This window comes from Microbacterium sp. NPDC087665, assembly GCF_044743285.1.
Taxonomy (GTDB): Bacteria; Actinomycetota; Actinomycetes; order Actinomycetales; family Microbacteriaceae; genus Microbacterium.
Genome location: NZ_JBIUWD010000001.1, coordinates 563,791 through 619,758 on the forward strand (window position 1 = coordinate 563,791; position 55,968 = coordinate 619,758).

A 55,968-nucleotide genomic window follows, 5' to 3' on the forward strand; every position below is an offset into this window, starting at 1 on the left:
GTGGTGGCGGTCGCCGATCAGTACGGGGCGCGAAACGTCGGCGCCCAGATCGGTCAGCCGGCGCAGGGCCTCGGCCACGATGTCGGTCTTCGATGCGAGGGTCGACTCGTCGGGGGTGGCGCCCACGGTCGTGAGGAACGCCGGCCGCAGCGCGAAGTGATCGATCAGGGCGTCGACCTGGTTCTCGGGCTTCGAGCTGGCCGTCGCCTGCGGGATGCCCGCGGCGTGCACGTCGTTGATGAGTTCCGTCACGCCGGGGTAGGTCCTGACGTCGGTCGTGTACCCGTCGGCCTTGCCGAGCGTGCGGTAGAAGGCGACGGCCTCGGCGGACTGCTCCGGCGTCATGCCGGCCTGGTCCTGGAACGACTGGAACATGGGCGGCCCGATCCAGTGCACCAGCTGGTCGCGCGTCGGCGCCGGGTGCCCGAAGTGGGTGAGGGCGATGTCGAGGCGACGGAGGATGCCGATGGATGCATCGACGATCGTGCCGTCGACATCCCAGAGCACGCACGAATACGGGGAAGAGGCCATGCCTGCCAGCCTATGGGCAGGGTGCAGCCGGGCGGAAAACGGTGAACATCCGTGCAGCGGATGCGGTGTTCAGAACAGGCGGGGGATGCCCGACTCGATGCCCTTCATGTCGTCGTAGTCGAGCACGAGGCAACGGATGCCGCGGTCTTCGGCGAGCACACGGGCCTGCGGCTTGATCTCCTGCGCGGCGAAGACGCCCTGCACGGGGGAGAGGTGCGGGTCACGGCCCAGCAGTTCGAGGTAGCGGGTCAGCTGCTCGACGCCGTCGATGTCGCCGCGGCGCTTGATCTCGACCGCGATGGCGGCGCCGTCGGCATCACGCACCAGCAGATCGACCGGGCCGATCGCCGTCGGGTACTCGCGACGCACGAGGGTCGCGCCCTCGGAGATGCGCTCGACCTGCTCGGCGAGCAGACGCTGCAGGTCGGCCTCGACACCGTCTTTCTGCAGGCCGGGGTCGATGCCCAGCTCGTGCGAGGTGTCGTGGATGACCTCGTAGATCTGCACGCGCAGCGCATCGCCGGTCTTCTTGTGGGTGACGCGCCACACTTCGACGACACCGGCGGTCGCCTCTTCTTCGCCGGGTTCTTCGGAGGTGAGCGTGCACGGCGGGCTCATCCAGTTCAACGGCTTGTAGCTGCCGCCGTCGGAGTGCACGAGCAGACTCCCGTCTCCCTTGTGCACGAGCAGACGCGTGGCAAGCGGAAGATGGGCATTGAGCCGACCGGTGTAGTCGACCGAGCAGCGGGCGATGACGAGACGCACCCGTCGAGCCTACTTCGTCGCGGAGGTGTCTGCGGTCAGTGCGGGTGCGCTCCGCTCAGGCGAAGCGCTCGCGGGTCTGCGGGTCGTAGAGGCGGAACCCGAGCGGATGCATCGCGTCGATGACCGCGTTGAGATGGTTGCCGTCCTGGATGCCGTAGGCGGTGAACTGGGCGAGCTGGATGCCGATGCTGACGTCGAAAGCAGGGCCGTCGTGGCCACTGCCTGGCGGGTGGAGGAAGTTCGCATCACGCGTCCATCCCACGAGCCCGTCGAGAGCTCGATCCACCTCGGCCGCATCGATCACTCCGACCCCGGCGATGAGGTCATCGGCGAACGCCAGGTACGTCTCATCCGGGTCGAGGTCGTCGCCGCCGGCCCAGAACGCGAGTGTGTAGCTCATCCGAACATCATGCCCGAGTGTCGGCAGCGATCTTTTCGTCGTCGCGGAGGGGGCGTGCCGCCCCGGAGAACAGGCCGGATGCCACGATCAGCACGACCAGGATGAACAGCGTGTTGAGCAGACCGATGTGCTCGCTGATGAACCCCAGCACCGGAGGACCGCCGAGGAACGCGACGTAGCCGATCGTCGCTGCGGCGCTGACGCGGGCGGCGGCCTTGGCCGGGTCGTCGGCCGCGGCCGACATGCCGATCGGGAATCCGAGCGAGGCGCCGATGCCCCAGAGAGCCGCGCCGACGAGCACCAGCGGGAAGGTCGGCGCGAGGATGAAGAGGAGCACTCCGCCGGCGGCCGATACAGCGAGCACGCGCAGCACCGCCACGCGACCGAAACGGTCGACGAGGGGGCCGCCGAACAGCCGCACCACCGTCATTCCGACCGAGAACACGGCGAGGGCGATGGCGCCGGTGCCGGTCGTGAAGCCGTGGCCCTGCTCGGTGCCGAGTGCGATCCAGTCGTTGGCTCCGCCCTCGGCGAAGGCCATGCCGAGCATGACGACGCCGAGAAGGTACGTGCGGGGTTCGCGCCAGGCCTCGAGCGAGGTGTGCAGGCGCTCGCGCCAGGCCGGCTTCTCGGCGGGCTGCGGGTCGAGCGCGGCCTCGCGCGACGGCGCCTGGAAGAAGCAGACGACGGCGACCACGGCGAGCAGCACGCCCATGATGCCGGCGTGCACGGCGACGGTGAGGCTGAGCCAGGCGGCGAGGGCTCCGATGCCCGCGCCGATCACCGTGCCGAAGCTGAAGAACGCGTGGAACACCGGCAGCACGGTCTTGCCCATCTGCTGCTCGATCGCGGTGGCTTCGACGTTCATCATGACGTCGAGGCATCCGTTCCCGAAGCCGAACAGCACCATCCCCGCGAGCACGACGGGAACCGACGCGAAGACGGTCGCGCCGACGCCGACGAGCGCGATGCCGACCGAGAACATGAGCATCATCATCAGCATTCCGCGGCGTGCGCCGGTGCGGGCCATCACGGCGGGACTGATCGAGATGCCGATGATCGACGCGATGCCCATGCCCAGCAGGATGAGCCCGACCTGGGCGTTGTCGAGCCGCAGATCGGCCTTGATGCTGGGCACGCGCGACGCCCAGGTGGCGATCGACAGGCCGCTGGCCATGAAGATCGCGAAGATCGCCGCGCGCCAACGGACGAACTGCGAGCGAGTGAGGGCGGCTTCCATGGGCGTCATCCTATCGAAACGATTCGACGCTCGGAAAGCCGGGGGAGCTATTGTCGAAGCATGAGCAGTCAGGAGCCGACCAGGCGCGCGACCATCGCCGACGTCGCCCGTGAGGCCGGAGTCGCCACGTCGACAGCATCCGTCGTCTTCAGCGGAAAGGCGAAGGTCGCCGACGCCACCCGCGAGCGCGTGCTCGCCGCCGCCGCCGACCTCGGCTACGCCGGACCCGACCCGCGCGCGGCCTCGCTGAGACGCGGACGCAGCGGAATCGTCGCCGTCGTCTTCGAGGGGCACCTGCGCAACGCGTTCCTCGACCCGGTGACCACCGCGATGATGGACGGCCTCGCCGACGGGCTCGCCGAGCTCAGTGCCGGCATCCTGCTCATGCGCGACGAGGTCGGCGAAGATGGGCCCGCACTCGCCAGCGCTCCCGTCGATGCCTACGTACTGATCGGTTGGTCGGGCCGCACGCGTGAATCGGTCGAGGTCGTGCGCGGTCGTGGCCTGCCCGTCGTCGTGATCGAGGGAGACCCGGGGGATGCGACCATCCCGCGCATCGCCCTCGACAACGCCGCCGCCTCGGCGGCCGTCGCCCAGCACGTCTACGACCTCGGCCACCGCGACGTCGCGCTCATCACCCTCACTCTCGGTCGCGATCGCGAGCGGGGACCGGTGACTCCCGAACGACTCGCCGCCGCCACCGTCGGCGTCACGATCGACCGGCTCGAGGGCATGCGGCGGGTCTTTCCCGATGCGCCCGCGATCTCGGCGGCCGGCAGCTTGATCGACGAGGGAATGGTGGTCGGACGGATGCTTCTCGCCGACGCCGCGACGCGCCCCACCGCGATCCTCGCGCAGAGCGACCTGCTCGCCGTCGGCGTGATCCGTGCCGCGGAGGAGCTGGGCCTGCGCGTGCCCGAAGACGTCTCGGTCGCCGGGTTCGACGGCATCGCGATCGACGGCCTCAGCGGCCAATCGCTCACGACGACCGTGCAGCCCGCCGTCGAGAAGGGCCGCGCGGCCGGAGAACAGATCGCCCGCATGCTCGGCGGTGAGTCCGGTGAGACGCAGAACCTCACCTGCGTCTTCCGCCCTGGCACCACCACCGGGCCGCCCGCGCGCTGAGGGTTTCTTCGGGCGGGCCCTTCGACAGGCTCAGGGACCCAGCTTCCGTTCGTGACCCGAAGAACTGGGTTGCTGAGCTTGTCGAAGCATCCCGCCCACCTGCGCTCAGCTGCGCTGCGGACCCAGCGGCAGTTCCGTCTCGCCGAAGTCGAGGATCCGATAGCGGCCGCAGTCGACGATCTCGTCGGGGATCGCCTGGATCGGCAGGTCCCACTCGACGGTCTGGCTGTCTTCGAGCAGGAAAGACACGTCGCCCGCCGCGAAGTCGGTGCGATTGACCAACCACGCGTAGCCGTTGAGCTGGTGGTCGACCTGCACGAGTCGTGCGGGGTCGTCGAGGTGGAGTTTGGGCAGCCGCATGGTCCAGAACTGGCCGGCACCGGTGCGATCGGATGCGTCGACCCAGTCAGTCACGCAGGTGAGATCGGCATCGGGCTCCTGCGACGCGGAGGCCAGGCGGGGGATGCTGAGACCCCCGACGATCAGGAGCAGAACGGCGCCCACGACCGACGCCTGCCGACGCAGCCGGGCGGGGATCGACACGGTGCGAGGAAGAGCGACGAGCGCCAGCACGGGCGCGAAGGCAGCAGGTTGCAGATACCGCGCGGCGTGCGTGCCCAGCACGACGGCGCCGATCACGACCATCAGCGGGATGCTCCACGCGGCCGCGGCGACGAGGCGTGAACCGGGGTCGTGCGCGCGCACCGTTCGCCACACCGCGAGAGTGAGGAGTGCGACGATCGCGACGGCAGCGAGGGCTCCCAGGGGCGTCGAGAGCCGGTCGCCGAGAAGGCCGCCGTAGTTCGCGATCGACTGCATCCAGAGTTCGGGTTGGGCGTACCCGGCACCCGTGTTCGCGATCCATGCCGCAAACGGAATACGCAGGAGGAAGCCGATGGCCGTGCCCACGACGAGCGCCACTACTGACGTCAACAGCCGACCGCGCCGAGCGGAACGCACCGCCCCGATGGCCAACAGAATGACGAGCGGCACGGTCGCCCATGCGGCGAACAGGGGGTTGGTGAGGGTCGAGACCGCCGCGACCACGCCGAGCACGATCGGCAGTGTGATGCTGCGCGCCTCGCGGTCGAGCATCCGTCGCACGATTCCGATCGTCAGCACCACCCCGATCACGGTCGCCGAGTAATAGGTCGTGGTGAGGGAGAGCGAGGCGAGTTCGAGCGCATCGCGCGAGGTCGAGGTCTCGGTCATCGCGAGGGCGCCGAACACGGCGAGTGCGACAACTGACCAGGCGACAGGAGAGCGTGCGGCGCGGGAGCGCCCGGCGACCAGGCGGATCGCCCCGTAGAGGGCGAGCAGGTTCACGACGGCGCTCACGGCGAGCAGTCCGTTCACGTCGAGCGGCAGAATCGCATCGAGTGCGGTGAAGACCGCAGTCTCGGGCAGGAACAGCACGCTCGACATCGCCCAGTCGAGTGGGCCGCCGGCGAGCAGCGAGCGGGAGACCATCGCCACAATCAGCGAATCGCCATCGCGGAAGAGCAGATCGGCACGTGCCGACGAAGCGACGGATGCTGCGACGATCACCGCGACGGCGGCGGCGAGCATCCACCCCACGAGCTCTCGCACCCACGTTCGCCGCACGGGCCTACTCTGCCATGTCGGGTCTTGCGGGGGACGCTTCGACGGGCTCAGCGACCCAGCGGCCCACCCCGCAGAACTAGCCGACCTGAGCCCGCAGGTCCCACACCTCTTCGATCGGGGTGAACCCCTCGCCGCCGTCCGGGCCGCGGAAGAGCTCGACGAAGCGGCCGATATCGTGCTGCCACTCCGCGTTCGCCGGGTCCTCGTCGAGAGCGGCGACCGCGGCATCCCAGTCGTCGCAGTCGACGAGGTGGAGGAGCCGGTGCCCGGAGCGCCAGATCGTCCAGTCGTGGATGCCGATGCGCGCGAACGTCGCGGCGAGGGCATCCGGAATCCGCGCGTGGTGCGCGCGGTAGTCGTCGACCGCGCCGTCGCGGATCTCGGAGTGCAGGGCGATGCGCATGGGGAGGCCTCTCAGTCGCGCGGGCGGAACGAGATCGCGACGGGGGCCGCGGCATCCGCCACATCGACCAGGATCGCACCGTGCGTGCGCGACGCGGCGACCGGCCGGTCGCCGATGCGGGCCGTCGTCTCGTCGAGCAGCCCATCGGGGTCGGGCAGACGGACGCTTCCGCGCTGATCGAGCACGGCGTGCACGGCGTCGTCGGTGCGGGTCCAGCGCAGCCACGGTTCATCCGACGGCTGCAGACGAGGTTCGGGGCGCGCGCCGAAGACCGCGTGGCCGTACCGCTCGTTCCACGACCCCAGGCCCTCGAGGGTCTGCCGCTGGGCGTCGGGCACGCGACCGGATGCTTCGAGTCCGATGTTGAGCAGCAGGTTGCCGCCGCGCGACACGACGTCGACGAGCAGGCGCACGGCCTCATCGGCCGAGAGCAGGTGCTCGGGCCCCTCGTTGCGGTTGTGGCCGAACGAGAGCCCGATTCCCCGGCAGTTCTCCCAGGCCTCGCCGACCTCGACGGCGGTGCCGTGCACGTACTCGCTGGTGCGGAAATTCCAGTGCGATTCGCCCCAGCGGTCGTTGACGACGCCGTCGGGCACGGCCTCGTAGAAGGTGTGGAAGGCGTGCGCGACACTCTTCGGCCCGGGTTCGATCCCGGCCTGCGGCCAGCGGATGTCGCCCCAGAGAATGTCGGGGCGGTACCGATCGATGAGGTCGATCAGGTGGTCGTGCGCGTACTCGGCGTAGGCGAGGTCGTCGGGGGCGGGGTCTCCGTCGTGCTCGATGGGCGGCAGGTCGGAGAAGTGCCAGTCGAGGCCGCCGGAGTAGTAGACGCCGAAGTGCAGGCCTGCCGCGCGGGTCGCATTGGCGAAGGCGGCGACGAGATCCTGCTGCGGACCGCGGGCCACGGTGTTTCGCCCGTCGGTGCCGGGGGCGTCCCACAGGGTGACGCCGTCGTGGTGCTTGGTCGTGGGGATGAAGTATCCGGCTCCAGTGGCGGCGACCAGGGCGAGCACCTCGTCGGCGTCGAACTGTTCAGCCTTCCAGTCGTCGAGGAAGTCATCGTAGGGAGCGCCGCCGTGGGCGTCGCGCTGGTGCTGCTGCGCGGGCGATCCTTCGATGCGGATCGTGTTGGCGTACCACTCGGCGTAGGGATTGTGGGCGTACCACTCGTCGCGCGGCACGGCCCCGAGCTCGCCGGTGGGCTCGGCCCAGGCGGGCACCGAGTAGGGCCCCCAGTGCACGAAGATGCCGAGCGCGGCTCCGCGGAACCATTCGGGCAGTGGCCGTTCGAAGGCGCGGTACGCCGCCGGTCGAACGGCGTCGGTCTGGAACATGGCCATCGTCGGCCCCTTTCATCACACCCTTGTGAAGGTCATCGTCTATCACGTATCCTATAGGAAATCTTGATCTCAAGGGAGAGCTTCAATGACAGACGCAGGGTTCCGCCGCACCACCGATCGCATTCCTGGCGGTGAGTGGTTCAGTGGCGCAGGCTTCGGCATCTTCGTGCACTGGGACCAGGCATCGCAGCAGGGGATCGAGATCTCCTGGCCGCTGGTCGGGCGCTCGATCATTCCGGGGGTCGACGCCGTCGACGACGCCGTGACCGTCGCGCAGTACCAGGCCACCGCCCCGACGTTCAACCCGACCGAGTGGGATGCCGCAGACCTCGCCCGCCGGGTGAAGGCAGCCGGAGCCACCTACGTCGTCTTCACCGCGCGCCACCATGCCGGATACAACATGTACTTCTCCCAGCAATCCGACTTCGGCGTCGAGCACGGTCCCTTCGGCCGCGACATCACCCGGGAGTTCGTCGACGCCGTACGCGCAGAGGGTCTCAAGGTCGGCATCTACTACAGCCTCCCCGACTGGAACCACCCCGACTATCCGGCGTTCCGCGACGACGACCTGCCCTACAAGCTCGAGCACTGGCCGGCCGCCGGGCTCGCCGAGTTCGCCGACACCCCCGACGCCACCGACCGTCACCGCCGGTCGAGCCCCGAAGAGTGGTCGCGCTACCTCGAGTACGTGCGCGCGCAGCTCACCGAACTGCTCACGAACTACGGCACGATCGACCTGCTCTGGTTCGACGGCGACTGGGAGCGTTCGGCGGTCGAGTGGACCTCGCCGGGGCTGCGACGCCTCATCAAAGAGCTGCAGCCGAACGTGGTGATCAACGACCGCCTCCCGGGCCAGGGTGACTATCGCACGCCCGAGCAGGGCTTCCCCCTCACGGTGCCGACCGGTCCGTGGGAGCTGTGCCTCACGATCGGCGACCACTGGGCCTGGCGCAAAGGCCCCGACAACGAGAAGTCGGCGCGCTCGCTGCTCGTCACGCTCATCGACGTCGTCGCCCGCGGCGGCAACCTGCTGCTCAACGTCGGGCCGGGCCCGACCGGCACGCTTCCCGAGATCGAGAACGAGCGTCTGCAGGAATTCGCCGACTGGATGGATGCTCATGCCGAAGCCGTGATCGGCGTCGAGCCCACCCAGGGCATCGACTTCCACGGTCCGACGACCGCGCGCGACGGACGCCTCTACCTGCACCTGACCGCACTCCCGGTCGACGAGATCATCGTGCGCGGCCTGCCGGTGCGCCGCATCACCCGTGTGCACCGTCTCGCCGATGGGCTCGAGCTGCAGCACGATGCCAGCTTCGAGGTGCACGAGGCATCCACCGCCGGTGACGACTCCGGCGAGCTGCGCATCGTCGCCCCCGCCCCCAGCGGCGCGCTCATCGACGTGATCGCCATCGACTTCTCCGAGTAACCCGAGCAGTACACGCAGTACTACCCACCCATCGCATCAGTTGCAGCATCCAATGAAGGAGGCAGTCAGTATGAATGCAGTCTCTAACCGGCGCGTGAAGCGCCTCGTCCTCACCGGCGTCGCCGGTGTCACGGCCCTCACCCTCGCCGGTTGCGCCGGCGGCTCGGCGGGAGGCGGCGACGACGCCGGCGGCTCACTCGTGCTCTACACGTGGGCCGCGAGCGAGGGCGATCAGCAGCAGTGGGCCGATTTCATCGAAGGTGCGCAGGCCGAAGACCCCGACCTCGACATCACCGTCGAGGGCCCGAGCTTCTCGGACTACTGGACCAAGGTGAAGACGCGCCTCTCGGGCGCCAACCCGCCCTGCCTGCTCACCACCCAGGCCGCCCGCGCCCAGGAACTGGGCGATCTGCTCATGCCGCTCGACGACCTGATCGAGAAGAGCGGCTTCGATGTCGACAACATCGACTCGTCGATGCTCAGCGGTATGACCGTCGACGGCACGATCCGCGCCATCCCCTACGACGCCGAGCCGATCGTGCTCTTCTACAACGTCGAGGCTTTCCAGGCCGCCGGCCTCGAGCTGCCCGGTGCCGAGTACACGCGCGACCAGTTCATCTCCGATGCCAAGGCGCTGACCGACGGTGACAAGAAGGGCCTCGCCCTCGCGCCCGGCATCTTCATCCCGAACGCCTGGTCGCTGGCCGATGGCGTTCCCGCCGTCACCGAAGACGGCGAGCTGGAGCTGACGAACCCCGAGTTCGTCGAGCAGATCCAGAGCTTCTTCGATCTGGTCGCGGTCGAAGAGGTCGCGAAGGCCCCGGAGGCCGCCGACGGCTCGGAGGTGTCGCAGCAGGCGTTTACGAGCGGCGCGACCCCGATGCTCATCGAGGGGCCGTGGATGTACGGCAGCTTCGCCGAGACCGCCGACTTCACCCTCGGCGTCACCATCGTCCCGTCGACCAGTGGCGAGGCATCCGCCATGACGGCCGGCTCCGGCTTCGGCATCGCCGCGAACTGCGAGCGACCCGACGAGGCGTTCGCCGCGATCACCGCCCTCACCTCGCTCTCCGTGCAGGAGAAGCAGGCCGAGGCGCGCGGCATCGTGCCCGCGCGCATCGAAGCGCTCCCGGCCTGGGCCGAGGGTAAGACCGAAGGGGCATCCGAGGTCGTCGAGGCCCTGCTCTCGAACGCGACCCCGCAGCGCACCACCCCGACCTGGAACCAGGTCGAGACCCTCATGACGCAGTACGGCGTGCAGGGCTACCGAGGTGAGCTGACGGCCGAGGAGATCATGGAAACGATCCAGAACTCGGTCGCGGGCTGAGCGGATGGCGATCATGAGCGAACGGAGCGAGGCCACGGCCTCCTCTGCGATGCCCGGCGTGGCGGGGGTGCCGATCGGCGCCCCCGCCCCGCGGGCTCCGCGCTTGCCGCGGGGACGAGGCCAGGCGTGGGTGGCGGTGGCGTTCCTCGCGCCGGGGATGATCGGCTTCGTCCTCTTCATCCTCACGCCGCTGTTCGGGTCGGCGTTCATCAGCCTCTTCGACTGGAAGCTGTTCGGCACCCCCGAGTTCATCGGCATCGAGAACTACGTCAAGCTGTTCCGCGACCCGACGTTCTACACGGTGCTGGGCAACACGCTCATCTTCGCCATCGTCTACACGGCGCTGAACCTGCTGGTCGCGCTCGTGATCTCGCTGTGGCTGAACACGAAGATGAAGGCGGCCGGAGCCTGGCGCGTCATCTTCTTCCTGCCGGTCATCACCCCGATGGTCGCCAACGCGCTCGTCTGGCGCCTGCTGCTCTCGCAGGACGGACTCGTGAACTCGATGCTCGCGACCGTCGGCATCGACGGGCCCAACTGGCTCTCCGACTCGGCGTGGGCGCTGCCCTCGGTGATCGCGATGTCGGTCTGGCAGTCGTTCGGCTACAACGTCATCGTGCTGTCGGCTGGGCTCAGCGCGATCCCGAAGGAGCTGCTCGAGGCATCGCGCATCGACGGCACGTCGGCCTGGCAGCGACTGCGGTACATCATCCTGCCGCTGCTCTCGCCGTCGCTGTTCTTCTGCTCGACCATGACGATGATCGGGGCCTTCCAGGTCTTCGTCCAACCGTTGTTCCTCACACAGGGCGGGCCGGGTGAGAGCACCAACACCTTCGTGCTCTACCTGTACCGCAACGGATTCGTCTTCGACCGGCTCGGCTATGCATCCGCCCTCGCGTGGATCCTGTTCCTCGTGGTCATGCTGATCACGGCCCTGCAGTTCGTCGGCCAGCGCAGGTGGGTGAACTATGAGTGACCGCAATCTTTCAGCGACCGCGCTGCTGATCCTTCCGCGTCGTCGGCACCGGCGCCGGGCATCCGTCAAGGAGTGGCTGAACACCGCCGCCATCGCCTTCGTCGCGCTGATCTTCGCGTTCCCGTTCATCTGGATGTTCCTCACGGCGCTCAAGCCCGAGAACGAGGTGTTCACGGCGACGCCGCAGATCTTCGGATCCGAGATCCGCTGGGCGAACTTCGTCGAGGCGTGGACGGTCGTGCCCTTCGGGCGCTTCATCCTCAACGGCCTCTTCGTGGCGATCGCCGGTGCCGCGCTCTCGGTCGTCGTCGCCGTTCTGTCGGCCTACGCCTTCTCGAGGCTGCGCTTCAAGTTCCGCGACAAGCTCTTCCTGCTGTTCGTGCTCACGCTCGTGCTCCCGCAAGAGGTGCTGGTCGTGCCGCTGTTCATCATGATCAACAGCTGGGGGTGGAACGACAGCTACGGCGCGCTCATCATCCCGTTCGCCTTCACCGCCTTCGGCACCTTCCTCATGCGGCAGTTCTTCCTCACCATCCCCATCGAGTACGAAGAGGCCGCGCTCATCGACGGCGCTTCACGACTGCGCACCCTCTGGTCGGTGCTGCTGCCGCAGCTCACCGCCCCGCTCAGCGTGCTCGCCGTCTTCTCGTTCATCGGCTACTGGAACTCGTACCTGTGGCCGCTGATCATCATCAACACACAAGAAATGGCCACCGTGCCGCTCGGGCTCGGGATGTTCACCGGCCAGTTCGGTACGCAGTGGTCTCTGCTCATGGCGGCGTCGACGCTCGCCGTCATCCCCTCGTTGATCCTCGTGCTGCTGCTGCAACGGCAGCTCATCAAGGGCGTCACCCTGGGCGGACTCGGAGGACGATGATGAACGCATCGCAGAACACCAGCTCGGGCATCCTCGAGGCGACCGCCGACGTCACCGCCGGCAGCCGCATCGTGCACGCCGAGGCGCAACTCGTCGACCTGCCCGTCGAGACCGAACGCACCGACGCGCTGCAGACGTTCGTCAAGCAGGAGACGATCTTCGTGCGGCTGCGCACGGCCGACGGCACCGAGGGTGTGGGCTACAGCTACACGATCGGCACCGGCGGGGGTGCCGTGCTCAGCCTGTTGCGCGAAACGCTGCTGCCGGCGCTGATCGGTCTCGAAGCCGAGCGCCCCGAGTCGGTCTGGCGTGCGCTGTTCGGCATCACCCGCGCGACGACCGTCGGCCCGATCACCGCGCTCGCGCTCGCCGCCGTCGACACGGCCGTCTGGGATGCGAAGACCCGACGGGCGGGCCTGCCGCTGTGGGTGGCGGCGGGTGGCGCATCCGCCTCGGTCCCGATGTACGACACCGAAGGCGGATGGCTGCACTTCAGCGCCGACGAACTGGTCGCCCATGCGGTCGCGGCGAAGGATCGCGGCATGGGCGGGGTCAAGATCAAGGTCGGGATGCCGCGGGGTCACCAAGACCTCGATCGTCTGCGCGCCGTGCGCGAAGCCGTCGGGCCCGGCATGGACATCATGGTCGACGCGAACCAGTCCTTCACCGTCTCGGAGGCCGTGCGTCGCGCGCGGCTGTTCGAGCAGGTCGACGTGTTCTGGTTCGAGGAGCCGTTGCCCGCGGAAGACATCGAGGGGCACCGGTTGCTCGCCCGGTCGACGTCGGTGCCGATCGCGGTGGGCGAGAGCATGTACTCGCTCGGGCACTTCCGCGAGCACCTGCAGCGCGGCGGGGCGTCGATCGTGCAGCCCGATGTGGCGCGCGTCGGCGGCATCACGCCGTGGCTCAAGATCGCGCACCTGGCCGAGTCGTTCAACGCCCCGGTCGCCCCGCACTTCCTGATGGAGCTGCACGTGTCGCTCGTCTGCGCCGTGCCGAACGCGCTGTACCTCGAGCACATCCCGCAGCTGCGCGCCGTGACCACGGGCGAGCTGCGCATCGAGGGCGGGCGCGGATGGGCGCCGATCGCGCCCGGACTCGGGATCGCCTGGAACGACGACGCGCTCGATCGGCTGATCGTCGAATGACCGCGAACGACCCCGTGCGGATCGGGCGCGGCGGACTGACCGCACCGCCCGTCGGCTACGGCGCGGCCTCGCTCGGCAACCTCTACCGGGCGCTCGCCGACGACGAGTGGCCCGAGGTGGTTCCCGCGGCGTGGGGCGGGGGCATCCGCTACTTCGACGTCGCCCCGCACTACGGTCTCGGCCTCGCCGAGCGGCGTCTGGGCGAGAGCCTGCGGGCGCTGCCGCGTGACGAGTACATCGTCTCGACCAAGGTCGGGCGACTGCTCGTGCCACAGGATGCCGCGGGCCGCACCGACATCGACAACCTGTTCGCCGTGCCCGCTGATCATCGGCGCGTGCGCGACTACTCGCGCGACGGTGTGCTGCGCTCCATCGAGGACTCGCTGAACCGGCTCGGCCTCGACCGGATCGACCTGGTTCTCGTGCACGACCCCGACGAGTACGAGCGCGAGGCCCTCGACGGCGCGTTCCCCGCACTGAGCGAGCTGCGCGACCAGGGCGTGATCCGCTCGTTCGGCGCCGGGATGAACCAGAGCGCGATGCTCACCCGGTTCGTCACCGAGACCGACGCCGACGTCATGATGGTCGCCGGCCGGTGGACGCTGCTCGACCAGTCGGCCGCCGACGATCTGCTGCCCGCCGCCCTCGCACGCGACGTGTCGGTGATCGCCGCCGCGGTCTTCAACTCGGGGATCCTCGCGACGGATGCTCCGCGCCGGGGAGACACGTTCGACTACGGGCCCGCCGACCGGGCGGTCATCGATCGGGCGCAGGCGATCCGCGAGATCGCCCACCGCCATGGCAGCACGCTCCCCGAACTCGCCGTGCAGTATCCGCTTACCCACCCCGCCGTGGCAGCCGTCGTGAGGGGGGGAGCCAGCGCGGCGCAGGTCGCTCGCAACAGCGCGCTCACCGATCGCACGGTCGCCGATGAGGTGTGGGTCGAACTGCGGGAACACGGGCTGATCAGCCGTTCAGCCGTTCCCGCGCGGCACGCTCCAGCACGCGAAGGGCAACCCGTACGATGAGACTCATGTTCAGCGACGACGAGGCCCGAGGCCCCCGGGCGCTCCCCGCGCGTCGCGCCCTCGTCGACGACGTGTACGACGCCGTGCTCGGTCTGCTCATGGACCGGGTGATCGAACCCGGTGCCCGCGTGAACATCGATGCCGTCGCCCGCGACCTCGACGTCTCGCCGACGCCTGTGCGCGAGGCGCTCACCCGACTCGAGTCCGAGGGGCTCGTCGCGAAGCGTGCGCTGAAGGGCTATGTCGCAGCTCCGCTGCTCGACGCCGCCGGCCTGCGCGACCTCTACGACATGCGCGAACTCCTCGAGCCCGAGGCCGCCCGCCGCGCCTCCACCCACCTCGATGCGGCGACCGAGGCCGAACTCGCCGAGTCGGTCGTGCAGATGCGCACGGCATCCGCCCCCGATGAAGACGAACGCTTCCGCAACTACCGGCACTTCATCGACGAAGACCTGCACTTCCACCACCTCATCGCCGACCACGCGCACAGCCCGCTGCTGTCGGAGGCGATCGTGCGCCTGCGCTCGCACATGCACCTGTACCGCCTGAACTTCCGCCACGACTTCGAAGACGACACCGTCAGCGAGCACGAGCGGATCCTCGCCGCGCTGCGCGCGCGCGACCCCGAGGGTGCGGCCGCGGCGATGCTCGCGCACATCGAGAACTCGTACGCGCGCCTCGGTCCGGTGCTCGCCGCGCGGGCCGACGACGCGTCGGAGTAGCCCGGGGCGGCCCTGACGAAGGGCCGCGGCCTAACGGTTCCCTAACGCCAGGTAGAATAGGAGCAGACACCCGCCCGCCTGTGCCGTTTTCCCCCGGCCGACGAGCCCCGAGGAGCCGCGTATATGCTGACGCTCCTCGCCGTGTTCCTCCTCGGGTCTCTCCTGATGCCCGTTCTGGTGCGCTGGCTGGGGTCGCTGGCATTCGTCTTCGCCGCACTCATTCCCGCCGCGGCATTCATCCAGGCGCTCGTCATGACGCCGCAGGTGATCGCCGGCGACTCGCCCTTCGAGACCGTCGAGTGGATCCCGCAGCTCGGTCTGAACCTGTCGATGAACATGGATGTGCTCGGCTGGGTGCTCACCCTCATCGTCACCGGCGTCGGCTCGCTGGTGCTGCTGTACTGCCGCTGGTACTTCCTCGACGACACCGCCGGCATCGGGCAGTTCGCGGGCGTGCTGCTCGGCTTCGCCGGTGCGATGTACGGTCTCGTGCTCACCGACGACCTGGTCATGCTCGTCATGTTCTGGGAGGTGACGAGCATCCTCTCGTACCTCCTCATCGGCCACTATCGCCGTCGTGCGGCCAGCCGTCGTGCGGCCCTGCAGGCGCTGCTGGTCACCACGCTCGGCGGGCTCGTCATGTTCGTCGGCGTGGTTCTCCTGGTGGTGGATGCCGGTACCAGCAGCATTCGCGAGATCCTCGCGATCGTTCCGACCGGACCGATGGTGGATGCCGCGATCGTCATGCTCCTGATCGGCGCGATCAGCAAGTCCGCGATCTTCCCCTTCCACTTCTGGCTGCCCGGAGCGATGGCGGCGCCGACCCCGGTGAGCGCCTACCTGCACGCGGCCGCCATGGTGAAGGCCGGCATCTACCTCATCGCGCGCTTCGCGCCCATCTTCGCGATGAGCGCACCCTGGCGTCCGATCGTCATCAGCCTCGGCATCCTGACCATGCTGATCGGGGGAATCCAGGCGCTGCGCGAGACCGACCTCAAGCGCATCCTCGCGTTCGGCACGGTCAGTCAGCTCGGTTTCTTCGCCGTCGTCGTGGGCTACGGCACGCAGGCCGCAGCCCTCGCGGGACTCGCCCTGGTCATCGGTCACGCCCTGTTCAAGTCGGCGCTGTTCCTGATCGTCGGTGTGATCGACCGTCAACTCTCCACCCGTGACATCAACGAGCTCTCCGGCGTCGGACGCCAGGCGCCGGTCATGGCGACTGCGGCATTCATCTCGGTCGCGTCGATGGCCGGCATCGCTCCGACCCTCGGATTCGTCGCCAAGGAGTCCACGCTCACGGCACTCCTCGACGACGCGATCGGGGGCTCCGCCTGGGGTCTCGTCGCGCTCATCGGCGTGATCCTCGGATCCATGCTCACCGCGGCATATGGTGTGCGGTTCCTCTGGGGAGCCTTCTGGACGAAGCGCGACGAGCAGGGCGCACGCATGCCCGACACGCTCTGGCCCGACCCGCCCGTCGGCTTCCTCTCGGCACCGATCATCCTCGCCGGGGTCACGCTGGCCGCCGGAATCGGCGCCCCGGCGCTTGACGTCGCGCTGCAGGGCTACGCCGTCACCGCGACACCGGGGCTCGATGCCGAAGGCGTCGCCGTCGAAGGCCCCGGTCACCTCGCGCTCTGGCACGGCCTCGAGCCCGCGCTCGTCATCTCGATCCTCTCGATCCTGCTCGGGTTCGGCCTCTTCGTGCTCACGCGCCGCACGGGCTGGGACCGCAAGGCCCGCATGCTGCGGTTCACCGCCGCCGACGTCTACTACCTCGTCATGCGCGGCATCGACCGGCTCTCGGTGCTCAGCACCACGCTCACCCAGCGCGGTTCGCTGCCCGTCTACGTCGGCACGATCTTCGTCGTCTTCGTCGCCGCCGAGGTCACCGCCCTGGTCGCGACCGACATCGACCGGTTCCAGCTGTCGGCCTGGCACACGCCCGCGCAGATCGTCGTCGCGCCGATCATGGCCGCGGCCGGCGTCTTCGCCGTGCGTGCGCAGAAGCGGTACACGGGCGTGGTGCTCGTGTCGGTGACCGGTCTCGGCATGGTCGTGCTGTTCGCGACCAGCGGCGCACCCGACCTCGCCCTCACGCAGATCCTCGTCGAGACCGTCACCATGGTCACGTTCGCCCTGGTGCTGCGGCGGCTCCCCTCGAAGATGGGCGAGCACAACGCATCCGTCGGTCGCATCCCCCGCGCCCTGCTCGCCGTCGGCGTGGGTCTCACGATGGCCCTCGTCGCCGTGGTCGCGACGCAGTCCCGCATCCACGAGCCGATCTCGACGTCTTTCGCGCAACTCGCCTACGAGATCGGGCACGGCAAGAACGTCGTCAACGTCGCGCTCGTCGACCTGCGCGGGTGGGACACGATGGGCGAGCTCTCGGTGCTCGTGCTCGCCGCCACCGGCGTCGCCTCGCTCGTGTTCGTCACGCACCGTGCCGACCTGCTCGCTGCGACCAAGACGCTGCCGCGCTCGAAGCGCCGCCGCACGCAGAGCCGACCGCTGGTCGAGACGACCGACGGCATCCGCTTCCAGACGTCCGAGAACGAGAACAGCCCGCGCGCATGGCTCGTCGGTGGTCAGAAGATGAACCCCGAGAACCGGTCGATCCTGCTCGAAGTGATCGTGCGCGTGCTCTTCCACACCATCATCGTCGTGTCGATCTTCCTGCTCTTCTCGGGTCACAACCTTCCGGGAGGCGGCTTCGCCGGCGGTCTCGTGGCGGGCATGGCACTCGTCATGCGCTACATCGCCGGCGGCCGCTGGGAGCTGGGGGCCGCCGCGCCCACCGACGCCGGACGCCTGCTCGGGTTCGGTCTCATCCTCGCCGTCGGTACCGCCGTGATCCCGATGTTCTTCGGACTCTCGCCCCTCACCAGCTCGTTCTGGGAGTGGGAGATCCCCGGCCTCGGCCACATGGAGTTCGTCACCTCGACGATCTTCGACATCGGCGTCTACCTCGTCGTCATCGGCCTGGTGCTCGACGTGCTCCGCAGCCTCGGTGCCGAGGTCGACCGTCAGACCCAGGCGCTGCGCGACCCGCGCGCCCCGATGCGCGAGAGGCGGGTGGGCAGCTGATGGACGTCTCGCTCACTCTCATCGTCATCATGGCGGTGCTGTTCGCTTGCGGCGTCTACGCGATGCTCGAGCGCAGCCTCACCCGCGTGCTCATCGGCTTCCTGCTGCTCGGCAATGCGACCAACCTCCTGCTGCTCATCGTCATGGGCGTTCCGGGCAACGCCCCGTTCTTCGGCGTCGACGGCGACATCAGCGACCCGCTCCCGCAAGCACTGACCCTCACCGCGATCGTCATCACCTTCGCGGTCTCGGCGTTCCTCCTGGCGCTCATCTATCGTTCCTGGCAGCTGGGTCAGGCCGACACCGTCGAAGACGACGAGGCCGACATCGCGCTCCGCGAGCGCACCGACGCCGACGAAGACCTCATGGACGACGAGTCCGAGACCGACGACGACGAGGCGACCACCGACTTCGTGGGCGTGCAGACCGCGCCCATCACGGTGCTGCACATGCGCGACCACCCGTCGATCCACGACGATGCCCCGGTGGATCGCGAGTACGGCTCGTATCCGGTCGATGATCCGCAGACCGATGCCGAGTCCGACGCGGCATCGGATGCGGCATCCGTCCTGACCGATGAATCGGCCCCGCCCGATGACGAGGCGGAGGACGACGCCTCGGCCGAGTCTTCCGGCTTCCGCGCCGACGCCGACACGCACCCATCCGAGGCGCACGAGACCGACGCGGCGGACGCCGCCCGTGACACCGCCGCCGACACGGCATCCGACGACACCGCCCCCGGGCACACCGACGAGGAGGACCGCCCATGAGCGCCCTCGTCCCCCTGCTCGTCGCCCTGCCGCTGTTCGGGGCGGCCGTCACCCTGGTCTTCGGACGCAACCCGCGCCTGCAGGTCGCCGTCACCGTCATCACCCTCGCCGCCGTCTCGGTCATCGCCGCCGTGCTGCTGGTGGCGGTGGATGCCGGGGCGCCGATCGCCGTCTCGGTCGGTGGATGGCCGGTGCCGTTCGGCATCGTGCTGTACGTCGACCGCCTCGCCGCACTGCTCGTGCTCATCTCGAGCATCGTGCTGCTCGCCGTGCTCCTGTTCTCGATCGGTCAGGGAGCGGCCGACGGCACCGACGAGACCCCGATCTCGATCTTCAACCCGTCGTACCTGATCCTCGCCGCGGGCATCTTCAACGCGTTCATCGCGGGCGACCTCTTCAACCTCTACGTCGGCTTCGAGATCCTGCTCGTCGCGTCGTACGTGCTGATCACCCTCGGCAGCACCGAGTCGCGCATCCGCACCGGCGCCGTCTACATCGTCGTGTCGCTGGTCTCGTCGATCCTGTTCCTCGCCGCGATCGCGATGATCTACGGCGCCGTCGGCACCGTGAACATGGCGCAGATCGCCGAGCGGATGTCGGAGCTGCCGCAAGAGACGCAGCTGGTGCTGCATCTCATGCTGGTCGTCGCCTTCGGCATCAAGGCCGCCATCTTCCCTGTGTCGTTCTGGCTGCCCGACTCGTACCCGACCGCTCCGGCGCCGGTCACGGCGGTCTTCGCGGGATTGCTGACCAAGGTCGGCGTCTACGCGCTCATCCGCACCGAGACGCAGTTGTTCGCCTCGAACAGCATCGACACGGTGCTGCTGATCATCGCCCTGGCCACGATGATCGTCGGCGTGCTCGGCGCCGTGGCGCAGGCCGAACTCAAACGAATCCTGTCGTTCACGCTCGTCAGCCACGTCGGATACATGATCTTCGGCCTCGCGATCGCGACGCCGGCGGCGATCGGCGCGACGGTGTACTACATCGTCCACCACATCGTCGTGCAGACCACCCTGTTCCTCGCCGTGGGGCTGGTCGAACGAAGAGCCGGCAGCACCTCGATCCTGCGGGTCAAGGGGCTGCTCAAGATCGCACCAGTGATCGCCGTGCTCTACTTCATCCCCGCCATCAACCTCGGCGGACTGCCACCGTTCTCGGGGTTCATCGGCAAGTTCGCGCTGTTCGAAGCCGCGGCATCCATCGGCACCCCGCTCATGCTCGTGCTGATCGGCGGCGGCATCATCACCTCGCTGCTCACCCTCTACGCCCTCATGCGCGCCTGGAACCTCGCGTTCTGGCGCGAGACCGAGGACTCCACCGAGACCGAGGGACGCATCTCGTACCTCGGCAACGCACCCGCCGCCGATGAGCAGCAGGAGCGTCGCCGCATCCCGAAGATCATGACCGTGTCGACGGCGGGAATGGTCGGCGTGACGCTGGCGCTCACCGTCTTCGCCGGCCCGCTCTACGCCCTCTGCGATCGCATCGGCGAGGTTCTCCTGCAGCCCGTGAACCTCGTGCAGCTCGAAGAGGAGGTCGGCGGATGACCCCCACGACCAAGCGGCACGTCTGGCGCGACATCCGCGCGCAGATCCCGTTCCTGGTGTGGCTCGTCGTGCTCTGGATGCTGCTGTGGGCGCAGTTCACCCTGCTGGCCTTCCTCACCGGGCTCATCGTCGCGGTCTTCGTCACTCGCGTGTTCCGTCTGCCGACCGTCGAGCTGTCGGGGCGCGTGAACGTCTGGTACGCGGCGGTGTTCGTCGTGCAGTTCCTGTGGGCGGTGCTGCGCGGTGCGCTCTCGGTGACGGTGCAGGTGTTCGACTTCCGCCGCCAGCCGGGAGCCGCGATCATGGCGGTGCCGCTGCGCTACGCCGACGACCTCGTCATGACCCACGTCGCCGTGGTGTCGTCGTTGGTGCCCGGCTCGCTGGTCGTCGAAGCCGACCGTGACCGTCGGGTGCTGTACCTGCACGTGATCGGCGTGCGCAACGCCGCCGACGTCGAGAAGCAGCGCCAGGGCGTGCTGCGGTGGGAGCAGCGGGTGGTGCGGGCGCTCGGCGATCCCGCCCAGTACCGCGAGCTCAAGGCCGACGAACGAGCGCGCAAGGGCAGCCTCCCGACCGGAGCCGCGACGAAGGGCGGGACCCGATGAACATCCTGCTCACCGTCATCATGGTCGTGTTCGGCATCGCCGCGATCCTCACCGTCGTGCGGATCTTCCGCGGTCCCTCGATCCTCGACCGCGCCGTCGCCTCCGACGTGCTGCTCACCGAGGTGATGTGCGTGCTCGGTGCCGAGATGGCGATCAACGGCCACACCCGCAGCATCCCGGTCATGCTGATCATCGCGGCGATCGGCGTCTTCGGATCCATCGCCGTGGCCCGATTCGTCGCGAGAAGGGACAACACCACACCATGAACGTGTTCGGCCTTCTCATCCCCGACACCGTCATCGACGTGGCGGTGCTCGTGCTCATCCTGCTCGGCGCACTGCTCTGCCTGTCGGCCGCCGTCGGTCTGCTGCACTTCCGCGATGTGCCCTCGCGGCTGCACGCGGCCACCAAGCCGCAGGTGCTCGGGCTGCTGTTCATCTGCCTCGCGGTCGCGCTGTCGCAGCGCAGTGTCGGCGGCATCCTCGTCGGTCTGCTGCTGGTCGCCCCGATCGTCCTCATGCAGTTCGCGACCGCCCCGCTCTCGGCGCACATCGTGGGCCGCCAGGCGTACCGCAACGGCTCGGCCGATCAGCGCAACCTCGTCGTCGACGACCTCTCCGACGCCAAGCAGACCCCGCCCGGCGCGGGGTAGGTTCTGCGGGTCGCTCGGTTCGGGTCGGCGGCGCTGGCCCTAACTCAGGACAAATCTGCGCGTGTGGGCCGGTTTGGGGCAATATGGCCGTTGATCGGGACGATTGTCCTGAGTTAGGGACAGCGGCTCCGGCTGCCACTCTTCCTCCCCAGGCGAAACTCTGCGGCGAGCTGTGCACATCAGCCTGAGATCAGCTCCAGCGAACCGACTCACCCCACATCCTGTGGGGATGCACGCCTCACCCGTTCAGCTGGCCGCCGCACTCTTCGCGCCCGCGCTCTTCACACGGCAGGACCTGCGCGACCATGGCTTCTCACGCCGCCGCATCGAAGAAGAACTGCGGAGTGGTCGGCTCGTCCGTGTGCGACGCGATCGGTACGCACGCGCGGAGGAGCACGACGCGATCGCCACGGCCGCGCGGATGGGCGGTCGTGTCACTTGTCTCACGGTGCTGCGGATGCTCGACATATTCGTGTTGTCGGCCGATGCGGTCGTTCACGTACAGGTACCGAGAAGCAGTTCGCGGTTCGAGCGACCCGTCGGCGCAGACTTCCGGCTGCACTGGGATCGGACAGCCACGCGCGAACTCCTGCACGTGGCCACCCTCGAGGAGGCAGTTCGGCATGCGATGAGGTGTCAGGAGCCGCGAGCCGCACTGGCGACGCTCGACAGCCTCGCTCACCATGCCCTGCTCACGAAGGACCAGCTGCGGCGAATCTTCGCTGATCTCCCGAGGCGATTCCGGGCGCTCCTGCGCCTGGTCGACTCGACGGCGGAGTCTGGACCGGAGACTTTCGTGCGCCTGATGTTGCGCGCGCTCGGCCTGTCCTTCGAGACCCAGGTCTGGATCGGCGGGGTCGGACGAGTCGATTTCGTCGTCGAAGGGTGGCTGATCATCGAGTGCGACAGCAAGGAATTCCACGAGGGCTGGGACAAGCAGAAGGAAGATCGCCGACGCGACCTCGCGGCAGCTTGCCTCGGATATGTGACGATCCGACCGCTCGCGTCAGAGATTCTCTACGACTCGATGGCAGTGCAGCAGAGCATTCTGCGCGTGGTCGACGCGCTGGGTCCGCGTTTCGTGCGACCTGGTCGTCCATAACTCAGGACAAATCGCCTATCCCACACTGGAAGCAGCGGCCAGATGGCTCCTCGCCTCCATCCGTCCTGAGTTACGGTCCGCGCCGCGGCGCGATCTGCCGCAGCGATTCGCGGCACCCGGCGTCTCTAACTCAGGACAGCCGAGCCTCCGTTGGCAGTATGAGAGCCGACTGCGGGGTTCAGCGACGGTTTGTCCTGAGTTATGGACGACCAGGCCGAGCGGGGCACGCCTCACAGCGCGTCGGCGAAGCCCTGGATCAGGCGCGCGGCGGGCGCGGAGTCGGTGATCAGCGTGCCGTGGCCGTGGTCGGGGATGACTTCGAGCTGCGCGCCGGGGATCTCATCGACGATCTCCTGGCACCAGCTCATCGGGGCGAGCGGGTCGTCTTCGCCGCGCAGCACCAGCACGGGCGCATCGATACGGGCGAACGCCTTCTCGGGCTGGTGCGCGATGGTCGCGCGCATCTTGCGGAACAGGTGCGGGCCGCCTCGGAGGTACTCGCGCGCACCGCGCCAGATGACCAGCGGGCGCTCCCCGATGAGGTCGCTCAGCAGGTAGGTCGCCTGCGCGCCGATGTTGCGCGCCGCCTTGTTGACGGTGGGGCCGGCGAGGATGACGCCTTCGACGAGCAGCGGATGCCGCGCCGCGAGTTCCGCCGCGATCTGGCTGCCCATCGAGTGCCCGATAACGACGACGGGGTCGGATCCGGTGTGGCGCAGGTAGGCCGCGACGAGGTCGGCGTGGCGCTCCATCGTGAGGGTGCGGGTCGGCTCGGGCGCCTCACCGAAACCGGGAAGGTCGAGGGCGATCACGCGTCCGCGCAGGCGCTGCACGACGTCGAGGTACACGCTGCGTCCCATGCCGATGCCGTGCAGCAGCAGGAAGGTGTGGTCTCCCTCACCGAAGGTCTCGGCGATGAGGGTGGATCCTGCGTGCTCGAACTCCAGCAGGGTGACGGGGGTGCCCTTCGGGGCGAGGTAACTGGTGGGCACCTGTCAACGGTAGCCGACCGCGCTGGATGAGCCCTCAGCCCTCAGCCCTTCGGCGTGAGCACCAGTGTCGAGACCGCGGCGGCGGCGACGGCCTTCGTCGAGAAGGCCCAGGGCTTCTGGATGCCGGCGGCCCAATCGTTCGTCTGATCGATGTAGTGCTCATGGAATGCGTGTCCGGATGCTCCGGTGAGGTGATTCCACGTCGAAGCATCGAAGTCGGCCAGGTCGATGACCATCCGCATCGACGGAACGGTGGTGGTGGCGTAGCCGTCGCCGATGCTCCAGCCGGTGGCGTTCACCACCGAGCTGCCGCCGCTCACCGGGAACGGTCCGCGGTTGAACAGCATCTCGATCGGTGCGATACCGGAGGAGCCGAACGTGTCGCTCGTCAGCGTGATCGCGTGCAGGTCGCCCCAGTTCCAGTGGCGCTGGTCGGTGCCCTGCAGAGCCGACAGCTCGTCGTAGGCCTCTTCGGCCGACAGCGCGAGCATCTCGTCGATCCCGTCGACGTCGATGCTCTCGTTGGTCCAGAGCGGGTCGGAGGGATCGTCGAGCAGGGCCGAGACGACGGTGAACAGCCGCCCCTGGTTCGTGACCGGCAGAGGCTGCTCGCGCTCGGCGAAGATGTTCCGCACCAGGTTCGACCAGAGCACGTTGGCGTAGGCGGCGGCAGCCGACGAGGCGGAGTTCTGCGTGTCCCACGTGCGCAGCAGCTCGACGGCATCCTTCGTTCCCGCTCCCGACACCTCGACGTCGTCGAGCGCAGTGGCGAGCTGGGCTCCGATGGGCATCTCGGCATCCATCTGGATCGCCCGCATGTCGTCTGCCGTCAGCGCGGCGACCGAGGATCGGCGGTCGATGAGCTCGGCGATGCGACCGGCCCGGTAGCCGTAGTCCCAGTCGCGCGAGAGGAAGTAGTCGTAGTCGTCGGTGACGATCGCATTGTTGGCGGTGACGATGTACCCCGATGCCGGGTTGTACGAGACGGGCAGCTCGTCGAACGGGATGTACCCCGTCCAGTCGTAGCTGCTGTCCCACCCCGGTTGCGGCATCCAACCGTCGCCCGCGCCGCGGATCGGCAGCCGGCCGGGCGCCTGATAGCCGATGTTGCCGTCGGTGTCGGCGTAGATCAGGTTCTGCGCCGGCACGTCGAAACCGGATGCCGCGACGCGGAACTCGTCGAAGTTCTGCGCGGTCGAGAGATCGAAGACGGCGCTCGCCGCCGTGCCGGGGTCGAGGGCCGTCCACCGCAGGCTGACGGCGTACTCGCCCTCGGAGCCCTCGGTCGCGGGTGCCGACGACGTCGATCCGCCGGCGCCGAGGCCGGGACCGGGGTCGGCGGCGATCTCGGTGAAGTCGTCGCTGAGTCCCGAGATGATGGGTCCGTGCACGGTCGAGCGGATCGAGAGCTCGATGTCGTCGCCGCCCGCGACGGAGATCGTCTCGGTCTTCTCCTCGAGGGGCACCAGGGCGCCGTCGCGCCAGTACTGGTCGCCCTCGATCTTCTCGATGTAGAGATCGGTGACGTCGGTGGTGAGGTTGGTGAATCCCCAGGCGATCGTCTGGTTGTGGCCGATCACGATGCCCGGCAGCCCGGAGAACGAGAAGCCGCCCATGTCGAACGGGCAGGACTCGTCGACCGTCGAGCACTTCAGCTGCACCTGGTACCAGACCGAGGGGAGTGCGGCGCCGAGGTGAGGATCGTTGGCGAGCAGGGGGAGCCCGGACTCGGTGAGGTTGCCGGATACGACCCAGGAGTTCGAGCCGATGCCCTCGCCGACATCGCCGACCAGGATGCTCGCGGCCTCGATGACATCGGTGGCCTCGTGCCACTCGACGCGGGTGGACGCCTGCTGCACGTCGTCGTCGCTGCCGCTCGGTGCCGACACCGCCTCGGCGCCCGTCCCCACCGGTGGCACGGTCGAGATCTTCGGCACGATCACCGGGTTCTCGTCGAAGGGGTAGGCGGGGTAGAGCTTCTCGAGCAGCGCGGTGGTGTCGGCCGGAGCATCCGATTCCGGATCGATCTCCGACGCGAGCAGCGCACGGTCGACCTCGTCTCCGATGTTGCCGCGCAGGTCCCACGCCATCGCCTTCAACCACGCGACGGAGTCGGCGGGTTCCCACGGCTCGGGCTCGTAGTCGGGGTTCTGCAGCCCGAGAACCGCGTACTCGAGCGAGAGTTCGGCGCCGGAGCGCGAGGCGAGGTACGCGTTGACCCCGTCGGCGTAGGCCTCGTAGTAGCCGAGGGTCTTCTCGTCCATCGCCGCGACCTCGGCTTCGGCGACGGTGCGCCAGCCGAGGGTGCGGAGGAAGGCATCCGTCGCCGCCTGCGATTCGCCGAACAACTCGGCGACGCGGCCGGAGGTGACGTGCCGACGGAAGTCCATCTCGAAGAACCGGTCCTGCGCGTGCACGAAGCCCTCGGCGTAGAACAGGTCGTCGGTCGAGTCGGCGGTGATGGTCGGGATGCCGCGATCGTCGCGCTGCACGGTGACGGTGCTCGTGAGTCCTTCGACCGCGATCTCGCCGTCGGTCTGCGGGAACGAGCGCTGGATGGTCCAGGTGACGAAGAAGGCGGCGGCCACCGCGACGACCACGAGGGCGGCGACGAAGAGGAACGCGATGCGTCCGATCCGCACCCGCAGCGGAGGTCGGGAGGGTGTGACATTCGCCGTCGAATCAGTCATCGCACCGGGCTTCTTTCGGGTCGCCGGAAGGAACTCAGTACCACCAAGCCCCAGAGCGCGTCTCGCGGAAGCGACACGCGCCCTCGCAGCTTACCCACGCATCTGCGCACGCGGGAGGGGGTGATCTCCCGCGTGTGGATAACTCAGCCGATCAGGCTCGGCTGCAGATCGCGCAGCGTGCGCCGATGGGTCATGCGGGTCACCCCGATCATGGCGAGCAGCAGGGCGCCGACGAGCCAGATGCCCAGCACGAGCAGGTCGCTTCCCGCCCGAGCGAGATCGCCGCCGTACATCAGCTGCCGCATCGCATCGACCACGTAGCCCAGCGGAAGCACGTGATGCAGTGCCGCCAACGGTGCGGGCAGCGTCTGCCAGGGGAACGTGCCGCCCGCGGTGACGAGCTGAAGCACCATGAGCACGAGACCCAGGAACTGACCGACCGATCCGAGCCACACGTTCAGGGCGAGGATGATCGCCGCGAACGTCGCCGAGGCGAACACCATCACCCCGAGCGTGCCCAGCGGATGGTTGAACGTGAACCCGAGCGTGAGCGCGAGGATGCCCATCAGCCCGACCATCTGCACCGCGCCGAGTGCGGCGGGCGTGAGCCAGCCGGCGAGCGTGATGCGCACCGGCGAGTGCAGGGCCGTGATCGCGCGCCGCGAGATCGGCTTCACGATGAGGAACAGGGCGTAGATGCCGATCCAGGCCGACAGCGCCGCGAAGAACGGGGCGAGGCCTGCGCCGTAGTCCTCGGCAGAGGCGACCTTGTCGCTCGACACCTTCACCGGGTCGGCGATCGTGTCGGCCTGCTGGGAACGCAGATCGGGGGTGGATGCCGGGATCTGATCGACACCCGAGGCCAAGCCGTCGCGCAGCTCGGCCGCGCCGCTCGCGAGCGTGCCGAGTCCGTCACGCAGCTGGGCGGCGCCGTCGTTCGCGGCGGCCGCACCCTGCGCGACGGTTCCCGCACCGGAGGCGAGAGTGGATGCTCCGGACGCGACCTGGGCCGCGCCATCCGCCAGCTGATCGACCTTCGAGACCGCCGTCTGCACGGTCGTGTTGCCGTCCTGCAGGCGGGTGGCGAGCGGATCCATCTTCGCGAGAACCTGGTCGATCTCGTCCTGCGTGAGCCCCTGATCGGTCAACAGCGTGGTGATGTCGGAGCGCACCTGGGGCAGAGCATCCGTCGCCTGCTGCACGACCGTGCCCGCACGGTCGGCGATGTCGGCGAGCTGGCGATTGCCGTCGCTCACCTGCTGCGCGCCGCTCGCGAGAGTCTGCGCCCCGGAGGCGAGCTGGGCCGTGCCGTCGGCGAGCTGGGCGGTGCCGTCGGCGAGGGTGGCGCTGCCGGATGCTGCGGTGTTCGCGCCGTCGGTCAGCTGCGTCGCACCGTCGGTCGCCGTGACCAGGCTGTCGCGGATGTCGCTGAGACCCGTGAGCAGTCGCTCCGCCGCCTCGCTGCCGACCATCTCGGCCACCGAGCTGCGGATCTTCTCGACCGCCTGCGTGCCCATCGACGAGGCCAGGTAGTTGTTCGCATCGTTCGTCTCGAGTTCGATGCGCGCCTGATGCGGATCATCGCCGGCCGCCGAGGTCAGCGCCGTCGAGAAGTCGGAGGGGATCGTCACGGTGAAATCGACGGTGCCGTGGCGCAGAGCATCCGCTGCCTCATCGGCCGTCATGCGCTGCCAGTCGAACGCGTTGCCCTCGATGAGGTTCTCGGCGACGTCTTCGCCGTAGTTCACGGTCTCGCCCTCGGCGGCATCGGATGCCGTCGACGGAGCTCCGTCGTCATCGACGACCAGAGCCACCGGAACATCGGGGAACTTCGCGTACGGATCCTGGTTCGCCCAGAGGTACAGGCCGCCGTAGAGGATCGGCACGCACACGAGCGCGACGAGCGCGATGATGCCCATCTTGCTCGCCGTCAGCCGCCGCAGTTCGGCGGCGATCATCGCGGGAACCTTCATGAGGCGGCTCCGTTCTCGGGGTCTTCGTTGCTTGTGGCGGGCGCTTCGACAGGCTCAGCGACCCAGTTTTCGGGGTCGTCCTCGGCGGGCTCAACTACCCCGTCGTCGTCCTCGTCGCTGGGTCCCTGAGCCTGTCGAAGGGCCTCGGTGTCGACGTCGACCGGGCCGGACGCGTTGATCGCGCCGAGTTCTTCCATGCGTTCGAGGGCCACGGCCGCGGACCCGCCGACGATCACGAGCATCGCGAAGCCGCGCTCGGCGAACTCGCGGGCGATGCGCCACCAGCCGTCCGGTGTACCGCCGTGCCGATCGGGCGAGACGAGCACGACGCCCTCGGTGCCGTCGCGCAGCACCGCGAGCTCGCACAGGATGCGCACGCGCGCGGCGGGGTCGATGTTGCCGATCGGTGTCGAGGCCAACTCGGAGTACCCGAGCTGCGAGAGCCAACGCCGAGCATGCAGGGGCGTCGCACCGAGTCCGGCGAACATCAGCTCTTCACCGACGACGCCGGCGAGCGAGATGTCGGCGTGCGGGTCGCTGACATCCGGCGCGTCGACGAGCGCGATGCGCCGGCGCAGCGCCTTCGGGTTCTCGGATCCGTCGAGGGTCACGCGTCCGGTCTCGGGGCGCATGCGTCCGCTCGCGATCAGGCCCAAGACGGTCGGGCGCTGCTCGGTCTCGGCGAGGGCGAAACGCACCTCGCCGGTGTGGAACTCGAGGCTCGTGGATGGCAGGGCCTGGCCGTTCTTGCCCTTGCTCACGTCGTGCAGGGTGATTCTCATGCGACGGCCTCCGTCGTGTCGGCGACGATGTCGGGGTGGGCCGTCAGCAGGTCGTCGGCTTCGCGCCAGGACAGGCCGGCGATGCTGAGGACGGTGCGCACGGCGAGATTCGCGGCTCCCGAGCTCGCGGCATCCGTTCGGGAGATGACCGTGCGGGCCATCTCCTCGATCAGGCGGGCGAGGGTCGGGGCGGCGAGGTCGGTGCGGAAGCTGCCGTCTTCCTGCCCCCGGCGCACGAGGGCGGCCACGGTGCGGCGCAGGGGGGCGAGGGCGTCGGCGGTGTGCTCGACGTGCGCCTCGTCGAGGGCGAGGGCGGCGGCCACCTGCACGTGCGCGGCCTCGTGCCACAGGCGTGCGGCGAGGCGGGCGAGGGCGAGGCGGGCATCGGCATCGGCGACCGCGGCGGCGATCGCGTTGAAGCGCTGCGCTCCGCTCGAGATGAGTTCGCGGATGAGCGCGTCGCGGTCGTCGAAGTGGCCGTAGAGGGTGCGTCGAGAGAGGCCGGCGCTGCGCGCGATCACGTCGACCGAGGCGTAGGGGTCGGCCGACAGGGTGGCGCGGGCGGCATCGAGGATGCCGGCGCGGTTCTCGACGGCATCGCGGCGGGGTGCGCGGGTGGTCATCGTTCAAGTGTACTTAATGTGCACAGAGGTGTGCAAGATAACTCGACGGACTCACAGCATCCGCTCGGACGTCTGCATAACTCCGCAGAATCGCTTCGCGGAGGGCCGCAAACCTCGCGAGGGTGCCCGGAATCCGGAGAATCTGAGGAGTTATGCACGACGGGTGCCACGCGCCCCGCGAGACGGCACGAAAAAGGGGCGGATGCCGCAGCATCCGCCCCCTGATCGAAACCCGCGAGGGGTCAGTCGGTGCCGGAGTCGAAGGCCGCGCCCTCGGACGCGACGTCGACGGCGTCGGCCAGGGTCTCGTCGACGTTCTCGACCGAACCCGTGATCTCGCCGGACTCGCCCGCCGTCACCCGGCCGACGAGCTCGCCCGTCGCGCCGCCGACGAGGCCGAGGCCCGCGTACTGCTCGAGGCGGGCACGCGAGTCGGCGATGTCGAGGTTGCGCATAGTCAGCTGTCCGATGCGGTCGACCGGGCCGAAGGCCGCGTCGCCGACGCGCTCCATCGAGAGCTTCTCGGGGCCGTAGGAGAGGTTCGACGAGACGGTGTCGAGGATGGTCCAGTCATCGCCGCGACGCAGGCGGATCGTGACCGAGCCCGAGATGGTGAGGCCCACCCAGCGCTGGATCGACTCGCGCAGCATGAGCGACTGCGGGTCGAGCCAGCGTCCTTCGTACATGAGGCGACCCAGGCGGCGACCCTGCTCGTGGTACGTCGCGAGGGTGTCTTCGTTCAGGATGCCGTTGATGAGGCGCTCGTAGGCGATGAACAGCAGCGACATCGCCGGGGCCTCGTAGATGCCGCGCGACTTCGCCTCGATGATGCGGTTCTCGATCTGGTCGCTCATGCCGAGGCCGTGGCGACCGCCGATGGTGTTCGCCTCCTGCACTAGCGCCACCGGGTCGGAGTACTCGACGCCGTTGATGGCGACCGGGCGGCCGGCTTCGAACGTGACGGTGACGTCTTCGGTCTCGATGGCGACCGACGGGTCCCAGAACTTGACGCCCATGATGGGGTCGACGGTCTCGAGCGAGACGTTCAGGTGCTCGAGGGTCTTGGCCTCGTGGGTGGCGCCCCAGATGTTGGCGTCGGTCGAGTACGCCTTCTCGGCGGAGTCGCGGTAGGGGAAGTCGCGGGCGACGAGCCAGTCGCTCATCTCTTTGCGGCCGCCGAGCTCGGTGACGAAGTCGGCGTCGAGCCACGGCTTGTAGATGCGCAGGCGCGGGTTGGCGAGCAGGCCGTAGCGGTAGAACCGCTCGATGTCGTTGCCCTTGTAGGTCGAGCCGTCGCCCCAGATGTCGACGCCGTCTTCCTTCATGGCGCGCACCAGCAGCGTGCCGGTGACGGCGCGGCCGAGGGGCGTGGTGTTGAAGTACGTCTTGCCACCGGAACGGATGTGGAACGCGCCGCAGGCGAGGGCGACGAAGCCCTCTTCGACCAGGGCGGTCTTGCAGTCGACGAGGCGCGATTCGGCGGCGCCGTACTCGAGCGCGCGGCCCGGGATCGACTCGATGTCGTCTTCGTCGTACTGCCCGAGGTCGCCGGTGTACGTGTACGGCACGGCGCCCTTCTCGCGCATCCACGCGACGGCCACGGAGGTGTCGAGTCCTCCGGAGAAAGCGATGCCGACGCGCTCGCCGACGGGCAGGGACTGGAGGACCTTGGACATGCTCTCCAGTCTACGGCGGGCGGCGTGTCGCTCTCGAATGCGTGACGGCATCCGTCCGGGATGGGGATGGATGCCGGGGCGCGCCGTTCCGTGCGGGAGCAGTGCGCACGACGGGGGAAGTGGGAGAGTAGGCGCATGGGCGGAGCAGTGCTGTGGGGCGTGGTCGCGGCGGCGCCGCTGTTCATCGGTGCCGTGCTCGCGCTGCTGCGAAAATGGCCGCCGCGCTGGCTCGGTATCGTGCTCGGCTTCGGCGCCGGCGCCCTGATGGCCTCGATCGCCTTCGAACTGTGGGAGGAAGGGCTCGACCTCGCCGGCCCCATCCCGCTCGTCGTCGGTGTCGCCCTCGGCGCCCTCAGCTACTACATCGCCGACCGCATCCTCGACGCGCGCGCTGCGAAGAAGAAGGAGCAGGCGGGTGGCGGTCAGCTCGCCGTCGGAGCCCTGCTCGACGGCATCCCCGAACAGCTCGTCCTCGGCATCGGCCTCGCATCCGGCGAACCGGTGAGCATCGCGCTCGTCGTCGCCATCCTCGTCTCGAACCTCCCCGAGTCGATCGGCTCGGCCGCCGACCTGCTCGAAGGCGGCATGGCGAAGTCGCGCGTGCTGTGGCTGTGGGCGGGCGTCGCCGTGATCTGCGCCGTCGCAACCGTCGCCGGTTTCGGGCTCGCGAGCGTCACCGGCGATGAGTTCCGCGCCGCAGCGAGCGGATTCGCCGCCGGTGCGCTGCTCGTCATGCTCGTCGACTCGATGGTTCCCGAGGCGCAGTCCAAGGCCAAGGAGTCGACCGGGCTCGCCACCGTGCTCGGCTTCGCGCTCGCCGCGGGCCTCGCGCTCGCGTCCTGATTCGCGGAGTCTTCGTGGGGGCGCTTGGACAGGCTCAGCGACCCAGTGGGGTGGGCTCAGCGACGCGCTACCCGCCACCCGGCGGACGCCCGCCCCGCGATCGGCTGCGACTGGCGGGTTACCCTCGAACGAGCGCTGCAGGATGCTGGCGACACGCCAACTCGAGGCGACCGAGAACGAAGGAGTTCCGATGACTGAGACAACCCTGCGCCGCCCGCCGTTCGACCCGGAGCTGGAGGCCGCGCTCGCACTCGTCGGCGACCAGATGCCGTCGACCCTCACGCCGGAGATGATTCCCCTGATGCGGCAGTCGCCGGTCGGCGGGGGTGAGGAGATCTTCGAGGTGCTCGCCGAGCGCGGCTTCGGCTGGCGCGACATCACGATCGCCGGTCACGAGGGCGGCGAGATCGTCGTCACCGTCATCGAGAAGGAGGGGCGCACGGGCACCGGCCCGGGGTTCTTCCACACCCACGGCGGCGGCATGATCATCGGCAACCGGTGGCTCGGGGTGGTCGGCTTCCTCGACTGGGCCGAGCGCTTCAACGGTGTCATCGTCACCGTCGAATACCGACTGGCACCCGAGTTCCCCGACCCGACGCCCGTCGAGGATTGCTACGCCGCGCTGGTGTGGACCGCCGAGAACGCAGCCGAACTGGGTATCGACCTCACGCGTCTGCTGATTGGCGGGGCCAGCGCCGGAGGTGGCCTCGCGGCGGGCACGACCCTGCTCGCCCGCGATCGGAAGGGGCCTGCGCTCATCGGCCAGCTGCTCATCTACCCGATGCTCGACGACCGCGACGAGTCGGTGTCGACGCAGCAGATCGACGGTGTCGGCATCTGGGACCGCGGCTCCAACATCACCGGCTGGACGGCGCTGCTCGGTGACCGCGTCGGCACCGACGACGTGTCGATCTACGCCGCGCCCGCCCGCGCCACCGACCTCTCCGATCTTCCCCCGGCGTTCATCGACTGCGGGAGCGCCGAGGTGTTCCGCGATGAAGACGTCGCCTACGCCACCGAGCTGTGGGCAGCGGGTGTGCAGGCCGAACTGCACGTCTGGGCGGGCGGGTTCCACGGGTTCGACATGTTCGCTCCGCATGCTGCGGTCTCGCAGGCGATGCTCGCCGCTCGCGACAACTGGGTGAACCGCCTGCTCGGGTGATGACCCCCTAGGGTGGAATTCCCGCGCGATGGAGCCCGACATGCAAGATCTGCTGGGGCGGCTCACCGCCCTCGACCCGGATGCGAGCGAGACCCTCAAGGTCGTGTCCTATTTCGACGCGCTCGTGGCCCGCTCGGTGGGCATCGAAAGCATGCTGCGGGGAGCTGCCGTGCTGAGCGGAGCGACCGTCGGGCACCGCGACGCCCGGCAGATCATCCGGGTGCGCGCCGACGGCGTGCGTATCGAAGCCGCAGAGCCGACCGGCGAATGGGCCGTCCGTGACAGCGGTGCTGATGCCGTCGCCTGGATCGAACGGCACGGCACCCCTCACGCGAACGACGCGATGATCCTCGAGCGCCTCACACTGGCGCTCGGCATCATCCGTGCACGCCGTGCCGGAGACGCGGAGAGCGCGGTCGAGCTGGTCATCAGCGGCTTCGCGAGCGCGGGTGAGCGGGCGTCGGCAGCATCGCGGTTGCGCCTGCCGACGGGACCGCTGCGAGTGATCGCCTCCCCGCCCGATCCGGAACCTCGGCCGCAGCATCCGTCTGCCGTCGTCGCCACCCGGCACGGACTGACGCGGGCGACCATCATCGGCGCCGAGGCCGACGGTGCCGATGCCTGGATCGAGCCCGACCTGCGTCTCGGCATCGGAACGGCAGCATCCGTCGAGAGCCTCGCGGAATCCTGGGAGGCGGCGCTCGTGGCGGCGCGCCTCACGACGGCGTCGGAGCCGGTGCAGCAGGCTGACGACCTCGGCGCGCTGCTGCTCGTCGCGCAGGGGGCGGGTGGCGCTCGGCATCCGGATGCCGTGGCCCTCGCGAACCTCGATGATCGCCGCCGTGAGCTGCTCGATGCCGTTGTCGATGCGCAGAGCGTGCGAGCGGCGGCGATGCGCCTCGGCCGCCATCACTCGAGCGTGCAGGAGCAGCTCGCGGTGCTCGTCGAGATGCTCGGGTACGACCCTCGGACGCCGCTCGGCCAGGCACGTTTCGTCGCTGCGCGCATGCTGCTGCGGCTCGGCGACTGAGCGGTGCTCAGTACCCGGGGTACTCCGTGAGCTTCTGCTCGAACTCTTCGCGGTCGTCCTCGCTGAGCACGGCGCTGCCGAGCACGAACAGCTGCAGCCCTTCGAGCGGCTCGCCGGTGCGGGCGTTCTGCGCCTCGCGTTCGGCGAGGAAGTTGCCCGAGGAGTCGTTCGACAGGTCGTAGATGTTGGCGTAGAACCGCAGGGGGTCGGGGTAGTTCTCGGTGTACGACTCCCACGTGTGCTGCGTGCGGGGGTCGTCGCTGCCGTAGAGCTTGGTGATCATCGTCGGATCGATGCCCGAGTTCGTCGGGTCGTTGAAGGCGTAGAGCCCGTAGAGACCGTGCTCCTGCACGACCTGGTCGACGATGTCCATGACCGCGAGCTTGCGGTCGTACCCTTCGATCGGTTCGACCGTGGCCCACCCCACCGACGTGTACTCGTAGAGCATCGATTCGCCGCCGTAGCCGTTGCGCTCGGGGCGCAGATCTTCGTCGTCGACCTTCACCCAGGTGTACCCGAAGCGTGCGGTCAGGCGGTCGCGGATGGCGGTGAACAGGCTGTCGGCTTCGGCCCGCACCTCTTCGAGCGACTGCTGGTTGAGCACGGACTGCGAGTCGGTGCCCTTGATGCCGGGATAGGCCTCGGCGTGCTTCTGCTCTTCGGTCTTCACACCGTCGTAGTTGCCGGTGGCCGAGGAGTTCAATGCGCTCAGTCCGCCGACGGTGGCCACGTTGAAGAGGATCGCGATGACGAGGGCGATCGCGCCGAACATCCGTCCGCGCGGGGTGAACAGCGAGGCGACGATCACGGCGACGACGATCAGCTGCAGGGCGAGCATCGTGACGCTGTAGACGATGTCGGTGCCGCCGGCGAGAAGCGTGCCGAGCAGGATCAGGGCGAACAGGATGCTGCCGAGCAGGGCGATCCAACCGATCGCGTTCGCGGGCTTCTTCGGCTCATCGCTCGCGGCCGGTGTCGCCACGGGAGGGGCGAACGGCGGTGCCTGAACCGGACCCTGCGGTCGGCGCGCCCCGCGGTAACCGCCGGGCGGCGGGACGGGAGGGGCGCCCTCGGTGCCGGCGACGTAGCGCGCCCGCTGGCGTTCGTGATCCATCACCATGGCTTGTCCGTTCCCCCGCCGGGGGCGTCGTCGCCCTGCTGCTGGTCGCGCTCCTGCGTGCCCTGCTCGAGCTTGTCCTGCAGCTCCTGCAGCTTCTGCTCGTCGGGCTGCGGCTGCTGCGGCTCTTCTTCGGGCTCGCCGTCTTCGGGCTGCTGCTCCTGCTGCTGTTCCTGCTGTTGCTGCTTCTTCTTGAGGCGGTCCTCGGAGTTGTCGAGGGTGTCTTCCATGTCGCGGTTCGGGTCGGACGACTGCTTCTGCGCCTCGTCGCTGTTGCACTCCTCGGGGGTCTCGACGACCACCGTGAGTGCCTCGCCGTAGAGCTGCGCGGCACCCGCGCCATCGCCGCCCTCGCGCGCAGCATCGCCCATGCGCTCGATCACGAGTGCGAGGTTGATGCGCACGCCGCACACCTCGAGTCCGTTCGCGAGTTCGAGGGCTTCTTCGAGCTTGGCCCGTGCGTCGGGCAGCTCCTCGGCGCCGGCCAGCGCCGTGCCGATGTTGAACGGCGCCTTGTACGGCTCGAACCAGTTGAGGAATTCCAGACCGCGCGCGGCCGACTCCGAGCCCGCGTAGTCGTCGACGACGTAGGCGCTGATCGACTGGTGCGCGATGGCGTACATGCTCAGCAGCTTGCCCACGAAGAACAGCGAGGCGAGGGTGAGCGGCAGCGTGCCGATCGCGATCCAGCGGCGGATGCTCCGGCGGCGGCGGTTCGAGGCGATCAGGGCGGCGGCTGATGCCTGGGCGTCGGCCTGGGCGTCGGTCTTCACGTCGGTCTTCACGTCGGTCACGAGGCATCACCGCCCTTCGTGGGGGCTGCTTCGACGGGGGTGGTGGGGGCGACGGGCGGCGCGGAGGGTGCCGACCGGGGCGTGCTGAGGCCCCGCAGTCGCACGATCAGCATGGTCGCGCGGGTGAGCTCGATGCCCAGGAGGGCGATGATGAGCAGCGCGGCGATCCAGTACAGCTCGGTCACGTTGCCGACCTCACCCGCTTCGGCATAACTGGTGGTGGTGCTGGGTGCCTCGGGCAGTTCGGGTTCGGTGTCGGCCGTGCGCAGCTCGAACGGCACATCCAGCTGGCCCGCCAGCGTCTCGAGGTTCGCCTCGTCGATCACCGACATCGCTTCGGATCCCTGGTATTCGATGTACTCGTCGTCGCCCTGGAAGCCGCCGCTCGTGATGAGCATCCGGCCGCCCTCGGCGGTGCCGTACCCGAAGACCGCTCCCGCGTCGGTGTACTTCGCGCTGGAGGCGAACGACTCGGGCTCGGACGAGACCGTCTGCTCGCCGTCGCCGAAGTAGAACACCATGCGCGACCGATCGGGAGAGGCTTCGGCGGCCGAGGCGAGCGTCTCCGACAGCAGAGGGGCGGCGATGCCGATCGAGCTGCCGCGCGACTGCGCCGTGACCTCGGGGCGCAGCACGTCGAGCGAGCCGACCAGTGCCGTGGTGTCGGTGGTCAACGGCATCCGCAATTCGGCGGCCGCGTCGAACGTGATGAGGGCGAAGCGTGCGCCGGGGTACTCCTCGATGAGCGCCTTCACGTCGGCGCGCACGCCGTCGAGGCGCGGCTCGCCGTCGGCCCAGTCCTCGGCGACGATGCTGGCGGTCGTGTCGACGACCAGCACGATGTCGGTGTCGGTCGCCAGCGTCTGGGTGGCGCCCCCGGGGATGCCGGGGCGCAGCAGCATGACGAAACATGCGAGCACCATCACGAGACGCAGCGCCCAGAGGGTGCGGTGGTTGCGCACCCGGGTGCCGGCGTCACCTGCCGACGGGCCGATCGCGGCGGCGCGCGGCCCGCGCACCAGGATCCAGACGATCAGCGCCGCGACGGGCGCGAACAGCAGGATGAGGAGGAAGACGTTGAGGGCGGGTTGGAAGATCACAGTCGCACCCTCCACAGCAGGATCACGAACGAGAGCAGCGCGATCGACATCACGACGATCCAGAGGTTCGGGGTGTCTGTCCAAACGACCTGAGCCTCGCCGCGCAGTTCGGTGGCGTCCTGCTCGCGCACCTGCTCGACGATGTCGCTCACCGTGGTGGTCTCGCGCAGGCCGTAGGCCGCACCCCCAGTCGACTCGGCCGCGGCGGAGAGCTCGGCGCTGACATCGGCGTCTTTGCCCAGCACCGGGTTGAGCGCGAAGACCCGCACGCCCTGCGAGGCGGCGTAGGCGGCGGCCTCTTCGAGGGTCACGATCGAGGCGCCGTTGACCTCGTTGTCGGTGGCGAAGATCACCGAGCGCGACCGCTCGTCGTCGGGGTGGTCGAAGCCCATCGCGCAGGCGGCGAGGCCGTCGCCGATCAGCGAGGCGCCGTTGCCGTTGAGCGTGCCGACCCAGTGCTCGGGAATCTGATCGACGTAATCGAAGCTCTCGCGGATGCTCTCGAGGTGCGTGCGGATGAAGTCGTAGTCGTCGGTGAGGGGGAAGATCTGCACGGGCGAGCTGTTGAAGATGGTCAGTCCGATGCGCTCGCCCTCGAACCCGTCGAGCAGCTCTTCGAACACCGACAGCACCTCGACGTCGACCTCGGACATCGAGCCCGACACGTCGAGGCAGAGCATGATGTCGCGGCTCGTGTTCACCGGCTGGATGGTCTGCGACGACATGGGTCGTGCCGCCACGACACCGGCGGTCACGACGGTGAGCGCGCCGAGCAGCAGGATGCCGGAGAGCGCGAGCATGCGTCGCGAGAGCGCCTCGCGGAACGCGGGCAGGGAGCGCAGCCGTTCGGCGCGGGCGATGCGTGCGCGGTCACCGCTGGTCGCGTCACCGCGTCGCCGTAGGCCGAGAGCCAGACCGATGCCGAGGGCGACGAGCACCACGCCGGCGGCGACGATGATCAGCCAGAAGTTCGCTAGTGCCATGAACGCACCACCGCTCGTGCTGCTTCGGCGCCGGCCAACGGATCGATCGGCGGACCCTGGCGGAAGATGCTCGGGTAGTAGTGGCGGCGCATCGCGTCGATCAGCGCGGGGTGCACGCCGCGCGCGACGAGGTCGTCGAGCGACAGCACCGGCGCTTCGAGACCGCTGTACTCGTTGACGAAGGTGCGCACGACGCGGCTCAGCTCGAGGTTCGCGTTGCGCGGTGAGAGCCGCTTCTCGCGATAGTCGGTCTCGATCTGCTGCACGCGTTCGAGGTACTCCGTGCGCAGCTGGCTGAGCACGTCGGCGGGGAAGAAGTTCGGCAGTTGCTCATCGCCGGCGGCGATCTTGCGCGGCCGGGTGAGAGCGATCACGATCCACACGGCGGCGACGAGCAGGGCGAGGATGCCGAATGCCAGCAGCATCCATCCCCAGCTGTACTGCGCCGGCGGGTAGAACTCATCAGGAGCGGGCATGAGACCTCCCGCTCGACCTGTTCAGCGCGCCGTGCAGCAGGCGGAGCAGTTGCGGCACCGCGTGCTCCTGGCTCTCGAGCACCGCGTGGCTGATCTCGAGCCGCTTGAGGGTCTCGGCCAGATGCGCGGCCTCGGCCTGCGTCTGCGCGGTCAGCTGCTGCACGATGTCGCGATCGCCCTGCACGAAGTCGGGCACGTCCCAGCTGCTGTCGACGTCGCTGCGGATGCGGCCGGTGGCGTGATCGAGCACGGGCTCCGCGTCGCGGAGGGTGAGCCACAGCACGTCGTGCTGCACGCGCAGTCGGCGCAGCATCCGCTCGGTCTCGCTCGTGATGGGCGCCTCGTCGGTGACGACGACGACGATCATGCGCCGGGAGACCGTGCGAGTGACGTACGACAGCAGGCCGTCGCGGTCGTTGGGCGCGGTGCTCCGATCGGTCGCCGTGCTGATCGTCTGCAGCGCGTGCTCGAGAGCACCCTCGCTGCGGGCGGGCGGCAGCCGACGCGCTCGTGAGGCGTCGCCGTACACGGCCGTGAAATCGTCGCCGTGGCGCAGCGTGAGCACCCCGAGCGCTCCGGTCGCCATGATCGCGAGGTCTTTCTTCGGCTGCTCGTCGGCCGCGAGGGCCGTCATCGAACGGCCCGTGTCGACCACGAACAGCACGGTGTGCATGCGCATCGCGCGGGAACGCTTGACCAGCGGTGTGCCCTGGCGGGCCGTGGCGCGCCAGTCGATGTCGCGCACCTGATCGCCGTACTCGTACTTGCGCAGGTCTTCGAAGTCGAGGCTCCGGCCACGCAGCAGCGACGCGTGCGCGCCGTCGAGCGCGTGCATCGACTTTCGCGACGAGTGGATGAAGAGCTTGCTCTTCACCTGCGTGATCAGACTGGCCATGGGTGTCTTCGTGGGTCCCTGAAGTGTCGAGGTGTCGAAGGTCAGGGAGTGGGGACGGCGGCGAAGATCTCGTCGATGATCTCTTCGCTGCGGATGCCCTCGGCGTCGGCCTCGAACGTCAGCAGAACGCGGTGACGGAGGATGAGGTGACGCAGTTCCCGGATGTCTTCGGGCAGAACGTGCGAGCGGCCCTTCAGCAGCGCGAGCGCGCGAGACGCCTGCAGGAACGCGATGCTCGCACGCGGGCTCGCCCCGTACTTGATGAAGCGCGCCCGGTCTTCGCCGATGTACGGCGCGGGATTGCGGGTCACGTACGCGATCGAGACGATGTAGTTGCGGATCGCGGGGTCGACGTAGATGCGGCTCGCGACGTCTTGCAGCAGGTGCACGTCGTCGAGCGTGATGGCGCTCGACACGTGGCGGTCGGGGTCGAGCACACCGGAGTCGATGCGTCCGAGGATCTCGAACTCCTCGGCCGGGCTCGGGTACTCGACGATCTCCTTCAGCAGGAAGCGGTCCATCTGGGCCTCGGGCAGCTCGTAGGTGCCCTCCTGCTCGATCGGGTTCTGCGTCGCGATCACGAGGAACGGCTTGGGCAGGTGATGCACCTCGCCGCCGATCGTGGTCTGGTGCTCCTGCATGGCCTCGAGCATCGCGCTCTGGGTCTTGGCGCTGGAACGGTTGATCTCGTCGAGCAGCACGAAGTTCGCGTGCACCGGGCCGAGCACGGTGCGGAACGAGCCGGTCGCGGCGTCGTAGATCTGGTTGCCCGTGATGTCGCTGGGCAGCAGGTCGGGCGTGCACTGGATGCGCTTGAACTGCGCCTGCACAGTGTCGGCGAGGGTGCTCGCCGCGGTGGTCTTGGCGAGGCCGGGCACGCTCTCGAGAAGGATGTGGCCGCCCGCGATCAGCGAGATCAGCAGGCTCATGCGCAGGCGTTCCTGGCCGACCATCTTCGCCGAGTATGCGTCGGAGACGACCTTCAGGATCGACCCGGCACGGTTCATCTCGGCATCCGTCGGGGCTCCCTTGTCGGCAGCATCCGCCTTCGGGGCCGGTGCGGATGCCGGTGCCGGTGCGGATGCCGGGGCGGGAGGTGCCGCCGGGGCTGGAGGCGCAGCCGGTGCGGGCGGCGCCGAGCGCTGCTCACTGCGCAGGCCGGGCGCGGGCGGGGGCGGAGGGGCCGAGTTCGTCGACGGGTCCGGCGCGTAGGGCTCGTTCATCTGCAGTCTCCTCTTTCACGCGGGGAAACATCGCGTCCTTCCCCCGTCCCCAGGGTAATGGCATCCTCCGACACCACGGTCACGCGGGCATGGGGAGCGCTGCCCACCCTGTCGTGCCGCTCGGGTTTCCGTACTTTATGTACATCACGACGCTATTGTCACTAATGCCTCTATACTGGGGTGATGATCACGATCAGCCGCAGTGTCCCCTCGAAAGATCTGCGCGACAGCCTCGCCGATGTGCTCGGTGGTGTCGCTTATGGAGCCGAGCGGGTGGGCGTTACGCGTCACGGTAAGCTCACCGCCGTCGTGATCAGCGTCGAAGACCTCGAGCTCCTCGAAGAACTGGAGGCTGCGCGAGACAGTGCTGAGTTCCGTGCTGCGAAGGCCGCTGACGACGGCGAGCGCATCACGCTCGACGACCTCCGCGCCGAACTGTCGTGACGCACTATTCCGTCGAGCTCACGAGCGCAGCCGCCAAAGAGATCCGCAAGCTCGATCCGAGCATCCGTCGCCGGATTCTCTACGGGATCTCCGCACTGGAACGTGACCCCCGTCCACCTGGTGTGCGAAAGCTCGCGGGCTTCGGCGATGCGTGGCGCATTCGCATCGGTGACTACCGCGTGCTGTACGAGGTCGTCGACTCGCGCGTCATCGTCACGGTGTTCCGAATCGCGCATCGGCGCGACGTCTACGACGGACTCTGATTCGCACGCGGGTGAACGCCCGCTCGAGACAGTGGCATCCCCCGATGACATCACGCGAAAACTTCTTTCTCACACGCCGGTATACCGATACTCTCCCCCTGGGGACGCGCTTACGGATCACCACGGAGGATGCGGATGAGCGAGCACGGCACGGTCGGGGAAAAAGCAGAAGGCCGACCGCGGCGCGCGCGCCCGGGATTGAGCATCCAATCCAAACTCCTCATCATGCTGCTGGCGGTGAGTCTGATCTCGTCGATCGTCGTCGGTGCGATCGGCTTCGTCAACGGACGCCAATCGCTGAATGATGCCGCGGTCGATCAGCTCATCACCATCCGCTCGATGCGCGGTGCCGAGATCACCGATGCGCTCGAGACCGTCAAGCGCGACGCGTCGCTGCACTCCCGCAACCTCAGCGCCCAGACCCTCTCGACCGAGATCAACGCGGGATACGCCGAACTGCAGGAGCAGCAGCCGGATCCGGCTGAACGGGAAGCGCTCGAGACCTACTACGCCGACGTGTTCATCCCCGAACTGGAGGCGCGCACCGGCGACTCGTACGGAGACGAAGCGTTCATCCCCGAGTCCGCCGCGGGCCAGCACCTGCAGTCGCTCTTCACGACGCAGAACCAGGACTTCGATGCCGACTACGACACTCTGCTGGCCGACAACGATCCGGGCGACGGCTCTGCCTATGCCGCAGTGGCCGAGCGATACGGCGACTACCTGGCCCGGCTCGTGAACGAAGCGGGCTACGAGGATGCCCTGTTGATGAACCTCGACGGCGACATCGTCTTCTCGGCCTACAAGGGCGCCGAGCTCGGCAGCAACCTGCTCACCGGCCCCTATCGCGACACCGTACTCGCGTCCGCGTACGCCGAAGCGATCGCGACCAACTCGGTCAGCACGGTGATACTCACCGACTTCGAGCGCTGGGTGCCGTCGCTCGGTGTGCCGACGATGTGGGTCATCTCTCCCGTGGGCAACGACAGCCGCATCACCGGGGCGCTCGCCTTCCAGGTGTCGATCGACACGATCAACGACCTCACCACCGGCTCCGAGCAGTGGAAGGAACAGGGCCTCGGAGACACCGGCGAGGTGTATCTCGTCGGACGCGATGATCTGATGCGCAGCAACTCGCGTCGACTCATCGAGAATCCGGAGACCTACGCCGAGATCGCGGTCAATGGCGGTGTGCCGCCGAGCGTGGCCGAGCGGGCGGTCGAGGTGAACGGCACGGTGCTGCTGCAGCAGGTCAACACGCAGGCGGTCACGGATGCCCAGGCCGGGCGCTCCGGCACCATCATCGGCCGCGACTATCTCGGGGGCGAGAGCGTGACCGCGTATGCCCCGCTCGAGGTCGAGGGATTGGACTGGGTGATCATCGCCCGGATCGACAGCGCCGAGGCCTTCGCTCCGGTGAGCGACTTCACCCGCACCGTGCTGCTGTCGCTCCTCGGCATCCTGCTCGGCGTCTCGCTGCTCTCGCTGCTGCTGGCCCAGGTCTTCACCCGACCGATCCACCGTCTGGTCGGGGCGGTGCACCGGGTCGCCGAGGGCGACCTCGACGTGCAGGTGCCGAAGGGTTCGCGCGATGAGTTCGGTGACCTCGGTTCGGCGTTCAACGACATGGCGTCGAGCCTGCGCATCAAGCAGGAACTCATCGAAGAGCAACAAGCCGAGAACGAGAAGCTGCTGCTCACCCTCATGCCCGAGAGCGTCGCCGCGAAGTACAAGAAGGGCGACGAGTCGATCTCCGAGGCGCACGAGAACGTGTCGGTGGTGTTCGCCGAGCTCATCGGGTTCGATGACTACACGCGCGGTCTCAGCCCCGAACAGGAGATCGGCCACCTCAACACCCTCATGCGGGGGTTCGACGAGGCCGCCGAGAAGGCCGGTGTCGAGAAGGTCCGCACGCTGCGTGGCGGCTACCTCGCGTCGTCGGGACTCGTCGTGCCGCGCGTCGACAACGTGCGCCGCAGCGTCGACTTCGCCCGCCACCTGCTCGGTGTCGTCGCACGCTTCAACGCGCAGAACGGCTCGTCGATCGCCATCCGTGCCGGCGTCGACACCGGCACGGTCACGAGCGGCCTCGTCGGGCGCACCAGCCTGGCGTACGACCTGTGGGGCGATGCGGTGAACCTCGCCTACCGGGTGCGTTCGGTGAGCGGCGACCCCGGTGTGTATGTCAGCCAGACCGTCTACGACCGCACGCGCGAGATCTTCACCTTCGTCGAAGCGGGCACCGTCGAGACGCACGGGGCGACCGAGACCGTCTGGAAGGTGGCGTGACATGCTCGACGAGGCCTTCCGCGACGGGTGGGGCTGGTGGGTCGTCACCCTCGCGCTCGGTGTGCCGGTGCTGCTGGTGGTGCTCACCGAGCTGATCAACGGGCTGCGTCGTCGCGGCAGCGCGCTCGCCGGACCGCTGCGCCTGCTGCGCAACGGCGTGATCCCGGTCGGTGCGCTGTTCGCGCTGCTCGCGTTCGCGATCCAGTCGCCCTCGGAGCAGGTGTGGACGCGCGTCGTCGCGACCGTGTTCGGTTTCCTCGTGATCCTGCTGGTGCTGTCGTCGTTCAACGTGGCGCTGTTCACGCACGCGGCCGATGACTCGTGGCGCAAGCGCATCCCGACGATCTTCGTCGAGATCGCGCGGCTGATCCTCGTCGCGCTCGGGCTCGCCCTGCTGTTCTCGTGGGTGTGGGATGCCGATGTCGGCGGGCTCATCACGGCTCTCGGAGTCGGCTCGATCGTCATCGGCCTCGCCCTGCAGAACGCCGTCGGCGGTGTGATCTCGGGTCTGCTGCTGCTGTTCGAGCAGCCGTTCAAGATCGGCGACTTCCTCGACACCGGCGGTGCAAAGGGTCGCGTGGTCGAGGTCAACTGGCGGGCCGTGCACATCGACACCGGGTCGGGCATCCAGATCGTCCCGAACTCCACACTCTCGGGCGCCTCATTCACGAACCTCAGCGAGCCCGACGGGCCGTACTCCGCCGCGACGTCGGTCACCTTCTCCACCGACGACCCGCCGCACGAGGTGATGGCGCTGCTGATCGAGGTGGCGGATGCTCTGCCGATGCGAGTGCCCCGAGAACGGGCATCCGTCAGCTATTCGGGGGCGGGCGCGTACGGCGTCTCGATTCCGGTGGCCGGGCCGGCGGATGCTTCGCGCACCCTCTCGACCTATCTGTCGTGGCTCTGGTACGCCGCCCGCCGCCACGGATTCGCCCTCGACGGCGACGCGACCGATCCGATCGCCGAGCCCGGTCGGCTCGCCGAAGCCCTCGATGCCGTCTCCGCGACGCTGCACCTGCGTGACGACGACCGTGAGGCGCTGCTCGACTCGGCCGTCCTCGAACGCTACGGCGTCGGCGAGGTCGTGCTGCCGAGCGGCGTGGTGCCCGATGAGGTGCGGGTCGTCGTCTCGGGTCGTGCGACGCTGGCGCTCGAGGTCGACGGGGGCCGGGTCGAGTTCGCCAGTGCCGAGAAGGGCGACATCATCGGCCAGACGGCGCTCACCCGCGAACGCACGCAGGCGGTCACCGTTGCCGGCGAGATCCTCACCGTCGTCGTGCTTCCGCTCGACACGGTCGACGAGTTGATCCGTGCTCGCCCGCGCCTCGCGGCCGAGATCGGGGAATCGCTCGAGCTCAAGCGCACACTCGCGGCTGATCGGCTCGCGTCGCTCGACCTCGCGCGGGGGTCGATCGGGCGAGGCTCGATCTCGCGGGGATGAGGCTCGTTCTGGGTCGCTCAGCGCTTGCCGGGGCGTCGGGCTGGCACCGCTCAGTGCGCGGTCGGGGCGCCCGACTGGCACTAACTCAGGACATCTGCGCGGTTCTGCCCCGATGTGAGGTGGATCGAGCCCGATTCGGCGCGTTCGTCCTGAGTTAGGGACGGCGCCGCGCGCCGCGAAGGCGCCCGATCCCGACCACGACGAGCGCGATGACGATGATCGCGGCCGCGATGGCCGCGATGTAGAGGCCCACCGAGGTCCAGCTCGACGTGTTCGGGTTGAGGAACGGGTACGGGTACCAGAAGGGTGTGGCGGTGAACGGGTCGGTGATGAACGGGCCACGCAGCAGCGTGTAAGCCCCCCAGGCCAGGGGGAAGACGACCGCGAGGAGTGCTGTGCCCCAGCCGAGTGCGCGGCGGCGAGGCGCGAACAGCACGTCGAGCAGCATCACGATCGGGAGCACGACGTGCAGTGTCTCGCTCGTCCACACCTCGCTCGCGGAGTGGGAGGGGATGTTGCGCAGCAGCAGGTTGTAGACGATCCCGGTCGTGATCATGTAGGTGCTGCTGTAGGCGAGCAGCACGGCGAGCCAGCGGGGCTCGGTGCCGTCGCTTCGGCGGGTGCGCAGCATCCACGCGGCGCCGATCAGTAGGGCGACGGCCGCGATGAGGCCGGAGAGCGTGGTGAAGAAGCTGAAGAAGTTCGACACCGCCGTCGGGATGTCGCGTCCCCACTCGGTCGTCGCCGCCTGCGCGGTCGCGATCTCGCGCGTGAGCTGCCGCGCGAGGGCGGCGAGTGCGAGCAGGGCTGCGGCGATCCGCACGTAGGGCCACACAGTTCTCATCGTTCCTCCGACGTTCCGTGTTCGACATTCCGGTGGTCGAACCGTCGGACAACGTAGCCGCGATGAGGACGATGCGCGGCATCTCCGGGCGGTTCGCCATCATTCGGACGGGGTTCTCGGAATATCGCGAAGTTCGAGGAGTGATGCGGGCGGATTCGCTGTGGCGATCGGTATACCGATACGCCTGATGAGGGGGTGTTTCGGACCGCAGGATGAGGGTTCTTTTCGCGGCGGAGACACCCCCTTCGAGGCGGAGATGCCCCGACGTGAGCCGGCCTCGTCAGCCCTTCCGCCCTCAGCCCTTCCGCCCCCACCGCAGCCGGGTGACGAGCACGCCGAGCAGGCACAGCGCGCCACCGAGGAACATGAGCGGCGTCGGCACCTCGCCGAGGATCGCCCACGACATGAGGATCGCGATCGCCGGAACCACGTAGGTCGTCGCGGAGGTCTGGCCGGCGGTGCTGCGCTGCAGCACGTACGCCCAGGTGGTGAAGGCGATCGCCGTGGGGAAGATGCCGAGGTAGACGATCCAGAGCGTGGATTCGACCGGCGCGGTCTGCAGCGCCGTGATCAGGCTGCCCGTCCAGGGCAGGAGCGCGACGGTTCCCGCGACCGCACCGAAGAACGTCAGAGAGGTCGCGTCGGTGCCCGCGATCAGCAGACGCTTCTGCACGAGGGTGCACCCGGCGTACATCACGGCCGCGAGCAGGGCGAGCAGTAGACCGGTGATGTCGGGGCCCTCGCTGGTCGACGAGTTCATGCCGATGAGCACCACGCCGAGGAAGGCGATGGGCGCCCCGATGACGAGCGGCTTCGGGAACCCCTCGCGCAGGAACAGCCCGCTGAACACGACGACCATGAGCGGCGCGAGGTTCACGACCATCGCCGCGGTGCCGGCGTCGAGCGTGCGTTCGGCGGCGTTGAGCGCCAGGTTGTAGACGCAGAACCAGCCGACTCCCCAGACGACGATGAGCCACCAGTGCTTGCGGGCGGGAAGACGGATGCCGTGGCGCACCGCGATGATCGCGAGCACGACGCTGCCGACCGCCATGCGCAGCAGGGCGAGCGCGCCCGGGTCGAAGTGCGGGCCCGCGCCCCGGATGCCGATGAACGCCGACGCCCAGAGCACCACCGTCACCAGCGCGGCGACGAGCACGAGCGGGCCTTGCCTGGGCGGCGCGCTCGGGAGGGTGCCGCCTCGGGCGGGAACGGTCTTCGACATCCTCCGATGGTGTCATCGGCCTCCGACATTCGTCGATGCGCAGGAGCGACAGCATCCGTCGATATCCCGCCATGACCCGCACCGGGGGCGATGTCGGCACCTTCGATAGGATGGGGGAGCCCGACAAGGGCCAGCTCATCAGCCGGTGCAAACCCGGCGAAAGCAAGGGGGACACCCATGCCAGGAATCGTTATCGTCGGCGTGCAGTGGGGCGACGAAGGAAAGGGCAAGGCCACCGATCTGCTCGGTGACCGCACCGACTGGGTGGTGAAGTTCAACGGCGGCAACAACGCCGGGCACACCGTGGTCGTCGGCAACGAGAAGTACGCCCTGCACCTTCTGCCCTCCGGCATCCTCTCGCCCGGCGTGACCCCCGTGATCGGCAACGGCGTCGTCGTCGACCTCGAGGTGCTGTTCCACGAGCTCGAAGCCCTCGGCGCCCGCGGCATCGACGTCTCCCGCCTCAAGGTCAGCGCCAACGCGCACATCATCACGCAGTACCACCGCACGCTCGACAAGGTCACCGAGCGCTTCCTCGGCAAGCGCATGATCGGCACGACCGGTCGCGGCATCGGACCGGCCTACGCCGACAAGATCAACCGCGTCGGCATTCGCGTGCAAGACCTGTTCGACGAGAACATCCTGCGCCAGAAGGTCGAGGGAGCCCTCGACCAGAAGAACCACCTGCTGGTGAAGATCTTCAACCGTCGCGCGATCACGGCCGATGAGGTCGTCGAAGACCTGCTCTCGTACGCCGAGCGCCTACGCCCCATGGTCGCCGACACCGGCTACCTGCTCGCCGAGGCTCTCGGCCGCGGCGAGGTCGTCGTGTTCGAGGGCGGTCAGGCGACCATGCTCGACGTCGACCACGGCACCTACCCGTTCGTCACCTCGTCGTCGGCGACGGCGGGTGGCGCGGCCACCGGATCGGGCGTCGGCCCCGGCTCGCTCGACCGCATCGTCGGCATCGTCAAGGCGTACACGACGCGCGTCGGCTCCGGTCCCTTCCCGACCGAGCTGTTCGACGAGCAGGGCGAGTGGCTGCGCTCGCGCGGCTTCGAGTTCGGCACCACCACCGGGCGTCCGCGCCGCGTCGGCTGGTACGACGGCCCGATCACGCGCTACGCCACGCGCGTCAACGGCATCACCGACCTGGTGCTCACCAAGCTCGACATCCTCACCGGACTCGAGCAGATCCCCGTGTGCGTCGCCTACGACGTCGACGGCCAGCGGTTCGACGAGGTGCCGGTCAACCAGACCGACTTCCACCACGCGACCCCGGTGCTCGAGTACTTCCCCGGGTGGAGCGAAGACATCTCGACGGCGCGCACCTTCGACGACCTGCCGAAGAACGCCCAGGACTACGTGCTCGCCCTCGAGAAGATGAGCAACACGCGCATCTCGGTGATCGGCGTCGGCCCCGAGCGCGACCAGGTCATCGTCCGTCACGACCTGGTCGACTGACGCCCTCGACATGACGCGATTCTGGCTCGGCGGGTACGGCCCCGAGATGGACGGTGCCGCCGACGGCATCGGCCTGCTCGCGGGCGACGAGGGCCGCGAGGCGACCACGCTCGGCTACCGCGGGGTCGCCGCACGGGCCTCTTCGCCGTCGTGGCTGGCGCAGCATCCGTCACTCGATGTGGTCTACGCGGCGCTCGAGCATTCCGGGGCCGTGCAGGCGTTCGTGCGCACGGGCGAAGAGAAGCTGAAGCCACTGGGCGAAGCGATCCCCGTGGGCGAGGCCGTATGCCATATCGCGGTCGCCCCGAACGGCTCGTCGCTCGTCGCCAGCTGTTACGGCGACGGGCGGGTAGTGCGGTTCGGGATCGATGCCGACGGTCGCATCGTGCGGGCGAAGGCGGATGCCGCGGCGGCGCTGCGCGCAGCCCTGTTCGGCGACGAGTCGTATGACGAAGAGACGGGCGACGGTGCTGGCGACGGTGTTTCGGATGCTCCGAAGCCGGGCGTCGGGGTCGCAGCATCCGACCCGTACTCCCTGCCCGACCGGGCGTCGCACGCGCACTCGGCGGTGTTCCTGGCCGACGGACGCATCGCCACCACCGACCTCGGATTCGACCTCGTGCGCATCTGGCGCCCGTCGGCGACCGGGCTCACCCTCGACCACGAGGTCGTGCTACCCCTCGGCGTCGGTCCCCGCCACATGGTCGCCCACCCCAGCGGGCACCTGCATGTGGTGACCGAGTACTCCTGCGAGGTGTTCACCCTGGCCGCCGCACCCGATGGCACCTGGGGCGTGGTCTCATCGATTCTGTCGAGTCCGATCGCCGAGGTCGGATTCGACTTTCCCGCCGAGCTCGCCCGCACCCGCGACGGAGCATTCCTCTACACGGCGCTGCGCGGCAGCAACACGATCGCAGCGCTCCGAGTGCGCGCCGGCGGCGAGCAGCTCGAGTCGATCGCGCTCGCCGACTCCGGCGTCGACTGGCCGCGACACCACCTCGTGTTCGAGGGCAAGCTCGTCGTCGCGGGGCAGCGGTCCGACACGATCAGCCTGATCGACCTCGACGATCGCACGGGTGCGCCCCTCGGCATCCGTCACCGGGCGCCGGCTCCCACGCCGACGCACATCCTGCCGCGCCGCTGAGGTCGCAGCAGCAGCCTCCGCCGGGCGTGTGCGTGAGCGGGCGTCTTCATAACTCCGCAAGAACGACCGCTCCTGCGGCCGAATCGGCAGTTTCTTGCCCGAACCGGCTGATCTTTGAGGAGTTATGAACTGAAACGGGCCCGCATCGGCCACGGTTCGGTGAGACTCCGGCCCTAACTCAGGACAGTCGCCTCGCCCGCCGCTGCCCCTTGCCGCGGCGAGCCCGGAACGACGCGGTCGGCGGCGCCTCGCCCGCGGATCCCCCGCCGTCTGTCCTGAGTTGAGGACAGCCGCCGACCCACTCGACCCGGCCCGCCGCGACACGCCGCGCGGCAGGCCCGGGAACAACCACCCCGTGACACTGCGTTGCTGTTGAGCGAGACTGTTGGGCGGAGAGGCACGACCATGACTGCAGAGAAGACGAACGAATACGATCTGATCGTGCTGGGCGGAGGTCCGGTCGGCGAGAACGTCGCGGACCGCGCCGTGCAGGGCGGTCTCACGGCCATTATCGTCGAGAGCGAGCTCGTCGGCGGCGAGTGCTCGTACTGGGCGTGCATGCCCTCGAAGGCCCTGCTGCGGTCAGCGCAGGCGCTCCGCGCGGCCCAGCACGTGGCCGGTGCGAAAGAGGCCGTGACCGGCACCCTCGACGTGCGCGCGGTGTTCGACCGCCGTGATTCCTTCACGAGCAACTGGTCGGATGACGGCCAGGTCAAGTGGCTGGATTCCGCGGGCATCGACCTGGCCCGCGGCCACGGCCGCCTCTCGGGTGAGCGCGAGGTCACGGTGACCGATTCCGACGGTGGCACGCGTGTGCTGCACGCCCGCCACGCGGTCGCGATCAGTACGGGGTCGGATGCCGTCATCCCCCCGATCCCCGGTCTGCGTGATGTGTCTCCGTGGACGAGCCGCGAGGCCACGAGCGCCGAGGAACTGCCCGACTCCCTCGCCGTGATCGGCGGCGGGGTCGTGGCGGTCGAGATGGCGACGGCGTATGCCGCGCTCGGTTCGACGGTCACGCTCATCGCGCGCAGCGGACTACTGACCACGATGGAGCCGTTCGCGGGCGAGCGCGTTGCCGCGGGTCTGCGCGAGCTGGGTGTCGACGTGCGTCTGAACACCGGAACGACGGCCGTGCGCCGTGATGAGGCCGGCGTGACGATCACGCTCGACGACGACAGCGAGGTGACGGCGGCGGAGGTTCTGGTCGCGACCGGTCGCTCTCCGCGCAGCGGCGACATCGGACTCGAGACCGCGGGTCTGGAGCCGGGCGGGTGGATCACGACGGATGACACGCTGCGCGTGCCCGGATCGGACTGGCTGTACGCGGTGGGCGATGTCAACGGCCGCGTGCTGCTGACCCACCAGGGCAAGTACCAGGCGCGGGCGGCGGGCGATGTGATCGCCGCGCGGGCGCTCGGCGAGACGGTGGATGACGGCGCCTGGGGCAAGCATGCGGCCACGGCCGATCACGCCGCCGTGCCGCAGGTGACGTTCTCGATTCCCGAGGTGGGGTCGGTGGGGCTGACGGAGAAGGACGCCCACGAGGCCGGCCACGAGGTGGCGGTCGTCGACTACGAACTCGGATCGATCGCCGGCGCGAGCCTCTACGAGGACGGGTTCGACGGACAGGCCCGTCTCGTCATCGACACCGCCCGCGATGTCGTGATCGGGGCGACCTTCGTCGGACCCGAGGTGGCCGAGCTCGTGCAGGCGGCGACGATCGCGATCGTGGGAGAGGTGCCGATCAAGCGCCTCTGGCACGCCGTGCCGTCGTACCCCACGGTCAGCGAGATCTGGCTGCGCCTGCTGGAGGGCTACGGGCGGGCTTCGGCGTGAACGGCATCCGATCCGAATCGGCATCCGCTCCGAACAGATCACGGAGGCACTGCGATTCCGTGCGCACGGAAATCGGATTGTTTCCCACATTGACGGTCGGGAGCGCAACCCCGAACCCAATGTCGCAGACCTCTTATACGCTCTAACCCACATCCCAGGAGGCAGGACCATGAAGGCTGTACTCGCAGGAACCGTGATCGCCGAGGCCGACGAAAGCGATCTTTTCCGCATCGAAGGCAACTGGTACTTCCCGCCAGCTTCGATCACGCCCGGGGCGCTCGTCGAGAGCCCCACGCCCTACACCTGTCCGTGGAAGGGCGCCGCGCAGTACTTCTCGGTGCAGGCGGGCGATGAGTTGCACAAAGACCTCGCGTGGTCGTACCCGACGCCTTATCCCGCCGGCTTCGAGCGCGTGGGCGGCGACTACTCGGGCTATGTCGCTTTCGCCCCGGGGGTGGACGTCTCGGCCTGACCGGCCGACGGCATCCGCACCTGCTCTCATCGATCCCCCGACTGGAGACCAGCCATGATCGAGTTCCGCAACGTCACGAAGCAGTTCCCCGACGGAACGCTCGCCGTCCAAGACTTCAGCCTGGTGCTGCCGTCGCGCAAGACGACGGTGTTCGTCGGTTCGTCGGGCTGCGGCAAGACCACGTTGCTGCGCATGATCAACCGGATGGTCGAACCCACGTCGGGCGAGGTCGAGATCGATGGCGAGAGCGTGCTCGGCGGAGACCCGGTGCAGCTGCGCCGGCGCATCGGCTACGTCATGCAGAACTCCGGACTCATGCCGCACTTCACCGTGATCGACAACGTCGCGACGGTGCTGCGGCTCACGGGTGTCAAGAAGGCTGCGGCGCATGAACGCGCGCGCACGCTGCTCGACACGGTCGGGCTCGACCAGGCGCTCGCCGAGCGGTATCCGAGTCAGCTCTCGGGTGGCCAGCAGCAGCGCGTGGGCGTGGCCCGCGGGCTCGCTGCCGACCCGAACATCCTGCTGATGGACGAGCCCTTCGGCGCGGTCGACCCGATCGTGCGCGCCGACCTGCAGCAGGAGACGATCCGCCTGCAGCACGAGCTCGACAAGACGGTGGTCTTCGTGACGCACGACATCGACGAGGCCTTCCTCTTGGGCGACCAGGTCGTCATCCTCGACAAGGGTGCGCGCATCGTTCAGGTGGGCACGCCCAGTGAGATCATCGAGAACCCGGCCGACGACTTCGTCTCGGCGTTCATCGGGGCCGACCGCGGCCGCCGTGCGCTGCACCTCAAGCAGACGCCGCACGGCACCGTCGTCGTCGATTCCGAGGGTCGCACGCAGGGGTCGATCGTCGACGCTCCGGAAGAAGCGGATGCCGTCGCCGGCGGCTCAGCGCAGGGCGGACTCACGTGAACTGGGTCGTCAACAACTTCGGGATGATCCTCGAGCTCACCGCGCTGCATCTGCAGCAGAGCATCGTGCCGATCGTGCTGGGGTTCGTGCTGTCGCTGCCGCTCGGATGGGTGGCGTGGCGGTATCGGCTCGTGCGCGGACCGATCATCATCCTCACCGGGCTGCTCTACACGATCCCGTCGCTGGCGCTGCTGATCCTGCTGCCGGCGACGCTCGGCTACTCGGCGATCAGTCCCACCAACCTCGTGATCGCCCTGACGATCTATGCGGTCGCGATCCTCGTGCGCGCGGTCGCCGACGGTCTCGACTCGGTCGATGACGACGTGCGCCAGGCGGCGACGGCCACCGGGTTCGCGCCGTTCCGTCGGTTCTGGGCGGTCGACTTCCCGCTCGCGGGTCCGGTGATCCTCGCGGGCCTCCGGGTCACGGCGGTCAGCACGATCTCGCTCGCCACCGTCGGCATCCTGATCGGCGTCACCAACCTGGGCTACCTGTTCACGAACGGCCTCGAACGCCGCATCATCGCCGAGGTCTTCGCGGGCGTCATCGCCGTCGTGATCATCGCGCTGGTGATCGACCTGATCCTGCTGCTCGTCGGCCGCGCGCTCATGCCGTGGACCACCGCCACCTCTCGCCTCTCGGCGAGCCGGGCCGTTCCCGTGAGGGCCGCCGCATGAACCTCTTCGCCGAAGCCTTCGCCTGGATGTTCGCTCCCGCGCAGTGGACCGGCAACTACGCGCTCCCCAAGCTCCTCGCCGAGCACCTGGCCCTCACCGCCATCTCGGTGCTGATCGCAGCGGCCATCGCGCTCCCGCTCGGCTGGCTCATCGGCCACACCGGCAAGGGCCGCGAGCTCGCTGTCGCCGTGTCGGGCGCCGCCCGTGCCATCCCCTCGTTCGGTCTGATGGTGCTGCTCGTGCTGCTGCTCGGTGTGCTCCGCATTCCCGAGGCCGCCGTCATCACCTTCGTGCTGCTCGCGATCCCCTCGCTGCTGGCCGGCGCCTACACGGGTCTCGAGGCGATCGATCGCCGCGTGATCGACGCCGCCAAGGCCATGGGCATGACCGGGTGGCAGGTGTTCTGGAAGGTCGAGGTTCGCCTCGGCCTGCCGCTGCTCGTCGGCGGCATCCGCTCGGCGCTGCTGCAGGTCATCGCGACCGTCACGATCGCCGCCTACGTGAACCTCGGCGGACTCGGCTGGCCGATCATCCAGGGCATCCCCCTGCGTCGTTTCGACCAGGTGCTCGGCGGGGCGATCATCGTCGCCGCGCTGGCCCTTCTCGTCGACCTGCTCCTCGCCACTGCGCAGCGGGCAGCCGTCCCCGCCGGCCTGCGCAACGCCACGCGCGCCCGCCGTCGTCGCGGTGACCGCGTGGCCGCACCGGTCGCCGCATCCGCCGCGGCCTGACCCCGACCTCTCCGTCCACAGCACCTCACGTCCCCACAGCAGTTCCAGAAAAGAGGAAGTCCCATGTTCACAGCACGAGGCAAGCGCTCCGTCTTCGCCGTCGGCCTGGTCGCCGCGGCCGCACTCGCACTCACCGCCTGCGGTGGCAACCCGCTCGACGAGCCGTCCGACTCGAGCGCAGGCTCGGGCGACAGCGAGACCATCGTCGTCGGTTCGCAGGCGTACTACTCCAACGAGATCATCGCCGAGATCTACGCCCAGGCGCTCACGAACGCCGGCTACGACGTCAAGACGCAGCTCAACATCGGTCAGCGCGACGCGTACATGCCCGAGGTCGAGTCCGGCGAGATCAACGTCTTCCCCGAGTACACCGGCAGCCTGCTGGAGTACCTGTCCGACGACGAGATCGATGTGACCAGCCCCGACGACGTCTACGCAGCCCTGCAAGACGTCCTTCCCGAGGGCCTGACGGCACTCGACTTCGCCGAGGCATCCGATCAGGACACGTACACGGTGCTCAAGAGCTTCGCCGAGGAGAACGACCTCGTCACGATCGGCGACCTCTCGAAGGTCACCGAGCCCGTCACGATCGGCGCCGCCCCCGAGTTCGAGCAGCGTCCGTACAACCCGGCCGCCGCCAAGGAGGTCTACGGTGTCGACCTCGGCTTCTCGGCCACCGGCCCCAGCACCCTCGAGTCGCTGCTCGCCGGCGAGATCCAGGTCGCTGACATCTACACCGCCGACCCGGCGTTCGAGACCGAAGAGATCGTGGCCCTCGAAGACCCCGAGAACCTGATCATCTCGTCGAACGTCGTGCCGATCGTGTCGAGCGACATCGCCGACGAGATCTCCGAGGTGCTCAACGCGGTCAGCGCCAAGCTCACCGCCGAAGAGCTCGTCTCGCTGAACGTGCTGAGCACGGTCGACGAGCAGTCGTCGAAGGACATCGCCAAGAAGTGGCTCGAAGACAACGACCTGATCTGATCTCACCGATCAGCGGTTCATGAGGTGCCCGGGCCCGGTGGGTCCGGGCACCTCTGCGTCTGGGGTGGGCGCGGCGAGCCCACCCGCGACTACACGCGCGCGTCCTGCCTCGGCACCCAGACCTGCTTGATGATGATGAGGATGGATGCCGCGACCGGCACCGCCACGAGAGCCCCGAGCAGACCGAGC

52 protein-coding genes and 1 pseudogene (2 of these 53 cut by a window edge) are annotated in these 55,968 nt (G+C 68.7%); 30 read left to right on the forward strand and 23 right to left on the reverse strand.

Annotation, left to right across the window (positions count from 1 at the left end; all coding sequences use genetic code 11):
• The 4 genes from ACIOSY_RS02720 to ACIOSY_RS02735 all read right to left on the reverse strand — a co-directional run.
• Positions 1-531, reverse strand: the 5' portion of a protein-coding gene (locus tag ACIOSY_RS02720; RefSeq protein WP_400848595.1) for an HAD hydrolase-like protein. 135 nt of this gene lie to the left of the window's left edge; the window shows 531 of its 666 coding nt (coding positions 1-531); it begins with the start codon at positions 529-531; the stop codon falls past the left edge of the window.
• Positions 532-600: 69 nt separating this feature from the next.
• Entirely contained in the window at positions 601-1,296 is a 696-nt protein-coding gene (gene nucS / locus ACIOSY_RS02725; protein ID WP_400848598.1) for an endonuclease NucS, read from the reverse strand.
• Between the two features lie 55 nt (positions 1,297-1,351).
• The gene (locus tag ACIOSY_RS02730; RefSeq protein WP_400848601.1) at positions 1,352-1,696 is read right to left on the reverse strand and encodes a hypothetical protein; all 345 of its coding nucleotides are present in this window, start codon (positions 1,694-1,696) and stop codon (positions 1,352-1,354) included.
• A 7-nt stretch (positions 1,697-1,703) separates the two neighbouring features.
• On the reverse strand, positions 1,704-2,936 hold the full coding sequence (locus ACIOSY_RS02735; RefSeq protein ID WP_400848604.1) for an MFS transporter: 1,233 nt from the start codon (positions 2,934-2,936) through the stop codon (positions 1,704-1,706).
• Between the two features lie 60 nt (positions 2,937-2,996).
• On the opposite strand from ACIOSY_RS02735, the gene ACIOSY_RS02740 reads away from it, so the two are divergent.
• Positions 2,997-4,061 (forward strand): LacI family DNA-binding transcriptional regulator, encoded by a 1,065-nt coding sequence (locus ACIOSY_RS02740; protein WP_400848607.1) that lies wholly within the window; start codon positions 2,997-2,999, stop codon positions 4,059-4,061.
• A gap of 105 nt (positions 4,062-4,166) precedes the next feature.
• Here the strand turns inward: ACIOSY_RS02740 and ACIOSY_RS02745 are convergent, their stop codons facing one another.
• From ACIOSY_RS02745 to ACIOSY_RS02755, 3 genes are all read right to left on the reverse strand, one after another.
• Positions 4,167-5,666 carry a hypothetical protein gene (locus ACIOSY_RS02745; protein WP_400848610.1) on the reverse strand — a complete coding sequence of 500 codons (1,500 nt, stop codon included), beginning with the start codon at positions 5,664-5,666 and terminating at the stop codon, positions 4,167-4,169.
• Positions 5,667-5,742: 76 nt separating this feature from the next.
• Positions 5,743-6,069: an L-rhamnose mutarotase gene (locus ACIOSY_RS02750; protein WP_400848613.1), complete on the reverse strand. Its 327-nt coding sequence runs from the start codon at positions 6,067-6,069 to the stop codon at positions 5,743-5,745.
• Between the two features lie 11 nt (positions 6,070-6,080).
• Positions 6,081-7,409 carry an alpha-L-fucosidase gene (locus tag ACIOSY_RS02755; RefSeq protein WP_400848616.1) on the reverse strand — a complete coding sequence of 443 codons (1,329 nt, stop codon included), beginning with the start codon at positions 7,407-7,409 and terminating at the stop codon, positions 6,081-6,083.
• A gap of 85 nt (positions 7,410-7,494) precedes the next feature.
• On the opposite strand from ACIOSY_RS02755, the gene ACIOSY_RS02760 reads away from it, so the two are divergent.
• From ACIOSY_RS02760 to ACIOSY_RS02825, 14 genes and pseudogenes are all read left to right on the forward strand, one after another.
• Positions 7,495-8,838, forward strand: a complete 1,344-nt coding sequence (locus tag ACIOSY_RS02760) for an alpha-L-fucosidase (protein ID WP_400848619.1) — start codon at positions 7,495-7,497, stop codon at positions 8,836-8,838.
• 70 nt (positions 8,839-8,908) lie between these two features.
• Positions 8,909-10,165 carry an ABC transporter substrate-binding protein gene (locus ACIOSY_RS02765; RefSeq protein ID WP_400848621.1) on the forward strand — a complete coding sequence of 419 codons (1,257 nt, stop codon included), beginning with the start codon at positions 8,909-8,911 and terminating at the stop codon, positions 10,163-10,165.
• 13 nt (positions 10,166-10,178) lie between these two features.
• On the forward strand, positions 10,179-11,141 hold the full coding sequence (locus tag ACIOSY_RS02770) for a carbohydrate ABC transporter permease (protein ID WP_400848624.1): 963 nt from the start codon (positions 10,179-10,181) through the stop codon (positions 11,139-11,141).
• On the forward strand, positions 11,134-12,018 hold the full coding sequence (locus tag ACIOSY_RS02775; RefSeq protein WP_400848627.1) for a carbohydrate ABC transporter permease: 885 nt from the start codon (positions 11,134-11,136) through the stop codon (positions 12,016-12,018). The genes ACIOSY_RS02770 and ACIOSY_RS02775 overlap by 8 nt, the downstream gene beginning before the upstream one ends.
• Positions 12,018-13,166, forward strand: a complete 1,149-nt coding sequence (locus ACIOSY_RS02780) for a mandelate racemase/muconate lactonizing enzyme family protein (RefSeq protein ID WP_400848630.1) — start codon at positions 12,018-12,020, stop codon at positions 13,164-13,166. The genes ACIOSY_RS02775 and ACIOSY_RS02780 overlap by 1 nt, the downstream gene beginning before the upstream one ends.
• Positions 13,163-14,194: an aldo/keto reductase gene (locus ACIOSY_RS02785; RefSeq protein WP_400848633.1), complete on the forward strand. Its 1,032-nt coding sequence runs from the start codon at positions 13,163-13,165 to the stop codon at positions 14,192-14,194. The genes ACIOSY_RS02780 and ACIOSY_RS02785 overlap by 4 nt, the downstream gene beginning before the upstream one ends.
• Before the next feature lie 5 nt (positions 14,195-14,199).
• A complete protein-coding gene (locus tag ACIOSY_RS02790) occupies positions 14,200-14,916 on the forward strand; it encodes a GntR family transcriptional regulator (protein WP_400848636.1) in 717 nt (238 codons plus the stop codon).
• Between the two features lie 123 nt (positions 14,917-15,039).
• Positions 15,040-18,003 carry a Na+/H+ antiporter subunit A gene (locus ACIOSY_RS02795; protein ID WP_400848639.1) on the forward strand — a complete coding sequence of 988 codons (2,964 nt, stop codon included), beginning with the start codon at positions 15,040-15,042 and terminating at the stop codon, positions 18,001-18,003.
• A pseudogene (locus tag ACIOSY_RS02800) lies at positions 18,003-18,506 on the forward strand (Na(+)/H(+) antiporter subunit C); the annotation flags it as partial. The gene ACIOSY_RS02795 and the pseudogene ACIOSY_RS02800, both read left to right, overlap by 1 nt.
• A 263-nt stretch (positions 18,507-18,769) precedes the next feature.
• Complete coding sequence (locus ACIOSY_RS02805; RefSeq protein ID WP_400848642.1) at positions 18,770-20,323, forward strand: Na+/H+ antiporter subunit D; 1,554 nt, start codon at positions 18,770-18,772, stop codon at positions 20,321-20,323.
• Entirely contained in the window at positions 20,320-20,928 is a 609-nt protein-coding gene (locus tag ACIOSY_RS02810; protein ID WP_400848645.1) for a Na+/H+ antiporter subunit E, read from the forward strand. The genes ACIOSY_RS02805 and ACIOSY_RS02810 overlap by 4 nt, the downstream gene beginning before the upstream one ends.
• Entirely contained in the window at positions 20,925-21,194 is a 270-nt protein-coding gene (locus tag ACIOSY_RS02815) for a monovalent cation/H+ antiporter complex subunit F (RefSeq protein ID WP_400848648.1), read from the forward strand. The genes ACIOSY_RS02810 and ACIOSY_RS02815 overlap by 4 nt, the downstream gene beginning before the upstream one ends.
• Positions 21,191-21,580 carry a monovalent cation/H(+) antiporter subunit G gene (gene mnhG / locus ACIOSY_RS02820; RefSeq protein ID WP_400848651.1) on the forward strand — a complete coding sequence of 130 codons (390 nt, stop codon included), beginning with the start codon at positions 21,191-21,193 and terminating at the stop codon, positions 21,578-21,580. Before ACIOSY_RS02815 ends, mnhG begins: the two co-directional genes overlap by 4 nt.
• 457 nt (positions 21,581-22,037) lie before the next feature.
• Positions 22,038-22,682: an endonuclease domain-containing protein gene (locus ACIOSY_RS02825; RefSeq protein ID WP_400849085.1), complete on the forward strand. Its 645-nt coding sequence runs from the start codon at positions 22,038-22,040 to the stop codon at positions 22,680-22,682.
• Between the two features lie 230 nt (positions 22,683-22,912).
• Here ACIOSY_RS02825 and ACIOSY_RS02830 read toward each other — a convergent pair whose 3' ends face one another.
• The 6 genes from ACIOSY_RS02830 to argG form a co-directional block, all read right to left on the reverse strand.
• Complete coding sequence (locus ACIOSY_RS02830; protein WP_400848654.1) at positions 22,913-23,674, reverse strand: alpha/beta fold hydrolase; 762 nt, start codon at positions 23,672-23,674, stop codon at positions 22,913-22,915.
• Positions 23,675-23,715: 41 nt separating this feature from the next.
• Positions 23,716-26,364, reverse strand: a complete 2,649-nt coding sequence (locus ACIOSY_RS02835) for a penicillin acylase family protein (protein WP_400848657.1) — start codon at positions 26,362-26,364, stop codon at positions 23,716-23,718.
• Positions 26,365-26,507: 143 nt separating this feature from the next.
• On the reverse strand, positions 26,508-28,337 hold the full coding sequence (locus ACIOSY_RS02840; protein ID WP_400848660.1) for a YhgE/Pip family protein: 1,830 nt from the start codon (positions 28,335-28,337) through the stop codon (positions 26,508-26,510).
• Entirely contained in the window at positions 28,334-29,119 is a 786-nt protein-coding gene (locus tag ACIOSY_RS02845) for a hypothetical protein (protein WP_400848663.1), read from the reverse strand. The genes ACIOSY_RS02840 and ACIOSY_RS02845 overlap by 4 nt, the downstream gene beginning before the upstream one ends.
• On the reverse strand, positions 29,116-29,742 hold the full coding sequence (locus ACIOSY_RS02850) for a TetR/AcrR family transcriptional regulator (protein WP_400848666.1): 627 nt from the start codon (positions 29,740-29,742) through the stop codon (positions 29,116-29,118). The genes ACIOSY_RS02845 and ACIOSY_RS02850 overlap by 4 nt, the downstream gene beginning before the upstream one ends.
• A gap of 242 nt (positions 29,743-29,984) precedes the next feature.
• A complete protein-coding gene (gene argG, locus ACIOSY_RS02855) occupies positions 29,985-31,418 on the reverse strand; it encodes an argininosuccinate synthase (protein ID WP_400848669.1) in 1,434 nt (477 codons plus the stop codon).
• 135 nt (positions 31,419-31,553) lie between these two features.
• Between argG and ACIOSY_RS02860 the strand changes: the two genes are divergently transcribed.
• From ACIOSY_RS02860 to ACIOSY_RS02870, 3 genes are all read left to right on the forward strand, one after another.
• Positions 31,554-32,261, forward strand: a complete 708-nt coding sequence (locus tag ACIOSY_RS02860; protein WP_400848672.1) for a ZIP family metal transporter — start codon at positions 31,554-31,556, stop codon at positions 32,259-32,261.
• Positions 32,262-32,451: 190 nt separating this feature from the next.
• On the forward strand, positions 32,452-33,423 hold the full coding sequence (locus tag ACIOSY_RS02865) for an alpha/beta hydrolase (RefSeq protein ID WP_400848675.1): 972 nt from the start codon (positions 32,452-32,454) through the stop codon (positions 33,421-33,423).
• Positions 33,424-33,463: 40 nt separating this feature from the next.
• Positions 33,464-34,453, forward strand: a complete 990-nt coding sequence (locus ACIOSY_RS02870) for a hypothetical protein (RefSeq protein WP_400848678.1) — start codon at positions 33,464-33,466, stop codon at positions 34,451-34,453.
• A gap of 7 nt (positions 34,454-34,460) precedes the next feature.
• Here ACIOSY_RS02870 and ACIOSY_RS02875 read toward each other — a convergent pair whose 3' ends face one another.
• Genes ACIOSY_RS02875 through ACIOSY_RS02905 form a run of 7 tightly spaced genes read right to left on the reverse strand, consistent with a single transcriptional unit; the run spans position 34,461 to position 40,825 of the window.
• Positions 34,461-35,567 (reverse strand): DUF4064 domain-containing protein, encoded by a 1,107-nt coding sequence (locus tag ACIOSY_RS02875; RefSeq protein WP_400848681.1) that lies wholly within the window; start codon positions 35,565-35,567, stop codon positions 34,461-34,463.
• The gene (locus tag ACIOSY_RS02880; RefSeq protein ID WP_400848684.1) at positions 35,567-36,364 is read right to left on the reverse strand and encodes a hypothetical protein; all 798 of its coding nucleotides are present in this window, start codon (positions 36,362-36,364) and stop codon (positions 35,567-35,569) included. The genes ACIOSY_RS02875 and ACIOSY_RS02880 overlap by 1 nt, the downstream gene beginning before the upstream one ends.
• Positions 36,361-37,464 (reverse strand): VWA domain-containing protein, encoded by a 1,104-nt coding sequence (locus tag ACIOSY_RS02885; RefSeq protein ID WP_400848687.1) that lies wholly within the window; start codon positions 37,462-37,464, stop codon positions 36,361-36,363. Before ACIOSY_RS02885 ends, ACIOSY_RS02880 begins: the two co-directional genes overlap by 4 nt.
• Positions 37,461-38,447, reverse strand: a complete 987-nt coding sequence (locus tag ACIOSY_RS02890; protein WP_400848690.1) for a VWA domain-containing protein — start codon at positions 38,445-38,447, stop codon at positions 37,461-37,463. Before ACIOSY_RS02890 ends, ACIOSY_RS02885 begins: the two co-directional genes overlap by 4 nt.
• Positions 38,438-38,923, reverse strand: a complete 486-nt coding sequence (locus ACIOSY_RS02895) for a hypothetical protein (protein ID WP_400848693.1) — start codon at positions 38,921-38,923, stop codon at positions 38,438-38,440. The genes ACIOSY_RS02890 and ACIOSY_RS02895 overlap by 10 nt, the downstream gene beginning before the upstream one ends.
• Entirely contained in the window at positions 38,910-39,818 is a 909-nt protein-coding gene (locus ACIOSY_RS02900) for a DUF58 domain-containing protein (RefSeq protein ID WP_400848696.1), read from the reverse strand. Before ACIOSY_RS02900 ends, ACIOSY_RS02895 begins: the two co-directional genes overlap by 14 nt.
• Before the next feature lie 41 nt (positions 39,819-39,859).
• The gene (locus tag ACIOSY_RS02905) at positions 39,860-40,825 is read right to left on the reverse strand and encodes an AAA family ATPase (RefSeq protein ID WP_400849088.1); all 966 of its coding nucleotides are present in this window, start codon (positions 40,823-40,825) and stop codon (positions 39,860-39,862) included.
• Positions 40,826-41,224: 399 nt separating this feature from the next.
• Between ACIOSY_RS02905 and ACIOSY_RS02910 the strand changes: the two genes are divergently transcribed.
• The 4 genes from ACIOSY_RS02910 (at position 41,225) to ACIOSY_RS02925 (ending at position 45,481) form a co-directional block, all read left to right on the forward strand.
• Entirely contained in the window at positions 41,225-41,485 is a 261-nt protein-coding gene (locus ACIOSY_RS02910) for a type II toxin-antitoxin system prevent-host-death family antitoxin (RefSeq protein ID WP_400848698.1), read from the forward strand.
• Complete coding sequence (locus ACIOSY_RS02915; RefSeq protein ID WP_400848701.1) at positions 41,482-41,748, forward strand: type II toxin-antitoxin system RelE/ParE family toxin; 267 nt, start codon at positions 41,482-41,484, stop codon at positions 41,746-41,748. Before ACIOSY_RS02910 ends, ACIOSY_RS02915 begins: the two co-directional genes overlap by 4 nt.
• Positions 41,749-41,883: 135 nt before the next feature.
• Positions 41,884-44,037 (forward strand): adenylate/guanylate cyclase domain-containing protein, encoded by a 2,154-nt coding sequence (locus ACIOSY_RS02920; RefSeq protein WP_400848704.1) that lies wholly within the window; start codon positions 41,884-41,886, stop codon positions 44,035-44,037.
• 1 nt (position 44,038) lies between these two features.
• Positions 44,039-45,481 carry a mechanosensitive ion channel domain-containing protein gene (locus ACIOSY_RS02925; RefSeq protein ID WP_400848707.1) on the forward strand — a complete coding sequence of 481 codons (1,443 nt, stop codon included), beginning with the start codon at positions 44,039-44,041 and terminating at the stop codon, positions 45,479-45,481.
• Positions 45,482-45,635: 154 nt separating this feature from the next.
• Here the strand turns inward: ACIOSY_RS02925 and ACIOSY_RS02930 are convergent, their stop codons facing one another.
• On the reverse strand, positions 45,636-46,325 hold the full coding sequence (locus tag ACIOSY_RS02930; RefSeq protein ID WP_400848710.1) for a Pr6Pr family membrane protein: 690 nt from the start codon (positions 46,323-46,325) through the stop codon (positions 45,636-45,638).
• 295 nt (positions 46,326-46,620) lie between these two features.
• Complete coding sequence (locus ACIOSY_RS02935) at positions 46,621-47,547, reverse strand: DMT family transporter (protein ID WP_400848713.1); 927 nt, start codon at positions 47,545-47,547, stop codon at positions 46,621-46,623.
• A gap of 177 nt (positions 47,548-47,724) precedes the next feature.
• On the opposite strand from ACIOSY_RS02935, the gene ACIOSY_RS02940 reads away from it, so the two are divergent.
• The 8 genes from ACIOSY_RS02940 to ACIOSY_RS02975 all read left to right on the forward strand — a co-directional run bounded on the left by ACIOSY_RS02940 (position 47,725) and on the right by ACIOSY_RS02975 (position 55,779).
• Positions 47,725-49,011, forward strand: coding sequence for an adenylosuccinate synthase (locus ACIOSY_RS02940; RefSeq protein ID WP_400848717.1), 1,287 nt, complete (start codon positions 47,725-47,727; stop codon positions 49,009-49,011).
• 10 nt (positions 49,012-49,021) lie between these two features.
• Positions 49,022-50,155 (forward strand): lactonase family protein, encoded by a 1,134-nt coding sequence (locus ACIOSY_RS02945; protein ID WP_400848720.1) that lies wholly within the window; start codon positions 49,022-49,024, stop codon positions 50,153-50,155.
• 405 nt (positions 50,156-50,560) lie between these two features.
• The gene (locus ACIOSY_RS02950) at positions 50,561-51,994 is read left to right on the forward strand and encodes a dihydrolipoyl dehydrogenase family protein (RefSeq protein ID WP_400848723.1); all 1,434 of its coding nucleotides are present in this window, start codon (positions 50,561-50,563) and stop codon (positions 51,992-51,994) included.
• 169 nt (positions 51,995-52,163) lie between these two features.
• Positions 52,164-52,466 (forward strand): DUF427 domain-containing protein, encoded by a 303-nt coding sequence (locus tag ACIOSY_RS02955; protein ID WP_400848725.1) that lies wholly within the window; start codon positions 52,164-52,166, stop codon positions 52,464-52,466.
• Between the two features lie 54 nt (positions 52,467-52,520).
• Entirely contained in the window at positions 52,521-53,387 is an 867-nt protein-coding gene (locus ACIOSY_RS02960) for an ABC transporter ATP-binding protein (protein ID WP_400848728.1), read from the forward strand.
• A complete protein-coding gene (locus ACIOSY_RS02965) occupies positions 53,384-54,064 on the forward strand; it encodes an ABC transporter permease (protein WP_400848731.1) in 681 nt (226 codons plus the stop codon). Before ACIOSY_RS02960 ends, ACIOSY_RS02965 begins: the two co-directional genes overlap by 4 nt.
• Entirely contained in the window at positions 54,061-54,795 is a 735-nt protein-coding gene (locus tag ACIOSY_RS02970; RefSeq protein WP_400848734.1) for an ABC transporter permease, read from the forward strand. Before ACIOSY_RS02965 ends, ACIOSY_RS02970 begins: the two co-directional genes overlap by 4 nt.
• Positions 54,796-54,858: 63 nt before the next feature.
• The gene (locus ACIOSY_RS02975; RefSeq protein WP_400848737.1) at positions 54,859-55,779 is read left to right on the forward strand and encodes an ABC transporter substrate-binding protein; all 921 of its coding nucleotides are present in this window, start codon (positions 54,859-54,861) and stop codon (positions 55,777-55,779) included.
• 89 nt (positions 55,780-55,868) lie between these two features.
• Here the strand turns inward: ACIOSY_RS02975 and ACIOSY_RS02980 are convergent, their stop codons facing one another.
• Positions 55,869-55,968: the end of an AI-2E family transporter gene (locus tag ACIOSY_RS02980; RefSeq protein ID WP_400848740.1), read on the reverse strand. 1,109 nt of this gene lie beyond the right edge of the window; 100 of the gene's 1,209 nt are visible here — the last part of the coding sequence; its start codon lies off the right edge, out of view — the gene reads right to left on this strand; its stop codon occupies positions 55,869-55,871.

Excerpts from the sequence above, each read along its gene's own strand:
- ACIOSY_RS02785 (WP_400848633.1), top strand. The coding sequence starts at position 13,163 with ATGACCGCGAACGACCCCGTGCGGATCGGGCGCGGCGGACTGACCGCA.
- ACIOSY_RS02775 (WP_400848627.1), top strand. The coding sequence starts at position 11,134 with ATGAGTGACCGCAATCTTTCAGCGACCGCGCTGCTGATCCTTCCGCGT.
- ACIOSY_RS02765 (WP_400848621.1), top strand. The coding sequence starts at position 8,909 with ATGAATGCAGTCTCTAACCGGCGCGTGAAGCGCCTCGTCCTCACCGGC.
- ACIOSY_RS02950 (WP_400848723.1), top strand. The coding sequence starts at position 50,561 with ATGACTGCAGAGAAGACGAACGAATACGATCTGATCGTGCTGGGCGGA.
- argG (WP_400848669.1), bottom strand. The coding sequence starts at position 31,418 with ATGTCCAAGGTCCTCCAGTCCCTGCCCGTCGGCGAGCGCGTCGGCATC.
- ACIOSY_RS02735 (WP_400848604.1), bottom strand. The coding sequence starts at position 2,936 with ATGGAAGCCGCCCTCACTCGCTCGCAGTTCGTCCGTTGGCGCGCGGCG.
- ACIOSY_RS02750 (WP_400848613.1), bottom strand. The coding sequence starts at position 6,069 with ATGCGCATCGCCCTGCACTCCGAGATCCGCGACGGCGCGGTCGACGAC.
- ACIOSY_RS02770 (WP_400848624.1), top strand. The coding sequence starts at position 10,179 with ATGAGCGAACGGAGCGAGGCCACGGCCTCCTCTGCGATGCCCGGCGTG.
- ACIOSY_RS02970 (WP_400848734.1), top strand. The coding sequence starts at position 54,061 with ATGAACCTCTTCGCCGAAGCCTTCGCCTGGATGTTCGCTCCCGCGCAG.
- ACIOSY_RS02810 (WP_400848645.1), top strand. The coding sequence starts at position 20,320 with ATGACCCCCACGACCAAGCGGCACGTCTGGCGCGACATCCGCGCGCAG.
- ACIOSY_RS02910 (WP_400848698.1), top strand. The coding sequence starts at position 41,225 with ATGATCACGATCAGCCGCAGTGTCCCCTCGAAAGATCTGCGCGACAGC.
- ACIOSY_RS02945 (WP_400848720.1), top strand. The coding sequence starts at position 49,022 with ATGACGCGATTCTGGCTCGGCGGGTACGGCCCCGAGATGGACGGTGCC.
- ACIOSY_RS02760 (WP_400848619.1), top strand. The coding sequence starts at position 7,495 with ATGACAGACGCAGGGTTCCGCCGCACCACCGATCGCATTCCTGGCGGT.
- ACIOSY_RS02865 (WP_400848675.1), top strand. The coding sequence starts at position 32,452 with ATGACTGAGACAACCCTGCGCCGCCCGCCGTTCGACCCGGAGCTGGAG.
- ACIOSY_RS02900 (WP_400848696.1), bottom strand. The coding sequence starts at position 39,818 with ATGGCCAGTCTGATCACGCAGGTGAAGAGCAAGCTCTTCATCCACTCG.
- ACIOSY_RS02840 (WP_400848660.1), bottom strand. The coding sequence starts at position 28,337 with ATGAAGGTTCCCGCGATGATCGCCGCCGAACTGCGGCGGCTGACGGCG.
- ACIOSY_RS02780 (WP_400848630.1), top strand. The coding sequence starts at position 12,018 with ATGAACGCATCGCAGAACACCAGCTCGGGCATCCTCGAGGCGACCGCC.
- ACIOSY_RS02890 (WP_400848690.1), bottom strand. The coding sequence starts at position 38,447 with ATGGCACTAGCGAACTTCTGGCTGATCATCGTCGCCGCCGGCGTGGTG.
- ACIOSY_RS02930 (WP_400848710.1), bottom strand. The coding sequence starts at position 46,325 with ATGAGAACTGTGTGGCCCTACGTGCGGATCGCCGCAGCCCTGCTCGCA.
- ACIOSY_RS02925 (WP_400848707.1), top strand. The coding sequence starts at position 44,039 with ATGCTCGACGAGGCCTTCCGCGACGGGTGGGGCTGGTGGGTCGTCACC.
- ACIOSY_RS02835 (WP_400848657.1), bottom strand. The coding sequence starts at position 26,364 with ATGACTGATTCGACGGCGAATGTCACACCCTCCCGACCTCCGCTGCGG.
- ACIOSY_RS02940 (WP_400848717.1), top strand. The coding sequence starts at position 47,725 with ATGCCAGGAATCGTTATCGTCGGCGTGCAGTGGGGCGACGAAGGAAAG.
- mnhG (WP_400848651.1), top strand. The coding sequence starts at position 21,191 with ATGAACGTGTTCGGCCTTCTCATCCCCGACACCGTCATCGACGTGGCG.
- ACIOSY_RS02860 (WP_400848672.1), top strand. The coding sequence starts at position 31,554 with ATGGGCGGAGCAGTGCTGTGGGGCGTGGTCGCGGCGGCGCCGCTGTTC.
- ACIOSY_RS02955 (WP_400848725.1), top strand. The coding sequence starts at position 52,164 with ATGAAGGCTGTACTCGCAGGAACCGTGATCGCCGAGGCCGACGAAAGC.
- ACIOSY_RS02730 (WP_400848601.1), bottom strand. The coding sequence starts at position 1,696 with ATGAGCTACACACTCGCGTTCTGGGCCGGCGGCGACGACCTCGACCCG.
- ACIOSY_RS02875 (WP_400848681.1), bottom strand. The coding sequence starts at position 35,567 with ATGGATCACGAACGCCAGCGGGCGCGCTACGTCGCCGGCACCGAGGGC.
- ACIOSY_RS02975 (WP_400848737.1), top strand. The coding sequence starts at position 54,859 with ATGTTCACAGCACGAGGCAAGCGCTCCGTCTTCGCCGTCGGCCTGGTC.
- ACIOSY_RS02805 (WP_400848642.1), top strand. The coding sequence starts at position 18,770 with ATGAGCGCCCTCGTCCCCCTGCTCGTCGCCCTGCCGCTGTTCGGGGCG.
- ACIOSY_RS02905 (WP_400849088.1), bottom strand. The coding sequence starts at position 40,825 with ATGAACCGTGCCGGGTCGATCCTGAAGGTCGTCTCCGACGCATACTCG.
- ACIOSY_RS02960 (WP_400848728.1), top strand. The coding sequence starts at position 52,521 with ATGATCGAGTTCCGCAACGTCACGAAGCAGTTCCCCGACGGAACGCTC.
- ACIOSY_RS02845 (WP_400848663.1), bottom strand. The coding sequence starts at position 29,119 with ATGAGAATCACCCTGCACGACGTGAGCAAGGGCAAGAACGGCCAGGCC.
- ACIOSY_RS02740 (WP_400848607.1), top strand. The coding sequence starts at position 2,997 with ATGAGCAGTCAGGAGCCGACCAGGCGCGCGACCATCGCCGACGTCGCC.
- ACIOSY_RS02870 (WP_400848678.1), top strand. The coding sequence starts at position 33,464 with ATGCAAGATCTGCTGGGGCGGCTCACCGCCCTCGACCCGGATGCGAGC.
- ACIOSY_RS02850 (WP_400848666.1), bottom strand. The coding sequence starts at position 29,742 with ATGACCACCCGCGCACCCCGCCGCGATGCCGTCGAGAACCGCGCCGGC.
- ACIOSY_RS02825 (WP_400849085.1), top strand. The coding sequence starts at position 22,038 with ATGCTCGACATATTCGTGTTGTCGGCCGATGCGGTCGTTCACGTACAG.
- ACIOSY_RS02755 (WP_400848616.1), bottom strand. The coding sequence starts at position 7,409 with ATGGCCATGTTCCAGACCGACGCCGTTCGACCGGCGGCGTACCGCGCC.
- ACIOSY_RS02935 (WP_400848713.1), bottom strand. The coding sequence starts at position 47,547 with ATGTCGAAGACCGTTCCCGCCCGAGGCGGCACCCTCCCGAGCGCGCCG.
- ACIOSY_RS02815 (WP_400848648.1), top strand. The coding sequence starts at position 20,925 with ATGAACATCCTGCTCACCGTCATCATGGTCGTGTTCGGCATCGCCGCG.
- ACIOSY_RS02790 (WP_400848636.1), top strand. The coding sequence starts at position 14,200 with ATGTTCAGCGACGACGAGGCCCGAGGCCCCCGGGCGCTCCCCGCGCGT.
- ACIOSY_RS02795 (WP_400848639.1), top strand. The coding sequence starts at position 15,040 with ATGCTGACGCTCCTCGCCGTGTTCCTCCTCGGGTCTCTCCTGATGCCC.
- ACIOSY_RS02895 (WP_400848693.1), bottom strand. The coding sequence starts at position 38,923 with ATGCCCGCTCCTGATGAGTTCTACCCGCCGGCGCAGTACAGCTGGGGA.
- ACIOSY_RS02920 (WP_400848704.1), top strand. The coding sequence starts at position 41,884 with ATGAGCGAGCACGGCACGGTCGGGGAAAAAGCAGAAGGCCGACCGCGG.